Annotated in this window: 50 protein-coding genes and 3 pseudogenes (1 of these 53 running past the window's edge); 16 read left to right on the top strand and 37 right to left on the bottom strand. The window is 60.2% G+C overall.

Translation table 11 applies throughout. From position 1 onward, the window contains the following. The 7 genes from BLR20_RS16485 to BLR20_RS16455 form a co-directional block, all read left to right on the top strand. On the top strand, positions 1–832 hold the 3' portion of the coding sequence (locus BLR20_RS16485) for an ABC transporter permease (RefSeq protein WP_010437567.1). 35 nt of this gene lie to the left of the window's left edge; the window shows 832 of its 867 coding nt (coding positions 36–867); the start codon falls outside the window, past its left edge; the stop codon is at positions 830–832. Between the two features lie 38 nt (positions 833–870). Further along, positions 871–1,890, top strand: coding sequence for an ABC transporter substrate-binding protein (locus BLR20_RS16480; RefSeq protein WP_054994437.1), 1,020 nt, complete (start codon positions 871–873; stop codon positions 1,888–1,890). A gap of 480 nt (positions 1,891–2,370) precedes the next feature. Continuing rightward, entirely contained in the window at positions 2,371–2,586 is a 216-nt protein-coding gene (locus BLR20_RS16475; protein WP_025990892.1) for a DUF6124 family protein, read from the top strand. A 105-nt stretch (positions 2,587–2,691) separates the two neighbouring features. Beyond that, entirely contained in the window at positions 2,692–3,639 is a 948-nt protein-coding gene (locus BLR20_RS16470; protein WP_054994438.1) for an RHS repeat-associated core domain-containing protein, read from the top strand. A gap of 446 nt (positions 3,640–4,085) precedes the next feature. After that, a complete protein-coding gene (locus BLR20_RS16465; RefSeq protein ID WP_054994439.1) occupies positions 4,086–5,204 on the top strand; it encodes an efflux RND transporter periplasmic adaptor subunit in 1,119 nt (372 codons plus the stop codon). Further along, positions 5,201–6,286, top strand: coding sequence for an efflux RND transporter periplasmic adaptor subunit (locus tag BLR20_RS16460; RefSeq protein ID WP_054994440.1), 1,086 nt, complete (start codon positions 5,201–5,203; stop codon positions 6,284–6,286). The genes BLR20_RS16465 and BLR20_RS16460 overlap by 4 nt, the downstream gene beginning before the upstream one ends. After that, entirely contained in the window at positions 6,283–9,384 is a 3,102-nt protein-coding gene (locus BLR20_RS16455; protein WP_054994441.1) for an efflux RND transporter permease subunit, read from the top strand. The genes BLR20_RS16460 and BLR20_RS16455 overlap by 4 nt, the downstream gene beginning before the upstream one ends. 43 nt (positions 9,385–9,427) lie before the next feature. On the opposite strand, the gene BLR20_RS16450 is transcribed toward BLR20_RS16455, so the two are convergent. The 12 genes from BLR20_RS16450 to BLR20_RS16395 form a co-directional block, all read right to left on the bottom strand. Beyond that, the gene (locus BLR20_RS16450) at positions 9,428–10,051 is read right to left on the bottom strand and encodes a class I SAM-dependent methyltransferase (protein ID WP_054994442.1); all 624 of its coding nucleotides are present in this window, start codon (positions 10,049–10,051) and stop codon (positions 9,428–9,430) included. 56 nt (positions 10,052–10,107) lie between these two features. Further along, positions 10,108–10,752: a methionine ABC transporter permease gene (locus BLR20_RS16445; RefSeq protein ID WP_010429748.1), complete on the bottom strand. Its 645-nt coding sequence runs from the start codon at positions 10,750–10,752 to the stop codon at positions 10,108–10,110. After that, entirely contained in the window at positions 10,742–11,872 is a 1,131-nt protein-coding gene (locus BLR20_RS16440) for a methionine ABC transporter ATP-binding protein (protein ID WP_054994443.1), read from the bottom strand. Before BLR20_RS16440 ends, BLR20_RS16445 begins: the two co-directional genes overlap by 11 nt. After that, a complete protein-coding gene (locus tag BLR20_RS16435) occupies positions 11,869–12,657 on the bottom strand; it encodes a MetQ/NlpA family ABC transporter substrate-binding protein (RefSeq protein ID WP_032613599.1) in 789 nt (262 codons plus the stop codon). The genes BLR20_RS16440 and BLR20_RS16435 overlap by 4 nt, the downstream gene beginning before the upstream one ends. A 92-nt stretch (positions 12,658–12,749) precedes the next feature. After that, complete coding sequence (locus BLR20_RS16430; protein WP_054994444.1) at positions 12,750–14,105, bottom strand: LLM class flavin-dependent oxidoreductase; 1,356 nt, start codon at positions 14,103–14,105, stop codon at positions 12,750–12,752. After that, a complete protein-coding gene (locus BLR20_RS16425; RefSeq protein WP_054994445.1) occupies positions 14,105–15,310 on the bottom strand; it encodes an SfnB family sulfur acquisition oxidoreductase in 1,206 nt (401 codons plus the stop codon). Before BLR20_RS16425 ends, BLR20_RS16430 begins: the two co-directional genes overlap by 1 nt. A 26-nt stretch (positions 15,311–15,336) precedes the next feature. Then, on the bottom strand, positions 15,337–16,509 hold the full coding sequence (locus BLR20_RS16420; RefSeq protein WP_025990893.1) for an SfnB family sulfur acquisition oxidoreductase: 1,173 nt from the start codon (positions 16,507–16,509) through the stop codon (positions 15,337–15,339). A 527-nt stretch (positions 16,510–17,036) separates the two neighbouring features. After that, on the bottom strand, positions 17,037–17,765 hold the full coding sequence (locus tag BLR20_RS16415) for a hypothetical protein (RefSeq protein ID WP_010429766.1): 729 nt from the start codon (positions 17,763–17,765) through the stop codon (positions 17,037–17,039). A gap of 597 nt (positions 17,766–18,362) precedes the next feature. Continuing rightward, positions 18,363–19,106, bottom strand: coding sequence for an L-cystine ABC transporter ATP-binding protein TcyN (gene tcyN, locus BLR20_RS16410; RefSeq protein WP_010429768.1), 744 nt, complete (start codon positions 19,104–19,106; stop codon positions 18,363–18,365). 3 nt (positions 19,107–19,109) lie between these two features. Then, positions 19,110–19,778 carry a cystine ABC transporter permease gene (gene tcyL, locus BLR20_RS16405; RefSeq protein ID WP_003341471.1) on the bottom strand — a complete coding sequence of 223 codons (669 nt, stop codon included), beginning with the start codon at positions 19,776–19,778 and terminating at the stop codon, positions 19,110–19,112. Continuing rightward, positions 19,775–20,572, bottom strand: coding sequence for a cystine ABC transporter substrate-binding protein (gene tcyJ, locus BLR20_RS16400; RefSeq protein ID WP_054994446.1), 798 nt, complete (start codon positions 20,570–20,572; stop codon positions 19,775–19,777). The genes tcyL and tcyJ overlap by 4 nt, the downstream gene beginning before the upstream one ends. 220 nt (positions 20,573–20,792) lie before the next feature. Beyond that, a complete protein-coding gene (locus BLR20_RS16395; RefSeq protein ID WP_010429774.1) occupies positions 20,793–21,791 on the bottom strand; it encodes a D-cysteine desulfhydrase in 999 nt (332 codons plus the stop codon). Positions 21,792–21,988: 197 nt separating this feature from the next. Between BLR20_RS16395 and epsC the strand changes: the two genes are divergently transcribed. Next, complete coding sequence (gene epsC, locus BLR20_RS16390; protein ID WP_032613592.1) at positions 21,989–22,942, top strand: serine O-acetyltransferase EpsC; 954 nt, start codon at positions 21,989–21,991, stop codon at positions 22,940–22,942. 11 nt (positions 22,943–22,953) lie between these two features. Here epsC and BLR20_RS16385 read toward each other — a convergent pair whose 3' ends face one another. The 6 genes from BLR20_RS16385 to hutC all read right to left on the bottom strand — a co-directional run bounded on the left by BLR20_RS16385 (position 22,954) and on the right by hutC (position 27,494). Next, complete coding sequence (locus BLR20_RS16385; protein WP_054994447.1) at positions 22,954–23,661, bottom strand: anti-sigma factor; 708 nt, start codon at positions 23,659–23,661, stop codon at positions 22,954–22,956. After that, the gene (locus BLR20_RS16380; protein WP_010429785.1) at positions 23,658–24,224 is read right to left on the bottom strand and encodes a sigma-70 family RNA polymerase sigma factor; all 567 of its coding nucleotides are present in this window, start codon (positions 24,222–24,224) and stop codon (positions 23,658–23,660) included. The genes BLR20_RS16385 and BLR20_RS16380 overlap by 4 nt, the downstream gene beginning before the upstream one ends. A gap of 103 nt (positions 24,225–24,327) precedes the next feature. Beyond that, positions 24,328–24,861, bottom strand: a complete 534-nt coding sequence (locus BLR20_RS16375; RefSeq protein ID WP_054994448.1) for a DUF3455 domain-containing protein — start codon at positions 24,859–24,861, stop codon at positions 24,328–24,330. A 105-nt stretch (positions 24,862–24,966) separates the two neighbouring features. Continuing rightward, positions 24,967–26,142 (bottom strand): Na+/H+ antiporter NhaA, encoded by a 1,176-nt coding sequence (nhaA, locus tag BLR20_RS16370; RefSeq protein WP_054994449.1) that lies wholly within the window; start codon positions 26,140–26,142, stop codon positions 24,967–24,969. Positions 26,143–26,190: 48 nt separating this feature from the next. Then, positions 26,191–26,787, bottom strand: a complete 597-nt coding sequence (locus BLR20_RS16365) for a HutD/Ves family protein (RefSeq protein WP_054994450.1) — start codon at positions 26,785–26,787, stop codon at positions 26,191–26,193. Then, positions 26,784–27,494 (bottom strand): histidine utilization repressor, encoded by a 711-nt coding sequence (hutC, locus tag BLR20_RS16360; RefSeq protein WP_162235685.1) that lies wholly within the window; start codon positions 27,492–27,494, stop codon positions 26,784–26,786. The genes BLR20_RS16365 and hutC overlap by 4 nt, the downstream gene beginning before the upstream one ends. A 204-nt stretch (positions 27,495–27,698) precedes the next feature. Between hutC and BLR20_RS16355 the strand changes: the two genes are divergently transcribed. Further along, positions 27,699–29,063: a formimidoylglutamate deiminase gene (locus BLR20_RS16355; RefSeq protein ID WP_054994451.1), complete on the top strand. Its 1,365-nt coding sequence runs from the start codon at positions 27,699–27,701 to the stop codon at positions 29,061–29,063. A gap of 180 nt (positions 29,064–29,243) precedes the next feature. Here the strand turns inward: BLR20_RS16355 and BLR20_RS16350 are convergent, their stop codons facing one another. The 6 genes from BLR20_RS16350 to BLR20_RS16325 all read right to left on the bottom strand — a co-directional run bounded on the left by BLR20_RS16350 (position 29,244) and on the right by BLR20_RS16325 (position 38,426). Beyond that, positions 29,244–29,822, bottom strand: a complete 579-nt coding sequence (locus BLR20_RS16350) for a lipocalin family protein (RefSeq protein ID WP_054994452.1) — start codon at positions 29,820–29,822, stop codon at positions 29,244–29,246. Positions 29,823–29,825: 3 nt separating this feature from the next. Then, entirely contained in the window at positions 29,826–30,080 is a 255-nt protein-coding gene (gene bamE / locus BLR20_RS16345; protein WP_003403102.1) for an outer membrane protein assembly factor BamE domain-containing protein, read from the bottom strand. A gap of 251 nt (positions 30,081–30,331) precedes the next feature. Beyond that, positions 30,332–31,342, bottom strand: a complete 1,011-nt coding sequence (locus BLR20_RS16340; protein ID WP_010436010.1) for a class 1 fructose-bisphosphatase — start codon at positions 31,340–31,342, stop codon at positions 30,332–30,334. 135 nt (positions 31,343–31,477) lie between these two features. Beyond that, positions 31,478–32,827 (bottom strand): DUF3999 domain-containing protein, encoded by a 1,350-nt coding sequence (locus BLR20_RS16335; protein ID WP_054994453.1) that lies wholly within the window; start codon positions 32,825–32,827, stop codon positions 31,478–31,480. Between the two features lie 26 nt (positions 32,828–32,853). Then, entirely contained in the window at positions 32,854–35,667 is a 2,814-nt protein-coding gene (locus BLR20_RS16330; RefSeq protein ID WP_054994454.1) for a DUF2339 domain-containing protein, read from the bottom strand. Positions 35,668–35,975: 308 nt separating this feature from the next. Beyond that, positions 35,976–38,426, bottom strand: a complete 2,451-nt coding sequence (locus BLR20_RS16325) for a glycogen/starch/alpha-glucan phosphorylase (RefSeq protein WP_054994455.1) — start codon at positions 38,424–38,426, stop codon at positions 35,976–35,978. A gap of 280 nt (positions 38,427–38,706) precedes the next feature. Between BLR20_RS16325 and pip the strand changes: the two genes are divergently transcribed. The 4 genes from pip to mdoH all read left to right on the top strand — a co-directional run bounded on the left by pip (position 38,707) and on the right by mdoH (position 44,922). Further along, positions 38,707–39,678, top strand: a complete 972-nt coding sequence (pip, locus tag BLR20_RS16320; RefSeq protein WP_003365948.1) for a prolyl aminopeptidase — start codon at positions 38,707–38,709, stop codon at positions 39,676–39,678. A 39-nt stretch (positions 39,679–39,717) separates the two neighbouring features. Further along, positions 39,718–40,155 carry a D-aminoacyl-tRNA deacylase gene (gene dtd, locus BLR20_RS16315; protein WP_054994456.1) on the top strand — a complete coding sequence of 146 codons (438 nt, stop codon included), beginning with the start codon at positions 39,718–39,720 and terminating at the stop codon, positions 40,153–40,155. A 263-nt stretch (positions 40,156–40,418) separates the two neighbouring features. Beyond that, on the top strand, positions 40,419–42,347 hold the full coding sequence (locus tag BLR20_RS16310; RefSeq protein WP_032613617.1) for a glucan biosynthesis protein G: 1,929 nt from the start codon (positions 40,419–40,421) through the stop codon (positions 42,345–42,347). Continuing rightward, complete coding sequence (mdoH, locus tag BLR20_RS16305) at positions 42,340–44,922, top strand: glucans biosynthesis glucosyltransferase MdoH (RefSeq protein WP_025991069.1); 2,583 nt, start codon at positions 42,340–42,342, stop codon at positions 44,920–44,922. Before BLR20_RS16310 ends, mdoH begins: the two co-directional genes overlap by 8 nt. A gap of 389 nt (positions 44,923–45,311) precedes the next feature. Here mdoH and BLR20_RS28500 read toward each other — a convergent pair whose 3' ends face one another. The 13 genes and pseudogenes from BLR20_RS28500 to ubiE form a co-directional block, all read right to left on the bottom strand. Next, complete coding sequence (locus BLR20_RS28500; protein ID WP_420875069.1) at positions 45,312–46,028, bottom strand: methyl-accepting chemotaxis protein; 717 nt, start codon at positions 46,026–46,028, stop codon at positions 45,312–45,314. Between the two features lie 141 nt (positions 46,029–46,169). Further along, a pseudogene (locus BLR20_RS28495) lies at positions 46,170–47,129 on the bottom strand (methyl-accepting chemotaxis protein); the annotation flags it as partial. 327 nt (positions 47,130–47,456) lie between these two features. Further along, positions 47,457–48,320 carry a methyl-accepting chemotaxis protein gene (locus tag BLR20_RS28620; protein WP_455710165.1) on the bottom strand — a complete coding sequence of 288 codons (864 nt, stop codon included), beginning with the start codon at positions 48,318–48,320 and terminating at the stop codon, positions 47,457–47,459. After that, a pseudogene (locus tag BLR20_RS28615) lies at positions 48,312–49,283 on the bottom strand (methyl-accepting chemotaxis protein); the annotation flags it as partial. The gene BLR20_RS28620 and the pseudogene BLR20_RS28615, both read right to left, overlap by 9 nt. A gap of 179 nt (positions 49,284–49,462) precedes the next feature. Then, positions 49,463–50,170: a 16S rRNA (uracil(1498)-N(3))-methyltransferase gene (locus tag BLR20_RS16285; protein ID WP_010435978.1), complete on the bottom strand. Its 708-nt coding sequence runs from the start codon at positions 50,168–50,170 to the stop codon at positions 49,463–49,465. Beyond that, entirely contained in the window at positions 50,167–50,967 is an 801-nt protein-coding gene (gene tatC / locus BLR20_RS16280) for a twin-arginine translocase subunit TatC (RefSeq protein ID WP_010435976.1), read from the bottom strand. Before tatC ends, BLR20_RS16285 begins: the two co-directional genes overlap by 4 nt. After that, positions 50,964–51,440, bottom strand: coding sequence for a Sec-independent protein translocase protein TatB (gene tatB / locus BLR20_RS16275; RefSeq protein WP_010435973.1), 477 nt, complete (start codon positions 51,438–51,440; stop codon positions 50,964–50,966). Before tatB ends, tatC begins: the two co-directional genes overlap by 4 nt. A gap of 4 nt (positions 51,441–51,444) precedes the next feature. After that, entirely contained in the window at positions 51,445–51,720 is a 276-nt protein-coding gene (locus tag BLR20_RS16270; RefSeq protein WP_003316632.1) for a twin-arginine translocase TatA/TatE family subunit, read from the bottom strand. A gap of 44 nt (positions 51,721–51,764) precedes the next feature. Beyond that, positions 51,765–52,097: a phosphoribosyl-ATP diphosphatase gene (locus BLR20_RS16265; RefSeq protein WP_002551631.1), complete on the bottom strand. Its 333-nt coding sequence runs from the start codon at positions 52,095–52,097 to the stop codon at positions 51,765–51,767. Between the two features lie 2 nt (positions 52,098–52,099). Then, positions 52,100–52,492 carry a phosphoribosyl-AMP cyclohydrolase gene (hisI, locus tag BLR20_RS16260; RefSeq protein ID WP_003414224.1) on the bottom strand — a complete coding sequence of 131 codons (393 nt, stop codon included), beginning with the start codon at positions 52,490–52,492 and terminating at the stop codon, positions 52,100–52,102. Positions 52,493–52,559: 67 nt separating this feature from the next. Next, complete coding sequence (gene ubiB / locus BLR20_RS16255; protein ID WP_010435836.1) at positions 52,560–54,179, bottom strand: ubiquinone biosynthesis regulatory protein kinase UbiB; 1,620 nt, start codon at positions 54,177–54,179, stop codon at positions 52,560–52,562. Then, the gene (locus BLR20_RS16250; RefSeq protein ID WP_032613569.1) at positions 54,176–54,799 is read right to left on the bottom strand and encodes a ubiquinone biosynthesis accessory factor UbiJ; all 624 of its coding nucleotides are present in this window, start codon (positions 54,797–54,799) and stop codon (positions 54,176–54,178) included. Before BLR20_RS16250 ends, ubiB begins: the two co-directional genes overlap by 4 nt. After that, positions 54,799–55,569: a bifunctional demethylmenaquinone methyltransferase/2-methoxy-6-polyprenyl-1,4-benzoquinol methylase UbiE gene (gene ubiE / locus BLR20_RS16245; RefSeq protein ID WP_002551635.1), complete on the bottom strand. Its 771-nt coding sequence runs from the start codon at positions 55,567–55,569 to the stop codon at positions 54,799–54,801. The genes BLR20_RS16250 and ubiE overlap by 1 nt, the downstream gene beginning before the upstream one ends. A 144-nt stretch (positions 55,570–55,713) precedes the next feature. Here ubiE and BLR20_RS16240 point away from each other — a divergent pair, with 144 nt between their 5' ends. From BLR20_RS16240 to BLR20_RS16230, 3 genes and pseudogenes are all read left to right on the top strand, one after another. Further along, positions 55,714–55,992 (top strand): polyhydroxyalkanoic acid system family protein, encoded by a 279-nt coding sequence (locus BLR20_RS16240; protein WP_010435829.1) that lies wholly within the window; start codon positions 55,714–55,716, stop codon positions 55,990–55,992. A 67-nt stretch (positions 55,993–56,059) separates the two neighbouring features. Beyond that, positions 56,060–56,179 (top strand): annotated as a pseudogene (locus BLR20_RS28490) (phasin family protein); the annotation flags it as partial. 87 nt (positions 56,180–56,266) lie between these two features. Beyond that, positions 56,267–56,953 (top strand): phasin family protein, encoded by a 687-nt coding sequence (locus BLR20_RS16230; protein WP_032613567.1) that lies wholly within the window; start codon positions 56,267–56,269, stop codon positions 56,951–56,953. The last annotated feature ends 123 nt before the right edge of the window (positions 56,954–57,076 follow it).

Genomic DNA, 57,076 nt, shown 5'->3' with positions numbered 1-57,076 from the left:
AATCACGCTGGAGCCTTTCACTCAGGAAGATCTGGCCCGCGACCTGCCCCTGACACAGCGCATCTGGCAACTGGGCTGGGTGCGCAAATGCGTCATCATGATTGCTTTGGCGGTGATCTGGGAGCTGGCCGCACGTCTGCAGAACAATGACCTGCTGTTGCCGAGTTTTCTGCAAACGGCCGCCGCCTTTTATGACGGGCTGATTTCCGGTGAGTTGCCGGGCAAGGTGTGGATCTCCCTGACCGTACTGATCCAGGGCTACCTGATCGGCATCGTGCTGGCCTTCGCCCTGACCACCCTGGCAGTGTCCACCCAACTGGGCCGCGACCTGCTCAGCACGCTGACTGCGATGTTCAACCCGTTACCGGCCATTGCCCTGCTGCCGCTGGCGCTGCTGTGGTTCGGCCTGGGTCAGAACAGCCTGATCTTCGTGCTGGTGCATTCGGTGCTGTGGGCGCTGGCGCTCAATACTTACGCGGGCTTTCTGGGTGTCTCGGAAACCCAGCGCATGGCCGGGCGCAACTATGGTCTCAAAGGCCTGCGCTTTGTCTGGCACATCCTGATCCCTGCTGCGCTGCCCTCGATTCTCGCCGGTCTGAAGATCGGCTGGGCCTTTGCCTGGCGCACGCTGATCGCTGCCGAACTGGTGTTTGGCGCGTCCTCCGGCAAGGGCGGTCTGGGCTGGTACATCTTCCAGAACCGTAACGAGCTGTATACCGACAAGGTTTTTGCAGGTCTGGCGGCGGTGATCCTCATCGGCCTGCTGGTCGAGAACCTGCTGTTTGCCAACATTGAGCGCCTGACCGTCAAGCGCTGGGGCATGCAGCGTTGAAACGCCGTCTTTTTTTGACTAATCAGGGTGAGAACCACATGAACACTGCATTCCAACGCCCGGCACTGACTGTGTTGGCGGCGACGCTCGGCTTGTTTGGCGCGCTGCTCAGCGGCGGCGCTCAGGCTGAAGGCAAGATCAGCATCGCTCAGCAGTTCGGCATCGGCTACCTGATCCTCGACGTGGTGCGCGATCAAAAATTGATCGAAAAACACGGCAAGGAACAGGGCCTGGACATCAAGGTCGACTGGAACAGCATCTCCGGCGCCACGGCGATGAACGAAGCGCTGCTGGCCGGTGCGCTGGACGTGGTCTCGGCAGGCGTGCCGCCGATGCTGACCGTCTGGGATCGCACCAAGGGCAAGCAGAACGTCAAGGCGATTGCCTCGCTGGGTTCGATGCCCAATTACCTGCTGACCAACAACCCCAACATCAAGACCCTCAAGGACTTCACCGACAAGGACCGTATCGCCGTGCCTGCTGCCGGTGTGGGCTTCCAGTCGCGCACCTTGCAGATCGAAACCGCCAAGCTGTTCGGTAACGACAACTACAAAAAATTCGACAACATCTCGGTCAGCCTCGCGCACCCGGATGCGACCTCCGCGCTGATTGCCGGTGGTTCGGAAATCAACTCGCACTTTTCCAGCCCGCCGTTCCAGTACCAGGCGCTGGAAAACCCCAAAGTGCACAAGGTGCTCAGCTCCTACGACGTGCTGGGCGGTCAGGCGACGTTCAACGTGCTCTACACCACCGAAAAATTCCACGACGAAAACCCCAAGACCTACAAGGCGTTCTACGACGCACTGGCCGAAGCCGAGAAGATCATCAAGGCCGACAAACCGGCTGCCGCGCAGACTTACATTCGCGTCGAGCAATCGAAGCTGCCGTTGCCGCTGGTAGAGAAAATCGTCTCCGACCCTGAAATCGACTTCACTATCACCCCGCAGCGCACCTTCATTTACGCTGAAAAACTGCATGAACTGGGTGTGCTGAAAAACAAGGCGGCGAGCTGGAAGGATTATTTCTTCGAGGAGGCGCAGGGCACCGAGGGCAGTTGATCGGCGCGGCTTGAGGATGACGCGGAGCGTCACGAAGGGCATTCCCACGCTGGAGCGTGAGGAACGATAGGCGCTCTCAACTGATCGTTCCAACGCTCCGCGTGGGAATGCCGTTCTGGACGCTCTGCGTCCTCTTCTGAGAGAGTCAGGTTACTTCCGCTCACGAAAAACCTGCCCTGCAGGACCTTTCTTTCAGTCTTTTCTCTTTCCTGCGTATGACTTTTCCGAGAAAATCCCGGGCTCTTGCGCCTGCCAAATCTGCACTCTAGGCTGCGTCGGTCGCTGATTTTTTCAGCGACCGGGTTTAGCAGCCTGTCCAGAGACACGCAGCGCAATTACCGTTTATGGCGGCTTTGCGTGGGGCACTTTCGAGTGCGCCGGGTCTGTGTTCTCTACCGGTCTGCTAACCCGCGTTAAAGTCGCCACCCTTGTTTGTTTAGCAGCGAACATCTGATGGCCCTACTTGCAGAGGCACACATGATGATCAACTCAACCCCGTCCCCGCCGCTCCCCACCTCTCTTGAAGACTCCCTGATACAGGTCAGCGACATACTGCGCTGTGCCTCTGCCACTGCGTATGAAACCGGTGACAACCTCGATGGCCTGAAGCGTGATCTGGCATTCTCGGTGGTGCACCTGATCAATATGGCCAAGGCCGAGCTGGAGCGTTCGCTGGAGTGCATTCATAAGCATTGACACTACCTAGCAATTCTACGAGTAGCTGTTGCGGTTCCGGGCGTTCATTGTGGTCCTTGAAAACGCGTATCTCGCTAACAAGGATCACAATCCGGGTGGCCTGTCATGCCTCAGAAAAGAGTTTTATGCCGCTACAGCTACGACGCCCTGGATCGGCTCGCAATGCGCACGCCGCTGTCCGAGGCAATCGCACGTACGTTCTACCAGTCAGACCGCTGGGTCAGCGAGCTTCAGGGCGCCGAACACTGGCGCTTCCTGGGTCACGACCGCCAACTGCTTGCCGGGCAATCCGCACTCGGCGCGACATTGATGGCCTCCGACCAACAACATAGTGTGCTCGCCACCGTGCAGGCAGGATCAAGCGCTGCCATTGCCTATATGGCATACGGTCATCGACCTTCAATCAATCACCTGCCCGGATTCAATGGCGAGCAACCTGACCCTGTTACGGGTCACTACTTGTTGGGCAACGGTTATCGCGCCTACAACCCGGCACTGATGCGTTTCAACAGCCCGGACAGTATGAGTCCGTTTGGCAAGGGCGGTATGAACGCATATACGTACTGCGCGGGCGATCCGGTTAATCGGTCTGATCCGACCGGGCATAAGGTAGATGAGGGTCAGATACTTTCATTTGTGTGGATAGGGCTCGGTTTGTTCGGTGCTGTCCTGGGTGTAAAAACGGCTATTCCTGCGATAAAGGCTGTCGCCAAGGGCGGTGCACCGTTATCAACGAAACTGACAGCGGCCTCAGCAGTCGACCAGCTTGCAGCCAGCAGCGTGTTTACGGTAAGCCGGGTAATCAACGCGGTCGACCCGGACGCCCCTGCTGCGGATGTTTTGCTCGCGACGGCAATAGGCATGTTGGTTCCAGTGCTAGCCATTCGGACAGTCAGCCCGCGCATCAAGCGTTGGGAGGATGCAGGGACCAATATAAAGCGGGTTACGCAAAGGCGTTCAAGCAGTGAAGTTGCTACTGCCGCTATAGACATTCGAAGAACATCCGTCGGGGGTGGTCAGCCAAACAATGTTGGTGAAGCTATTTTGTACTGATACGTTTATCTGTGCATGATTTCTCCAGCCTGACTCAGCTGAGTGCTTACTATTAGAACGAAACGTCGCACAAACGCAGTCATCTGTTATCCCTGGACGGGGCTATCCAAAATACCGGAATTTAAGAAAGCCCGCCTTCCAACGTTAGTTGTCTGAAGTCGACAGGATGCCACCGATACCTGAAGAGCTCTTGCATTCAATCCGTGAGGGGCATGAATCGGTGGTTTGATATGTACACTACTTTCACGTTCGGCAGAGATGCTCAAGACAATGTCTTTGCCGGAGTTTGAACTGACCATCTTCAAAAGAAAGGTGCTGTGCGCCTCTCCCGCGCAACCGCTTTCTGCCCTGTTTCAATGAACCCTCCCTCTCGCATACAGTCGCATACTCGCGCTATTCTCTCGCCCTGATCACGCCCGCACCCGGCAGTCGCACAAGGAGTTTGCATGCCCGTTCGTATTTCAAGACTGGTTACGTTCGGTCTGGCCGCTGCCCTGGCGGCGCTGGCGGGCTGTGGCGAGGAAAAACCGGCTGAGCCCGAGCTGCCTCGGGTCTATGTTCAAACGGTAAAAAGTGCCGACTTCGCTGCCAGTGTCGCCCTGACCGGCGATGTTCAGGCGCGCGTGCAGACCCGCCTTTCATTCCGGGTCAATGGCAAGATCATTCAGCGCAATGTGGATGTGGGTGACCGGGTGACTGCGCGGCAGGTGCTGGCCCGGCTCGACCCCAAGGATCTGCAGATCAATGTCGACTCGGCTGCTGCCTCTGTGGCTGCCGAACAGGCCCGCGTGAACCAGTCCCGCGCGGCGTTTGTCCGTCAGCAAAAGCTGCTGCCCAAAGGTTATACCAGTCGCAGCGAATATGACTCTGCACAGGCTGCGTTGCGCGGCAGCGAAAGCTCGTTGAAGGCGGCTCAGGCGCAATTGGCCAATGCCCGTGAACAACTGGGTTATACCGCGCTGGTCGCCGATGCACCGGGTGTGATCACCGCGCGTCAGGCTGAGGTCGGGCAAGTGGTGCAGGCCACCATGCCGATTTTCGATCTGGCGCGCGACGGCGATCGCGATGCCGTGTTCAATGTTTACGAGTCCCTGTTCGTCAAGCCACCGACCGATCAGGCCGTGCAGGTCACGCTGCTCGATAACCCGACTATCAAAGTCAGCGGCAAGGTGCGCGAAGTGACCCCGGCGGTGTCGGCGCAAACCGGCACCTTGCAGATCAAGATCACTCTGGACCCGCTGCCTGAAGGCATGGCCCTGGGCTCGGTGGTCAGTGTGGCGCTGAGTGCACCGGCCAACGCCAGTGTCGAGTTGCCATGGGCGGCGCTGACCAAGGACCTTGGCGAGCAGTTGGGCAAGCCTGCCGTGTGGGTGGTGGACGAGCAGGGTAAGGTCAATCTGCGCAAGGTCACCGTCACCCGTTACCTGACCGCCAAAGTCATCATTGGCGACGGGCTCAAGAGTGGAGAGAAAGTCGTGGTGGCAGGCGGACAGTTGTTACACCCGGACATGCAGGTCGAAATTGCCGAACAGCCCAAACAACAGAACGCACAGGTGCAGCCATGAAGCGTATGTCATGCCTGCCGCTGGGCGGCCTGCTGTTGAGCGGTTTTCTATTGAGTGGCTGTGGCAAGGATGAAACACCTCCGGAACCGGTGCGCCCCGTCGTCTTCGTCGAAGCAAAGCCTGAGTCGAATCAGGATTTCGGGCGTTTCGCCGGTAATATCCAGGCGCGTTATCAGAGTGTGCTGGGCTTTCGTGTCGCGGGTCGCATCGCCCGGCGCGACGTTGACGTAGGCGCTGAGGTCAAGAAAGGCGATTTGCTCGCAACCCTCGATCCGACCGATCAGCAGAACGCCGTTCGTGCCCGGCAGGGCGACCTGGCCAATGTTCAGGCGCAGTTCATCAACGCCCAGGCCAATGCTCGCCGCCAGCAGGAGCTGTTCGATCGCGGTGTCGGTGCCCAGGCGCAACTGGACATCGCCCTGACCGATCTGAAGACCGCCAGCTCGTCGCAGGAACAGGCCAAGGCCGCGGCTCAACAGGCCCGCGATCAATTGAGTTACAGCGAGCTGCGCAGTGATCACGACGCCGTGGTCACCGAATGGAAGGTCGAAGCCGGACAGGTGGTGACAGCCGGTCAGGAAGTCGTGACCCTGGCGCGGCCGGACATCAAGGAAGCGGTGATCGACCTGCCCGATACACTGGCCGACCAGTTGCCTGCCGACGTGGTATTCACCGTCGCCAGTCAACTGAATCCGGAAGTGAACACCACCGCCACCATTCGCGAAATCGAACCCCAGGCTGATCGCACGACACGCACTCGTCGTGCGCGTCTGTCGCTGGCGCAAACACCTGCGGCGTTCCGCCTGGGCACGGCCATCAGCGTGACGCTTAGCTCGACCATCACGCCGCGCATGCGTCTGCCGATCAATGCCCTGCAGGAAGTCGATGGCAAACGCCAGATATGGATTGTCGACCCGCAAAGCCAGACGGTGAACCCCAGAACGGTGACTATTGCCAGCCGTGACCGCGATTCCTTCGTGCTGAACGATGGCGTCAAAGCGGGTGAAAAAGTGGTGAGCGCGGGCGTCAACAGCCTCAAGCCGGGCCAGAAAGTCAAAGTCGATGAGGAAAGCCCGCGATGAAAGGGAATTTCAATTTATCCGAGTGGGCCATCAAGCATCAGTCGTTTGTCTGGTACCTGATGTTCGTCGCGCTGTTGATGGGTGTGTTTTCCTACATGAAGCTGGGGCGCGAGGAAGACCCGTCCTTCACCATCAAGACCACGATTATCCAGACCCGCTGGCCGGGCGCGACGGTGGACGAGACCCTGGAGCAGGTCACCGACCGCATCGAGAAGAAGCTCGAAGAGCTGGACTCACTGGACTACGTCAAGAGCTATACCCGACCAGGCGAGTCCACGGTCTTCGTATACCTGCGTGACACCACCAGTGCCAAGGCGATACCGGAAATCTGGTATCAGGTGCGCAAGAAAGTCGATGACATCCGTGGCCAGTTTCCGCAGGGGCTGCAAGGCCCGTCGTTCAACGACGAGTTCGGCGATGTGTACGGCTCGATCTACGCGTTTACCGCAGACGGTTTCTCGATGCGTCAGTTGCGTGACTATGTCGAGAAGGTCCGCGCCGACATCCGCGAAGTGCCCGGGCTGGGCAAGGTCGAGATGATCGGTCAGCAGGACGAAGTGCTGTACCTGAATTTCTCGACACGCAAACTCGCTGCGTTGGGCATCGACCAGAGCCAGGTGGTGCAAAGCCTGCAATCGCAGAACGCGGTGACACCTGCCGGGGTGATCGAAGCCGGGCCGGAGCGGATTTCGGTACGCACCTCCGGGCAGTTCGCTTCCGAGAAGGATCTGGCTGCAGTCAATCTGCGCATCAATGACCGTTTTTACCGTCTGAGCGACATTGCTGACATCACCCGTGGCTACACCGATCCGCCCAAGCCGCTGTTCCGCTTCGATGGCAAACCGGCGATCGGCCTGGCCATCGCGATGCAGAAGGGCGGCAATATCCAGTCCTTCGGCAAGGCGCTGCATGAGCGTATGGACGCTACAACGGCGGAGCTGCCAGTCGGCATTGGCGTGCACAAGGTGTCGGATCAGGCCGAGGTGGTGAACAAGGCCGTGGGTGGCTTCACCAGCGCGTTGTTCGAGGCGGTGATCATCGTGCTGTTGGTCAGCTTCGTCAGCCTCGGGTTTCGCGCAGGGTTAGTGGTCGCGTGTTCGATTCCGCTGGTGCTGGCGATGGTGTTTGTGTTCATGGAATACAGCGGCATCACCATGCAGCGGATTTCCCTCGGCGCGCTGATCATTGCCCTCGGCCTGCTGGTGGATGACGCCATGATTACCGTGGAAATGATGGTCACACGGCTGGAAATGGGTGAAACCAAGGAGCAGGCCGCGACGTACGCCTACACCTCGACAGCGTTCCCGATGCTCACCGGTACGCTGGTGACCGTGGCCGGCTTTGTGCCGATTGGTCTGAATAACAGCTCGGCGGGGGAGTACACATTCACGCTGTTTGCCGTGATTGCCGTGGCGATGCTGGTGTCGTGGGTGGTTGCCGTTCTGTTTGCGCCGGTGATCGGCGTGCACATTCTGAGCGCCAACATCAAACCGAAATCCGAAGAGCCAGGCCGCATAGGTAGGGCATTCAACGGCAGCATGCTCTGGGCCATGCGTCATCGCTGGCTGGCGATTGCCATCACGGTAGGGTTGTTCGCCGCGTCGCTGTTCTCCATGCAGTTTGTGCAGAACCAGTTCTTCCCGTCTTCTGACCGCCCGGAGATTCTGGTCGACCTGAACCTGCCGCAGAACGCCTCGATCAACGAGACGCGCAAGGTGGTGGATCGGTTTGAAGCGAGCCTCAAGGACGATCCGGACATCGAGCGCTGGAGCACCTACATCGGCCAGGGCGCGCTGCGTTTCTACCTGCCACTCGATCAGCAACTGGAAAATCCGTTCTACGCCCAGCTGGTCATTGTCAGCAAAGGCCTGGAAGAACGTGGCGCGTTGACTGCCCGTCTGCAAAAACGCCTGCGTGACGAGTTCGTCGGCATCGGGTCGTATGTGCAGGCACTGGAAATGGGCCCGCCGGTGGGGCGTCCGTTGCAGTATCGCGTCAGCGGCGAGAACATCGACAAGGTGCGTCAGCACGCCATCGAACTGGCAACGCTGCTTGATCACAACCCGCATGTGGGCGAGGTGATCTACGACTGGAACGAGCCGGGCAAGGTCCTGCGCATCGACATCAATCAGGACAAGGCCCGGCAGTTGGGCCTGTCGTCCGAAGACGTCGCCAAACTGATGAACAGCGTGGTCAGCGGTTCTACCGTGACCCAGGTGCGCGATGATATCTACCTGATCAATGTGATCGGACGTGCCGAAGATGCCGAGCGCGGCACACCGGAAACCCTGCAGAACCTGCAAATTGTGACACCGACCGGTACGTCGATCCCGCTGCTGGCGTTCGCTACTGTCGGTTACGAGCTGGAGCAGCCATTGGTGTGGCGCCGCGACCGCAAGCCGACCATCACAGTGAAAGGCGCCGTCCGCGACGCGATTCAGCCGACTGATCTGGTCAAGCAGCTGCAACCGGAAATCGACAAGTTTTCCGCGGGTCTGCCGGTCGGCTACAAGGTGGCAACCGGTGGTACGGTCGAAGAAAGCAGCAAGGCGCAGGGGCCGATTGCCAGCGTTGCGCCGCTGATGCTGTTCCTCATGGCGACGTTCCTGATGATTCAGTTGCACAGCATTCAGAAGATGTTCCTGGTGGCCAGTGTCGCGCCTCTGGGGCTTATCGGAGTGGTGCTGGCGCTTATCCCGACGGGGACGCCGTTGGGGTTCGTGGCGATTCTCGGGGTGCTGGCACTGATCGGCATCATCATCCGCAACTCGGTGATTCTGGTGACCCAGATCGATGCCTATGAAAAAAGCGGCTACCTGCCGTGGGATGCCGTGGTCGAAGCCACCGAGCATCGCCGTCGTCCGATTTTGTTGACGGCGGCAGCGGCCAGCCTGGGCATGATTCCAATCGCCCGTGAGGTGTTCTGGGGGCCGATGGCCTACGCCATGATCGGCGGCATCATCATCGCCACGCTGCTGACCTTGCTGTTCCTGCCAGCGCTATACGTGGCCTGGTACCGCATCAAGGAGCCGACCGACGAACAGCGTCAGGAAGCCGAAGACAAGAACGAGGATGAAAACGCGCAGCCTGCGCATTGATGATCATCCCCACGCTCTGCGTGGGGATGCATTTCTCGACGCTCTAGCGCCGCCAGACACTCGCCAGCCACGGCTGCTGCTCTCTCGGCAATCCTGCGGGACGATAGTAGTGCTCCAGTTCGACAAAGCCGGCTTCGGTCAGTAATTCACGCCATGATTCCAGGTCGTGGTATGCGCCGTAACGCTCGCCGTTCCAGCCTTCCTGATTCTCACCGCGCGGGTTGGAACTGAACAGCACGCCGCCCGGTTTGAGCGTGGCATGCAGTTGGCGCAGGACGCGTGGCAGCTCCTGTTTGGGGATGTGGAACAGCACTGCGTTGGCAAAGACGCCATCGAAGCGGCCTTGCGGCAGGTCGAGTTCGAGAAAGTTTTGCTGCAGCACTTCGCAACCGGTCTCGGCGCAGGCCATCTCGGCAAAACGCTCGGAGCCGTCGAGCCCGACCGCCACATGGCCCATCGCGGTAAAGGTTTTCAGGTCGCGGCCCGGCCCGCAGCCGAAGTCGAGAATCTGCCACGGTGCCGGTCCTTCGATATGTCGCAGCAGGGCGTCGATATTCTGGCTGACGTCGTGGTCGCGGGTGCCTTCGCGGAAATCGTCGGCCACGCTGTTGTAATTGCCGAGGGTCGCGGAAGTGATCTGCGCAAGAGTCTGTGGATCGAGTTTCATCAAGGGCGGTCCGGTAAGGGAAGACCGCCAATATACCCTCGCAGCGTTGCGGCTGCTCAGCGCCTGTCGAAGCTGCGTGCCAATCGGTCGCCGCCCAGTTGCACCAGCGCTACGACCGCTACCAGCAAGACGATCACCGTCAACATCACCTGTGTGTCGAAGCGCTGATAGCCATAGCGATAGGCAATATCGCCCAACCCGCCTGCTCCGATAGCACCGGCCATGGCCGATGAGTTGATCATGGTCACCAAGGTGATGGTGAAGCCGCCGACGATACCGGGGCGCGCTTCCGGCAGCAGCACATGCCAGATGATGTGCCAGCGACGACAGCCCATCGCTTGCGCGGCCTCGACCAGACCGTGATCGACCTCTCGTAGACTGACTTCGGCGATCCGCGCAAAAAACGGTGTGGCGGCGATGGTCAGCGGTACGACGGCTGCCCATACGCCATAGGTGGTGCCGACGATCATCCGGGTGAATGGAATCAGCGCGACCATCAGGATCAGAAACGGAATCGAGCGAAACAGGTTCACGAAGCCGCCCAGCACCCGGTTGATCCCCGCTGCTTCGTAGATGCCGCCTTTGGAACTGGTCACCAGAATCACTGCCAGCGGGATGCCCAGCAGCAGTGCGATCAATGACGACACACCGACCATCAGAAACGTGTCGAGGGTGCCTTGCAGCAAGCGATCAACCCACATAACCCAATACCTCCGCGCGTGGCGCCAGTGTGCGAGCGCGTACCAGCAGCTCGTCCCGACTGTACGGCGAGCCGGCAACCGACAGAATGAGATGCCCGATGGCTCGCTCCTGAATCCGCTCGACCCCACCCTGCAGCAATTGCACACGGCCGCCCAACGCGGCGAACAGCGCGGCCAGGTCCGGCCCTTCGTCACTGACACCGGTAAAATGCACGTCCAGCAGCAGCGCCGCATCGGGTCGTTGCGGCTGATCGCTCAGGCGTTCGGCCCATTCGTTCGGCAGCCCGGTTTGCAGCGGCGCCAGCAAGGTTTTGCTGACGTCGTGCTGCGGGTCGCCAAACACTTGCCATACCGGCCCCTGCTCGACGATTCGCCCCTGTTCCAGCACCACGACGCGGTGGCAGACATCTCGGATAACCGCCATTTCATGGGTGATCAGCACGATGGTCAGGCCCAGGCGCTGGTTGATCTCGCGCAGCAGGCCGAGGATCGACTGAGTGGTTTCCGGGTCCAGCGCCGAAGTGGCTTCGTCGCACAGCAGAATCGCTGGATCGTGCACCAGCGCGCGGGCGATGCCGACACGCTGTTTCTGCCCGCCGGACAGCTGCGCGGGATAGGCCTTGTGCTTGTCCTGCAAACCCACCAGCTCCAGCAGCTGTGCGACCTTGCGCGCGCGTTGCTCCTTGGGCACGCCGGCGACCTTGAGCGGCAGTTCGACGTTCTGCCAGACGGTCTTGGCCGACATCAGGTTGAAATGCTGGAAGATCATGCCGATGCGTCGGCGCAGCTCCACCAGCTGGTCTTCGTCGAACTCGCCGATGTCCACCTGATCGATCAACACGCGACCGCTGCTGGGTTGTTCCAGGCGGTTGATGGTGCGGATCAACGAGGATTTGCCTGCGCCGCTGCGGCCGATGATGCCGAAGATCTCGCCGCGCTGTACGGCCAGATCAATATTGCCCAGCGCCTCCACCGGGCCTTGCTTGCCGTGATAGGTCTTGCCCAGGTTGATGAAGCGCACATGAGCGCGATTCAGCTCCGGGTGCAACTCGGCCTGTTGCGCCCGTTGGCCTGCGACCGCTGTGTCGAGTGGCAGTTGGCGTTGCGCGGTTGCGGTCATTCTTTCCACCCGGCCTGGTAAAGCTTGCCGTTGACCTTGTCCAGTGAGGCGCGGACGACCGGCGAATGCTGGTAGATATCGACGAATTTCGCCAGGCGCGGGTCATCCTTGTGATCAGGCTTGATCACGAACTGAATCACGTATTCCGGGTGGTCCAGGCCGTCGAACAGGATCGCCGAGTCGGCGGGAAAGGTCTTGGCCAGACGGATGTAAGCGGGGTAGCCCTGTACCAGATCGGCATCGTCGTAGGCCCGCACCAATTGCACGGCTTCGACCTGAATGAGCTTGAGTTTTTTCGGGTTGGCCGTGATGTCTTCCTCGGTGGCCTTGTAGCCCACACCTTCCTTGAGGGTGATCAGCCCGGCCTTGGCCAGCAGTTGCAGGCCGCGTCCGCTGTTGATCGGGTCATTGGCGATGGCCACAGTGGCTCCGCTCGGCAGCTCATCGAAGCTTTTGTACTTTTTCGAGTACAGTCCGACGTTGTTGATGATGCCTGGCGCGTAAGGCACCAGCCCGAAACCGGCGGCTTCGTTGGCATTGGTCAGGAAGGGGATGTGCTGAAAGTAGTTCACGTCGATATCGCCAGCAGCGAGGCTGACATTGGGCGCGATCCAGTCGGTGAACTCGATCAGCTCGACCTTAAGGCCCTGCTTGCCGGCTTCTTCGACAGCGGCTTCCAGCGGTATGGCGAAGGCTGCCGTGGTGCCGACTTTCAGGGGGTTATCGTCGGCGTAAGCGGTCAGGGTCAACAGGCCGAGGGCCAGTGCAGCGAGGGTTTTGCTCATGATGCGGTCCTTTGATTCTCGTTCCCACGCTCTGCGTGGTAATGCCGTTCTGGACGCTCTGCGTCCGCTCTTGATTCTGCGGTGCCTGAGCGTCAGGCTCTGAAAGCAGCCCCCGGATGCCGCTCCGGCAAACGATCCGTACCCTCCGGGAACAGCTTTTTGCGCAAGGTGCCGTCTTCGTAAGCGGTCTTGTATGACCCGCGGCGTTGCAGCTCGGGAATCACCAGGTCGATGAAGTCCGCGTAACTCTCAGGCGTGACGATGCGCGTCAGGTTGAAGCCGTCCAGGCCGGTTTCCTCGATCCACGACTCCAGTGCGTCGGCGACCTGTTCGGGCGAGCCGATCAAGGTGATGTAGCGGCCGCCCAAGGCGTGCTGGTCGAGCAGTTTCTGGCGCGTCCAGTCGTTGTTTTTCAGGTTTCTGGTCGCCGATTGAATGGCGTTGTTTTTCACGTACTGAATGGGTTCGTCCAGTTCGTACTGAGAAAAATCGATGCCCGTAGACGCTGCGAAGTGTGCCACGCCGGCTTCGGCGCTGGCATGGCGGCGGTATTCGGCGTGTTTCTCCCGAGCCAGTGCTTCAGTGGCCGCGACAATCACGTTCAGGCCCATGAACACCTTGATGTCGTCCGGGTTGCGCCCGGCCTGCACGGCACTGGCGCGCACCTTGTCGACCTGCTCGCGGGTCGCTGCCTTGTTCTGCCCGCTGATGAATACGCACTCGGCGTTCTGTCCGGCAAACTGCAGACCGCGCTCCGAGCTGCCAGCCTGAAACAATACCGGCGTGCGTTGCGGCGACGGTTCGCAGAGGTGATACCCCTCGACCTGATAGAACTCGCCCTTGTGCCGGACTTTATGGACCTTGCCCGGCTGGGCATAAACGCGCTGCTCGCGGTCGTTGATCACGGCATCATCTTCCCAACTGCCTTCCCAGAGCTTGTACAGCACCTCTAGGTACTCGTCGGCCTGATCGTAGCGGCGGTCATGTTCGTTCTGTTCGCTCAGGCCCATGGCTCGTGCTGCGCTGTCGAGGTAGCCGGTGACGATGTTCCAGCCCACCCGCCCGCGACTCAGGTGATCCAGCGTCGACATGCGCCGGGCGAACAGATAGGGCGCGTCGTAGGTCAGGTTGGCGGTCAGGCCGAAGCCCAGGTGTCTGGTGACCCCGGCCATGGCCGAGACCAGCAGCAGCGGGTCGTTGACCGGCAACTGGATCGCCTCCTTGAGGGTGACGTCCACCGAGTTCTGATAGACGTCATACACGCCCACGATGTCGGCGATGAACAGGCCGTCGAACAGCCCGCGCTCCAGCAGCTTCGCCAGCTCAGTCCAGTATTCCAAGCTGTTGAATTGCGTCGAGGTGTCCCGTGGATGTGTCCACAGACCATGGTTGATGTGGCCGATGCAGTTCATGTTGAACGCATTGAGGAGGATCTTTTTACGCGCCATCAGATCGTTCCCCGCAGGGGAGGATGGGTGTCGTTGAGGTAGTAATTGCCGATGGCGTGAAACTTCCAGCGAACCGGGTCGTGCAGCGTGTGCACGCGCGCATTGCGCCAGTGGCGATCCAGGCCATGTTCAGCCAGCGTTGCTTGACTGCCCGCCAGTTCGAACAGCGTGCTGCCGGCTGCCAGAGAAATCTCCGTGCTGATCGCGCGCGCTTCTGCCACGGCTATCGAGGCGGCGGCGACGGTCTCTGCATTGCTGTCGGCCTGAGCGACATCCAGAAACTCACCGGCGCGCTCGAGCAGTGCTTCGGCGGCATGCAGGCGAATACCCAGCTTGCCGAAGCTGTGCAGCGTCAACGGGTCATCCACGGCCTTCTCGATACCCGAATCGATCCATGGCCGGGTGCGCGTTTGCACGAACGTCAAGGCGTCCTCGAAGGCCGCGCGGGCAATGCCGGTGTCGATGGCTGCATGGAGAATCTGCGCCAGCGGCCCGACCGTGGTGGGGCGCTGGAAAGCGCTCTGGAACGGCACGACATCGCTGGCGCTGACATACACATTGTCGAACACCACCGAGCCGCTGCCCGTGGTGCGCTGCCCGAAACCGCTCCAGTCGTCGATGACGCTCAGCCCCTCGCTGTCGTGCGGCACGAACACCAGTTGCTGCACACCCTCGTCGTCAATGACCGAGGTGGGAATACGTTGCGCATACAGCGCGCCGGTGGCGTAGAACTTGCGGCCGTTGATGCGATAGCCGTCCCCGTCGCGGCTCAGGCGAGTGGTGCGGTCATGTGCGGTTCTGGTCCCCAGTTCGGCCAGTGCATTGCCGAACCGAACGCCCGCGAGTGCCTCGGCGTACAAGCGCGCCTGTTGTTGCGGACTGCCGTTCACACGCAGCACTTCCAGGGCGTAAAAATGGTTTTGTGGAATCTGGCCCAGCGAGCCATCAGCTGCGGAAATCAGCTGGATCACCTTGGCCAGCGTGACATTGGAAACACCCGCGCCGCCGAAGGCTTGCGGAACACTGATGCCCCACAGGCCGGACTGGCTGAACAGGTCGAGTTCGGCATGCGGCAAACGGCGCTCGCGGTCGCGGTGCGCGCTGTCGGTCTTGAAGTGCAGGGCCAGCTCGCGGGCTGTTTGCAGGGCCTGAGCGTCATGGGTGATCAGCGCTGCGTTTTCGCGCGCTTTTGGATTGGAACTCATGAAGGGGTGTTCTCCAGTGGTCTGGTTCAGATCCAGGAATGGCGAGCAGGCAGGGTGCCGTTCAAATGCCAGGTGCCGACCGCGTGGTATTTCCAGCGCACCGGGTCATGCAGGGTGTGGACGCGCGCGTTGCGCCAGTGGCGGTCGAGATTGAACTCGGCCAACGTCGCGCGGCTACCAGCCAGTTCGAACAGCTTCTCGCTGGCCAGCAGCGAGATTTCGGTGGTCAGTACCTTGGCCCGCGCGACCGCGATGGAGGCGCGTGCTGCCGAGTGCTCATCGATAGGCGCAGCGCTGATTTCGTCGAGCTCCTGGCCCGCCTTGCGCAACAGCGCTTCTGCCGCGTGCAGTTCGAGTTTCAGTTTGCCGATGTCGGCGATCACGTAAAGGTCATCGCTGGCGCGCTCGACGTTGGCATCGATCCACGGACGGGATTTCTCGCGGACAAAGGCAATCGCATCGTCAATGGCGCCGCGTGCAATGCCTGCGTCGATCGCGGCCTGGATCAGTTGCGAAACCGCGCCCTGAATGTTCGGCGTCAGTGACAGGCGCCAGTTATCGACCACCAGCGCGGCGTCCACCGGCACGTTGTCGAGCAGTACCGTGCCGCTGGCGGTGGTGCGCTGGCCAAAGCCCGACCAGTCATCAACGATGCGCAGGCCCGGTGTGCCACGTTTGACGAAGGCCATGATCTGCCGGCCCTGATCATCCAGCGCCTTGACAGCGACCCAATGCGCGAACAACGCGCCGGTGGAGTAGAACTTCTGCCCGGTGATGGTCAGGCGGTCGCCATGGGCGGTGATCCGAGCCTTGAGTTCCAGTGTGTTTTTGGTGCCACGCTCGGGTCCGGCGTTGCCGATGCGCCAGCCATCCAGCACGCTGCGGAACAACGTTTTCTTCTGCTGCTCGGTGGCACTGCTCTGCAGCAGGTGCAGAATGCCGAACTGGTTCTGCGGAATTTGTCCCAGTGCCGGGTCGGCAGCGGAAATGATCCTGAAGACTTCGGCTACCGTGACGAACGACACTTGCGGGCCGCCGTACGCGCGCGGGATGGAAATACTGCCCAGTCCGCTGCGGGTGAACTGTTCGATTTCAGCCCACGGCAAGGCGCGTTGCCTGTCGCGACCGGCGGCGTTGAGCCGTGCCGCCGCTGCCAGATCGTGGGCGGCCGCAATGGCTTGCGTGTCGTTTTGCAACACGACAGCCGTTAGCAGGCGGGGGGCGGTGTCAGGCTCTTGTGGGGCCTCGACACGGTGGGTCGCCAGTGTCGCCGGATCAGACTCGCGTCGCTCACCGTCAATCGATACGACCCTGGCTTTATCCACAGGGGTAGTTGTGAAAGGGACCATCGGAACCTCGTAGCAGTAGGCCGCATCAGGTGCGGCTGGAAAACATCACGATGTCCGGTGGTCCGGTTCATATACCCTAAGCTTGTATAAAATTTTTTAAAACGTGATTTTTGGAATAAGCATAGACAGTTATGGTCGGTCGCCAATGCTGGTTAATGTTCTCACTCTATACAACGCGAGACGTCAGATCTCCTGCACAACCCGGTAGGAATAAGACCGGTGCACACGTTTGAATGATGTTGCACTTTCTGGCACTCCCGACCACTGTTTAATAGCCTCATTGAGGCTGGGTGAATAACACTTTGTCTTTCAGGTTATTCACAGGGCACGAGCTATTAAGCGATAGGGTTGAGTACTGCGGGTTGTTCAACTTTCTGTCACTGATCATTCAATACCTTCGTCTGGATTCTTAATATTCTGGGCGGTGCCCAGAGCGAGTTGTTGCCTACCCGGTCAATCACGCAGTAACTCACTTCCAGTTGTTGTTCGTCGCCGCCTTCGCGTATCAGCGCAGGCGGTACGACCAGGTCGACCGGCTCACCCACATCGTCTGCAGTAAGCGGCGGCAGGTCCATGCGCAAATCGCCCCAGCGCACGGTGATTTCGTCGTGAACAGCCATGTTCAGATAAGGTTCGATGGTCATCGGCAAACCTCCCTCCAAGTGCCTGCGCGAGAGACCGTGTTGTATGACCGACGGCACCACATGGAGCGGCGCCAGGCCCTGGTTTTCTTCAGTGCTGGCGCTGACCAGTTGCCCGCCCGGTGCGTCCAGCTTGACCCACAGCTTGCGGCAGGGCGAGGTCACGGGCATGCCGCCTATCTTCATGACCCGGTAGTAGGTTCTTGCCTTGCCATTCTGCAGAAAGCTCTCCGGCACACGTAAGACAACGGTGTTGCCTACGTCGGATGCCTTCAAAATTGTTGACGCGACGTAACAGCCGTCCCAAAACAGTTCGATCAGGTCGCCCTCTTCCATACGCTCGTAGGGGGCGACATGAACGGCGAGTTGAGAGGCGCTTCTCACGCCTATGCCGTGGCGGCTGGACAGCGGCACAGAAGGGGTTGGCAAGCTCATGGGGCTGGCTTTGCAAGTGGTTTGACTCATGTTCGTGTGCTCCTGAGAATCAATAGTTCACGTAAAGGATCGTCATAAGTTGTCATGTAGACGTAATAAAATGTGCAGTTCAGGCAACGGGATAAGTACCTTAAATATCCAAGTTATGGCAAACATTACAAATGGTATGAAATGCGCACTTGAAATTTTTGGCGCTTCACTAATTGATTGATATAGGTGAGCTAATGGGCTTTGCGATCACTTGTCAATATGCGGTTTGCGTTTAATGATTGTTTACTTGAAAACCAGATGCTTCCTACGCTGAATGTTTGGAACCGTTGACCCCCCACTAAACAACTGTCCTACTCCAAATTGCCCATTGCAATGGGCCATAACCGACAGGCAAGCGCAGCGAAGGAAATGTCTGACGGGACGGGCGCATAGCGGAGGCATTCGGCTACCTATCAGGCAGCGCGACAGATGTAGGCCAAGTTTATTATTTCGATGATTTTTCGAGGAATTACGCGGGAATTCAGCAAGGATATGGAACGATTAATCGACCCTGAAACGATTAATCTCTCCTGAAATGTAAGAAAAAAACAGCGCCGCTGAACGGGCGCTGCTCATGATTGACGCTGTACGGCCTGATCAGGAGCGAGTGCGCTCAAGAAACTGTCTGGTACGTTCTTCCTTCGGGTTGGCGAACAGCGCCTTGGCTTCGCCTTGCTCCACGATCACGCCCTTGTCGATGAAGATCACCCGATTGGCAACGTCCCGGGCAAAGCTCATCTCGTGAGTGACAATGACCATGGTGCGGTTCTCTTCAGCCAGAGCCCGGATGGTCGTCAGCACCTCGCCGACCAGCTCCGGATCCAGTGCCGAGGTCGGCTCGTCGAACAGGATCACCTGTGGCTCCATCGCCAGCGCCCGTGCAATCGCCACACGCTGTTGCTGCCCGCCGGAAAGGCGTCGCGGGTAAGCGTCTTCCTTGCCACTCAGGCCGACCTTGGCGAGCAGCTTTCTGCCCAGCGCCTCGGCGGCTTCCCGGGCAACCTTCTTGACCACCACCGGGCCTTCGATAACATTTTCCAGTGCGGTGCGATGCGGAAACAGATTGAAGTTCTGAAACACGAACCCGACCTGCTGACGCAACTGGCGGATCAACCCCTGTTGCTGGTTCATGGAGCGGGTGCCATCGATCTCGATGTCACCGACCCTGATCCTGCCGCTGTCAGGCGTTTCAAGCAGATTCAGGCAGCGCAGCAGGGTGGTCTTGCCCGAGCCACTGGGCCCGATGATGGCCACGACTTCCCCGGCTTCGATACGCAGATCGATGCCCTTGAGCACCTCATTGCCCTTGAATGCCTTGGTGAGTTTTTCAACCACTATCATGTGTCAGGTCTCCAGATCGTGCCGGTTGACCCTGGCTTCCAGCTTGTTTTGCAGGTGCGAGAGCGCCGTGGCAAGGATCCAGTAGATCAGTGCAGCGGCCAGGTACATGGTGAAAATTTCGAAGGTGCGTGCGGTGATCAACTGCGCCTGGCGGAACAGCTCCGGCACCTGAATGGTAGCCGCCAGCGCCGTATCCTTGACCAGCGAGATGAAGCTGTTACCCAGTGGCGGCAATGCGGTGCGCGCTGCCTGCGGGAGGATCGCCCGACGCATGGTCTGCCAGCGGGTCATGCCGATGCTGGCCGCCGCCTCCCACTGGCCGCGCTCCACGGAACTGATGGCCGCGCGCAGGATTTCGCAGGCATAGGCGGCCATGTTCAGGGAAAAACCGATCAGCGCAGCGCTCAGCGGTTCGAGCTGGATACCCAGCTCCGGCAGGCCGTAATAGATCACGAACAGCTGCACCAGCAAGGGCGTGCCGCGAAAGAACGACACGTAGATGCGTGCTATCCAGTTCACCGGTTTGATGCGCGAGAGGCGCATCAATGCCAGGCCGAAGCCCAGCAGCAAACCGAAAAACATCCCGCCAATACTGAGGAAGACGGTGTAGTACGCGCCCTTGAGCAGGAAGGGCGCGGAGTCCAGCGCGAGCTGAAGGCTCTCTTCAATCATTTGGTGACATCAGCGTTGAAGTACTTTTCCGACAATTTCTTCAGCGTACCGTCGGCACGCATTTTATCGATTGCCTTGTCGATGGCCGCCAGCAATTCAGGCTCGCCTTTACGCAGGGCAATGCCCGACTCCTGGCGGGAGAATGCGTCGCCTGCAGGGACGAGTTTGTTTTTCGTCTTGGCAGCCATTTCCAGAGCGGCCAGGCGGTCAACGAGGATCGCATCGATACGACCTACGCTCAGGTCCTGGATCTTGCTCGGGTCATCGTCATAGGTTTTGACGATCGCGCCCGGAACGTTCGCCTTGAGCCATTCCTCGTAGTTGGTGCCCAGGCCCACGCCAACCTTCTTGCCGGTCAGGTCTTTGGCCGTCTTGATCGCGTCTTCGTTCTTCTTCAGAACCAGCGCCTGAATACCGGAGACGGTGTAGGGTTCAGAGAAGTCGTACTTCTTCTTGCGCTCGTCGGAGATGGTCACCTGGTTGATCACCACGTCCAGACGCTTGGAGTCCAGAGCGGCCAGGATGCCGTCCCACTTCGAAGGCTGGATCTTGGCCTTCACACCCAGCTCCTTGGCCAGCGCTTCGGAAAACTCGACTTCGAAGCCGGTGAGCTTGCCGCTCTCATCCACAAAGCTGAACGGTGGGTAAGTGCCTTCCAGGCCGACATTGAGCGTACCGCTGTCCTTGATTTTCTGCAGTTGCTCGCCAGCCATGGCTTGCCCGGCGATACCGGCACTGAGCATCAAGCCCATTGCCGAGAAAAGAAACGTACGACGAATAGCGGAAATGTTCATGCGAGCCCCTTGTTGGTATGAAAGTGTCTGGCCATTTTCTGACCCGACTCAAGCAACTTCGTGCTGATTATTCAGCTTTTTTTCAGGCAGTTACGTCAGGTGTGAGGTTAAGCGTTGTGGTCTGCCGGGCGCGACTATATAGCCATCTGCTTATGAGGAAAAATAACAAAAAAAGTTATTTTTCCTCTACAAAAGCATAAAGGACCCGTCGGCTGAAACGTCACTGGTCAAACGCATCCGGATAGGCAAACAGCGCCGGCGCACCGCCGGTGTGCAGAAATATCAGCGGGCCGTCGTTGAAGCGCTGACGGCCGATGCCATCGAGCAGACCGGACATGGCCTTGCCGGTATAGACTGGGTCGAGCAACAGCCCTTCGTGGCTGGCCACCAGCTTGATCGCTGACAGCGTGCCGGCGTTCGGTTCGCCGTACCGTGGGGCGAAATACTCATCCCACAGTTCGACCTTGAAGTGGTCAGGCAGCGCAACGCCGAGCAACTCTGCGGTGCGCTCGGCCAGGCCCTGCACCTTGGGCAGCTGTGCTTCTTCACTGCGCGATACGGTCACGCCGATGACCGGCAATTGCGGCAGTTCGTGAGCCAGTGCCAACGCCAGACCGCTGTGCGTGCCGGCACTGCCGGAGGCCAGAACGACGGCCGCAAAATCGATACCGGTCTGCTTGATCTGCTCGGCCAGTTCCAGCCCGGCGCGCACATAGCCCAGCGCACCCACCGGGCTTGAGCCACCGATGGGGACCAGATAAGGCTTTTTGCCGCTGGAACTCAGGCGCGCAGCCAAGGCCTGGAGTTGCTCGTCGGCGTTGTCGAGGTTTTCCACCAGCTCTACCTTGGCATCGAACAGCTCCAGCAGCAGGCGATTGCCGTTTTTCAGGTAACTGGGGTCTTCGGTGCCGATAGGGTTTTCCAGCAGCGCCACACAGCCAAGGCCCAGGCGCGCGGCCAATGCAGCGGTCTGGCGGACATGGTTGGACTGAATGGCACCGGCGGTGATCAGTGTGTCGGCACCCTGGGCCAGCGCATCGGCGGCCAGGTACTCGAGTTTGCGCACTTTATTGCCGCCCAGCGCCAGCGTTGTGGTGTCATCCCGCTTGATGTAGATATCACGATCTGCCCAGATCGACAGGCGCTCGAGCTTTTCCAGAGCCGTTGGCGCGCTGATCAGGTCCAGGCGATTGAAGCGGGCAAGCTGATTTTTGATCATGGTGGTCGATAAGCCGTGTAAAGAGTCACCGGACTATAGGCAGACGTTTCTCGCACGGCAACTTATCTGTGCGCCCGGCTCCCTTCGCGTATTCCGACAGAAATTGTTGTTTTTTTCGTCTGAATGTTTGCCGTAGAGTGGCCATAGCAGCGGCCAGCACTGTCGGCCGCCACCCTTCACATCAAGGAGAGTCAAGCGTGAGCGATATTCCAGAAGCGTCCGCCGATGGCCGCTCCAGCCACTGGCAGTTGCAGCGGATCGTCAGCCAGTTGCGCAGCGCGCGTGAAGACTGGCGGGCTCGCAACAGGCGGGTGAGCGGTGAGCACGGTGGACGTGAACTGCCTTCGCGTGCGGCCATGGGCGAGATTCTAGAGGCCTTGAGCGGTGCACTGTTCCCGATGCGCCTCGGCCCGGTGGACTTGCGCGAGGAAAGCGAGGACTTCTATGTCGGCCATACGCTGGATGTGGCGCTCAACGCTTTGCTGGCCCAGGCCCGGCTTGAGTTGCGCTACGTGGCCCATCAGCAGGGCGCTGACCTGAAGAGCATCGATGCGCGAGCGCTCGAGCTGATCCAGGGTTTCGCCATGGCACTGCCGGGTATTCGGCTGTTGCTGGACACCGACGTGCTGGCCGCCTATCACGGCGATCCTGCGGCGCGCAGTGTCGATGAAGTGCTGCTGTGCTATCCCGGCATACTGGCGGTGATCCACCATCGGCTGGCGCATTATCTGTATCGCGCCGGTTTGCCGTTGCTGGCGCGTATCAGCTCGGAGATCGCCCATTCTGCGACCGGTATCGATATTCATCCGGGCGCGCAGATCGGCCCGAGCTTCTTTATCGATCACGGAACAGGCGTGGTGATTGGCGAAACCGCGATCATCGGCGAGCGGGTGCGGATCTATCAGGCCGTGACCCTGGGCGCCAAGCGCTTCCCGGCGGACGAGGACGGCCAGTTGCAGAAAGGCCATGCACGTCATCCAATCGTTGAAGACGACGTGGTGATCTACGCTGGCGCGACGATTCTGGGCCGTATCACCATCGGTAAGGGTTCGACCATCGGCGGCAATGTCTGGCTGACGCGCAGCGTACCGGCAGACTGCAACCTGACCCAGGCCAACCTGCTGCAGCAGGACGACTGCAGCCGCAAGTAGGCTGCTGCGCGTCAGATGACCTTCACCGCCCGGCCGATGAACTGAATCGGCCCGGTGGGTTTGCCGATTGGCGAGCCGGTGGATTTTTCCAGTGTCAGCTCGAACAACTGGTTGGGTTGCAGCGGCGGCAGTTTATCCAGCGGCACATGCAGGCTCTCTCCCGGTTTGACCAGGCCAAGCGAAACCGGGCCTTGCCAGTCGTCACCCTTGGTCCAGAACTCCAGCGCCTTGTCGTTCGGCACCTCGAACACACCCAGCGGGATAAGCTGTATCTCCTGCGAGTTACTGGCCTGCACCACCCAGCCGGGAGCCTTGTCCTGCGGTCCTACGAGAACCACCAGATAAGACGGTTGCGCCGGTGCGCGGGTCAGCAGCGTCATGCCCAGCACCAGCGAGGCAGCCAAGCCTGCCCCGGCGAGACCGCGCCAGATCGACAGGCTGTCCCACCAGCGAACGCGCGGTCTTTGCGGCGTGCTGGCAGGCGTGGTCATGTCCAGCAGGCTACGTTCGATGCGATCCCACAGGCCAGGAGAGGGCGTCACCGGTTCGGCCAGTTCGGTCAGGGGCAGCAGCCGCTGCTCCCAGGCATCGACGGCGGCCTGCAGATCGGGCTCGCGCGACAGGCGACGCTGTACGTCGAGCCGCTTTTGCCCCGAGAGGGTGCCGAGTACATACTCGCCAGCCAGCTCGTGAATGTTGTCGTCTAAAGGCCGGGTCATCCCATGCACTCCCGCAAAGCCTTCAGGCTGCGCTTGATCCAGGCTTTGACCGTACCCAATGGCGCGCCAATTTTCTGCGCGATTTCCTGATGCGAATAACCGTCTACGTAAGCGTGAAAAATACAGTTGCGTCTTACTGGTTCCAGTTGCTCCATGCATGAAGTAATCCGTCCTGGATTGACCCGCCAATCGAAGGCATCGCCGATTTCCTGCCAGCCTTCCAGTGTCGCCTGTTGATGATGATCTTCACTGCCGTCGTCTTCGACACGCACCTCGCGAGCCGTATTGCGCAACGTGTTGAGCGCCAGGTGGCGGGTCACGCTGAATACCCAGCCACGTGCCGAACCGCGTGAGGCATCGAAGCTCGCCGCGTGGGACCAGATTTTCAGGAACGCGTCATGCACGATGTCTTCGGCCAGCGCGCGATCATGCACCAATCGCTGAGCGACGCCGAGCAGTCGGGCGCTTTCCTGTTGATAGAGACGCTGCAAGGCCTGCTTTTCACCGCGAGCGCAGGCCTGCAACGTGGCTTCGTAATCAAAGAGAGATTCGTGCGAGGACAAAATGATCCGCCATCAATGGAAGACTACTGCCTCGTTGACATCACGAGGCTCCCGCGCAGCAGCATAGCTCACTGGCGCGCGGTCACCCGGTTAGTGATGGCTATCAGCTTGCGGTCCAGAACAGGTAGTCGGCCTGATACTTGACCACTTCCTTCGCACCCTTGTTGCTCTCTGCGCATGCTTTGGCCGGGGCAACGCCGCCTTTCAATGCCACACGCTGAATGTAGGTCACGCCGGTCATTGCGCCCTTGCCTTCAGCCGGGTTGGCCTTGACCAGCTGGTACGGCAGGTTGCCAGCGCTCGAAGGGGCCACCGCAACCTGAGTGCCGGTTATTTTGGAACCGTCTTTGGCTTCCCAGGTAGCAGGCGGGCCGTAGTAGGTGCCGACCTGCTTGCCGCTCTTGTCGTTGAGCACCGCTTTGGGGCCGACGAACGCCCACTCCATTTCGCTCGGCATGTTGGCCTTGGCGCGGCACTCGTAGGTGATCTCGCCAACCCCGGTGGTTTGCAGGCTGACCTTGTTGCCGGCCGGCACTCGGACGCTTTCGGGGAGGTCGGTCTGAGCCATGGCCACGGACGACAGGCAAGTGAAGGCCAGAGTGGTACCAGCAAGGCAGAGCAAGCGTTTTGCGTTCATGCAGAAATCTCCAGAAGGTTTGACCGCGCTCAGCAACTCGAAGTGGCTGCTGAATGTACTACCCGCGAGAAACCCATCTGGATGCAGTGATTTGAAAATATTTTTTCAGGACCGGCTGAAACGGCTGCGCAGCAGCACAATTCCGGCAATCGCGGCCAGCCCCGAGCCGATCAGTACGCCGACTTTTACCTCGTCGATCAGGTGTTGCGAGCCGGGGAACGCCAGGTTGCCGATGAACAGGCTCATAGTGAAACCGATGCCGCACAGAATCGCCACGCCGTACAGTTGCACCCAGTTGCTGCCCTCCGGCAATACCGCCAGCCCGGCCCGTATGGCCAGTACAGCGGCGAGAAACACGCCGATCTGCTTGCCCAAGAACAGGCCCAGCGCAACGCCCAGCGGCACAGGATCGACCAGATTGCCCAGGGTAATGCCGGACAGCGACACGCCGGCATTGGCAAAACCAAAGATCGGCACCACGGCGAAGGCCACCCAGGAGTGCATCTTTTCTTCAAGAAACAGCAGTGGTGAGCGGGCTTCCTCCTCGGGCTTGCCCATTGGTATGCACAGCGCCAGCGCGACACCGGCCAGCGTGGCATGCACACCCGACTGCAGGACGAAGAACCACAGCAGCGCGCCGAGCAGCAGATAGGGCAGTAAGCGGCGCACGTTCAAACGGTTCATGACGATCAGCACCGCCAGTGTCACAAAGGCGGCGGCCAGCATCGGCAGGTTCATACCGGAGCTGTAGAAGAAGGCGATGATCGTCACAGCACCCAGATCGTCAAGGATCGCCAGTGCGGCCAGAAAGACCTTCAGCGAGGTCGGCACTCGATTGCCGAGCAGCGACAGTACACCGAGGGCGAAGGCGATGTCGGTGGCCGCCGGGATCGCCCAGCCGCTCAGGGTCTGCGGATTGCCCCAATTGATCGCGATGTAGATCAGCGCAGGCACCAGCATGCCGCCCGCGGCTGCAAAGCCGGGCAGGGCACGTTGCCCCCAGGTCGCCAGACCACCGGCGAGGACTTCACGTTTGATCTCCAGGCCGACCATCAGGAAGAAGATCGCCATCAGCCCGTCGTTGATCCACAGCTCGACCGAGAGGCCCAGCCAGACGCTGTGCAGGATCGAGAAGTAACCGGCAGAAAGAGGCGAGTTGGCAACAATCAATGCCGCCAGTGCAGCGCCCATCAACACGATGCCGCCGGCTGATTCGGAGGCGAGGAAGCCGGCGAGGATGGCAATGCCTCTGGGCGTTTCCCGGTTCGGAACTTGAGTCATGGTCGTCCTTGAACGAAAAGCTGTTGATATCAGGTGGCAGCGATGCGCTTACTGGCCTGTGGCAGTAAGCTCGATCAGGCAGCAACGGCTGGCGCCAGGTGATTGCAGTTCGACTTCCAGCAGACCGCCAGCGTTGTCGACCTGAGCACAATCGTGTTTGCCGAGGATTTCCCAAGGCTGGCTGTCGACGCTGATCGCCACTTGCTCGGCCATGCTGAACAGCACGAGGGTGCTGGCTGAACTGAACAGGCGTTGCGGGTGACGCACGTCTATCCAGTGCAGACGTGCAGTGTAACGGTGTGGCGCATAGATCAGGTTGAAATCGCGAATCGGCCCGTCCAGCAAGGTGCAATTGACCTGGCTGTCACCGCTGAATGCAAACGGGTCCGATGGCAGCAGCGGGCGACTGTCGAGGCCATCCACGTCCAGCGTCATACCCGCGCCCTGCAAGACGGTGATGATGCGCTGATAACCGGCGAACACTGAAAAGCCGCCCGAGGTTTCGATGTCGGCAATCGACAGCCGCCAGCCGAAACCGTCCAGCTCCTGGCCTGCGTCGCGAGCGATCTCTTCAGTGCTGCCAGCGCCGTTCTTCCATGGCATGCGCGGGTAGTCGGCGGCGCGCAAAATGCGGGTCTGGTTCATTTGGTAAAGCGTCCTTCCAGGCGATGACGGGAGCCGGGGTGGATCAGCCGCGCAGCGGTGACCGGCTGACGGCCCGACCAGGTACGGCGGCGAATCAGCAGGCAGGGTTCTCCCGCCTCGATCTGCAACAGCTTGCATTCATCGGCTTCGGCGAGAATCGCCTCGACCACATGCTCGCCTTCGGTGAGCGGCGCAACCTGCGATAGGTAGGCATAAGGCGTCTGCAGGGTGAAGTCCTGCCGGAGGTAGTCGGGCGCGACCTGGGCGTTCACGAAGCGGTCCTCGATCTGCACCGGGATGTCGTTCTCGTAATGCACGATCAGCGAGTGGAAGACCCGCTGCCCTTCGCGCATGTCCAGCGCCAGGGCGCGCTCGGAGCCGGCGGCTTCCTCCTTGAGGACCATGACCTTGCAGGTGTGGCGATGGCCGCGCGCAGCAATCTCGTCTGCAATGTTGTGCACTTCGAACAGCGCCGACTGGCTCTTGGGCTCGGCGACAAAAGTGCCGACGCCCTGCATGCGCACCAGCAGGCCCTCGGCCGTCAGCTCACGCAGTGCCCGGTTTATGGTCATGCGGCTGAAGCCCAGTTGCGTCACCAGTTCGCTTTCCGACGGCACACGATGGTGCGGCGGCCAAGTGCCGTTCTGGATCTGCAAGGCGATCATCTGTTTCACGCGGGCGTACAAGGGTGCGGGACTTTCGCCCATCTGGGCTGCCAGGGAAGAAGCGGCGGGCGGAGTCGACACGTGGGAATCCTTGTTGTTCGAGACGGTGTTTTTGAGAGCATTCAGGCGCTGCAAAGCGCTCACGCTAACCATTAACCTGCGGCTCGGCAAGCGTGCAGAAGGTTTACCGGTCGCTTAAACGTCTGTATATGTATATACAAATTACAGTGATGAGGTGTGAAGTCAATGTCAGCCTTCTTTGCCGAGCGCGCGTTACTCTCCGACGGCTGGGCCAGCAACGTGCGTCTGGAGGTCAGCCAGGACGGCATTTTGACCCGCGTCGAGGCCGATGCCGATCAGCAGGGCGCCGAGAAAGTCGGCGGGCCTCTGCTGCCTGGCATGCCCAACCTGCACTCTCACGCCTTCCAGCGTGCAATGGCCGGGCTGGCGGAAGTGGCGGGCAACCCCAACGACAGTTTCTGGACCTGGCGCGACCTCATGTATCGTCTGGTAGGGCGCATCAGCCCGCAGCAGTTGGGCGTCATCGCTCGCCAGCTGTACATCGAGATGCTCAAGGGTGGCTACACCTCGGTTGCCGAATTCCATTACGTGCATCAGGACCGCGATGGCAAGCCTTATGCCGACCCTGCCGAGCTCGCTTTGCAGATCAGCCAGGCGGCCGGTTCGGTGGGGATCGGTCTGACCTTGCTGCCGGTGCTGTACAGCCATTCCGGCTTTGGCGGGCAGGCGCCCAACGAGGGCCAGCGGCGTTTTATCCACAGCACCGACAGCTATCTGGATGTGCAGGCTCGTCTGCGTCCGGTTCTGGCGGCTCAGCCCGCGCAGCAGCTGGGGCTGTGTTTTCACTCGCTGCGTGCTGTGACGCCGCAGCAGATCAGTGAGGTGCTGGCGGCCAGCGACCGGCAGTGTCCGGTGCACATTCATATCGCGGAGCAGCAGAAGGAAGTCGATGACTGCCTGAGCTGGAGCGGTCGACGCCCGCTGCAGTGGCTGTACGAAAATGCCCCTGTGGATAACCGCTGGTGCCTGGTCCATGCGACCCATGCCGAGGCGGATGAAGTGGCCTTGATGGCGCAAAGCGGCGCGGTGGCCGGGCTGTGTCTGACCACTGAAGCCAACCTCGGCGACGGGATCTTTCCGGCGGTGGACTACATTGCTCAGGGTGGTCGCTGGGGGATCGGTTCGGACAGTCACGTCTCGCTCAGCGTGGTCGAAGAACTGCGCTGGCTGGAGTACGGCCAGCGTCTGCGCGATCAGCGCCGCAACCGGCTGTATCGCAGCGATCAGCCCATGGTCGGCCGCACGCTATACGACGCTGCACTCGCCGGTGGCGCCCAGGCGTTGGGGCAGCAGATTGGCACGCTGCAAGTGGGGCAACGCGCCGACTGGCTGGTGCTGGATGGCAACGACCCGTACATCGCCACGGCCTCGGATGACGCCATCCTCAACCGCTGGCTGTTCGCCGGCAGCGACCGGCAGATCCGCGACGTGGCGGTCAACGGGCGATGGGTCATACGTGAAGGGCGACACGCCGCAGAAGAACAAAGCAACCGCGAATTCGCGCAGGTGTTGAGGGAGTTGCTGGGCTGATGCAAGAGAGGACGCAGAGCACTCGGCGTTATCCAAGAGTCCGCTTCTGATTCTGGCCGAAGGCCGTGGGAGCGAACTTGTTCGCGAAGGGGCCGGAAAGCGTTCTGAAATTTATCGTTCGAACGACCGTCTTCGCGAACAAGTTCGCTCCTACCGGGCTTAGCCAGAATCCCGATTCGGTTACTTCTCGCCCTGGCCGATCTTCGAGTCATCCTCGCGCCAGATCAGGCGTGAGGTGTCGTAGCCTTGCTGGCGGGCCTTGCTCAGCATGTCTTCCCTGACCGATGCAGACACGGTCGGTGTCCGCGACAAAAGCCAAAGGTACTTGCGATCCGGGTTGCCGACGACGGCGGTCCGGTAGCCTTCGCTGACGTCCAGGATCCAGTAATCACCCTTGGCAACGCTCGGCAGCAGGCGTGAGAACCAGTTGTCGAACACGACCCACAGCTTGTCGGTCTTGCCCGGAACCTGCGGCGAGGCGGTCCCGGTGGCTTCTTCCCACTTGCCTTCAATCGTACGGCAGCGGTTGGTCACCGCGATGTTGCCGTCATCCTTGAGCGTGTAACGCGCCTCGGACTGAGCACACTTGCGCTGGAAGAACATCGGCAGCCGGGCGATCTCGTACCAGGTGCCCTGATACTGCTTGAAGTCAACGCTGTCGACAGTCTTTGGTTCGAGGTTGTCAGCCGAGTGGGCAAAACCAATGGCCAGGAAGCTGGCCATGACAAAAATTCCAAAACGTACCAGTACCTTGATCATGTTTTATTTCAGACCCTGACCCGAGAACAGTACAACCTTGTCCGCCGCATACTGCACGCTGATAAAGGTGTTCTGGTCGCCCCAGGTGCAGCTCGACATGCCCAGCGCACCGGAGCATTCGGTCGGGCTGCCGAGCAACGACTCGACTTGAGCCTTGGGCATGCCAGCGGACAGTTTGGAATAGTTTTCCTGAGTGATCTTGCTGCAGGCAGCCAGCAGGACGCAGAACGAGAGTAACGCGACAGAACGCAAGGACATGGATGTAGCTCCTGAACGGAAGGGGGTCGCGTCGCAGTGCAAGCCGGGGCAGTCTGGCGCTGGCGCAGTACCGCAAGCTTAGAAGAGAAAAAGGCAATCTGGTTCCCGGACGGCGCAAGGATTTGTGCCGTGGATCAGACAGTTGGCCCGCAGAAGGGGCTGGCGCAATGGCGGACTGCTCGTTTTTCCGAGCATTGGCTCACTCGGTGGTGATCGGGCATGGCCCCATCACCACCGGTGCAGAAGACGTCTTACGCCTTGTGATACGCGGTGGCGCGCTCGACTTCTTCCTTGGAACCCAGGTACACCGCTACGCGCTGGTGCAGGCCTTCGGGCTGAATGTCGAGAATGCGCTGGTGACCGTCAGTGGACGCGCCGCCAGCCTGTTCGACCAGGAAAGACATCGGGTTGGCTTCGTACATCAGGCGCAGCTTGCCCGGCTTGGAAGGCTCGCGGCTGTCGCGCGGGTACATGAACAGACCGCCACGGGTCAGGATACGGTGTACGTCGGCAACCATCGCCGCGACCCAGCGCATGTTGTAGTTCTTCTTCAGCGGACCTTCTTCACCGGCCAGCAGCTCGCTCACGTAGCGCTGTACCGGGGCTTCCCAGTGACGCTGGTTGGACATGTTGACCGCGAATTCCTGAGTGGACTCCGGGATGGTGATGTCTTCGTGAGTCAGCACGAAGCTGCCCATCTCGCGGTCCAGAGTGAAGCCTTTCACGCCATCGCCGAGGGTCAGGACCAGCATGGTTTGCGGACCGTAGATGGCGTAACCGGCGGCGACCTGTTCGGTGCCTGGCTGCAGGAAGGCCTTTTCATTCAGCGCTTCGTTCTGGCTCAGGTATTCGTTCGGGCAGCGCAGTACCGAGAAGATCGTGCCGACCGGTGCGTTGATGTCGATGTTCGACGAGCCGTCCAGCGGGTCGAAAACCAGGAGGTACGCACCCTTCGGGTATTTGCCCGGGATCTGGTAGGCGTTGTCCATTTCTTCGGACGCCATGCCGGCCAGGTGACCACCCCATTCGTTGGCTTCGAGCAGAATCTCGTTGGAGATCACGTCGAGTTTTTTCTGCACTTCGCCCTGAACGTTTTCGGTGCCCATGCTGCCCAGTACGCCGCCCAGCGCGCCTTTGGAGACGGCGTGGCTGATTTCCTTGCATGCGCGCGCCACAACTTCGATCAGGAAGCGCAGATCGGCAGGGGTGTTGTTGCTGCGAGTCTGCTCAATCAAGTAACGACTTAGTGTAACGCGGGACATGGATAGCTCCGAAAATAGGGGGGTATGAAAACCCGCGCAGTTTAACGCGAGTGGCGACGTAATACTGCTATGAGACTGGCTTATGACTGTTTCAGTTCAGATGTCAGGCGAACCGCGCCTGACAGGCCGCCTGTTTCAGCGTTTTGCAGCGCGCAGCGTGCTGAACGCCATCCAGCCGAGGAACACCACGCCAAGCAGCAACACGGCCCATAGCCCCAGGCGTTTGAAGTCGGTGCCTTGTGACACGACCATCGGCGCCGCCGCCATGTTGGCCACGCTGGCCGTTGCTGGGCTCGCTGTGCCAAGGGTGGCGAGTTTTTCCGGACTCAGATCAGGAATCAGGGTGGCCAGCGACAGGTTTGCAGCCTTGACCGTCGGGTTGCCGATTGCCAGGGTGAATGGCCCGTTACCGCGTGCCAGGAACACCACCTCCGTGGCTGGCACGGCCACACTCAACTGCGGCGCTTCACTGCCCAGTCCGCCGCCGCGATCATCCACCACCAGCTTGAGCTGCTGAACGATGCGCCCGGACAGTTGCAGCTGGTCCTGCAAGACGTCGCTGTTGTTCTGCGACAACCGATACAGCAGGCCGCTGCTGATCGGCTGCCAGGGCTGCCCGGCATCGAGCCGGCCGTATAGTGTCGCCGGTGCCAGGCTGTTGGGCTGGGTAATGTCGACCTTGACGCGGCCTATCGGCAAGCCGGTCGGCAGTTGCCAGACATACTCGTTGGGGCTTTCGACGCTGCCCTTGACCGGTGGCGACCAGGTCAGCGGCGTGGCTGGAGTGTCGCTGCTGGCACTCAGCAGGTGTGCAGAGATCAGCAGCGGCGCACTGTGCGGGGAGCGCCACAGCAGGCGCAGATAGCGGGCGCTCTGGCCGGGCAGGCCGACTTCACGCTGTTCGACCACTTCGTCGGCAAACGACAGCCGTGCAACCTGGCCTTCGCCCCAGTTGCGCCAGTGCTGCAGGTCGTCACTGGCTTCGATGCTGAAATTCTGGAAGCCCTCCCGCTCGGTGCTCCAGTCGATGACCAACTGTTCCAGCGGCGCCTTGATTGCGCTGGTGTCCAGCAGCCAGCCGCGCAGCACTTCTTCGCCCGCTTCGATATCGCTTTGTGGCTGGACCTCGATCACGCTGCCGTTGCTGGAGCGTTCGATACGGATGACCGGCGCGGCGTCGCCTGCCTCCTGTGTGCTGTACAGGGCGAACCAGTTGACCTCGATCGGCGCTGGCTCCTGTTCGGGCGCGGGCTGGCGTGGCCTGATCGAGTAAGCCTGCGGCTGGCCCTCGGCATTGAACACGCGTACATCGCTCAGATCGGTTTGCCGCGCATTCAACTGGACGGCAAGCGGCAACTCGATGCGATACCACGGCCCTTCGCCTCTCAGGCTCAAGGGCGTCTGGCTGGCAAAGTCCGCCGGTTTGTCCTGAGCGAGGGCGGTTATCGCCGTGCACAAGGCCAGGCCAAGCACGGCGATCTTCATGGCAGGATGACTCAAGAACGGTTTCCTCATAGCGTTTCCGGCGCGGCAGTCGAGCCTGGGCCGGGTTCTTCGCCGACCTCTGTGACAGAGAGTTTCGGCGGTAAGGGTGCGAAATATCCCACCACCAATAGCAAAATGCCAACACCGATGAACGAGACAATGCGCTCCATGCCGCCGCGATTGCTCAGCTCGACGAAGAACAGCTTGACCACCACCACCCCGATCAACGCTGCGCCGCCCAGCCACAGCTGGCGGTTGGAGCGCATGTGACCGCCGATCATCAAGGCCAGTGCCATCAGTGTCCAGACTATCGACAACCCGGCCTGGACGCGCATCGAGTCGAGCAGCGCCCCGGTGTTCCACGGTACATCAGCCCAATGATGCGCTGTGCGCATGACCATGGCCGTGACCAGCGCGAACAGCGACGCGCCAGCCACCAGCAAGACTGCGTTACCAAGGCGTACGACATGCCTGCGCAGCCACAGGCAGACACCTGCCAGTGACAATAGCAAACCGATTTCCAGCGGGTTGAGCAGCGGGATGTACGGCAGCGGATCCGCCGCGCCGTCGCTGAAGGTATTCGCCAGCCAGAACCACGCCAGCATCAACATTGCCAGCGGCGCAGCGGCACCGAGATGATAGGCCTCGGGGCAGGCTGTGACCGGCCACGGCCATTGGCGTGTCGAGCTCATCGCCAGCAGGAACAGGCTCGGCAGAATCGCCCAGCCCAGCCAGCGCCAGGCGTTGTAATGTTCGGACAGTTGCAGCAGGCCGAAGCGCAGTTCCAGTGCCAGTACGGTGATGATCAGCAGGCAGCCCACAGTGTGAGCGACGCGTCGGGCAAGGATGGATTGCATGCCGGTCAGATAGCGCAGGGTCAGCAGATGCACGGCGAACACCACCAGCCACGCCAGCCAGCCCAGGCGGCCTGCGGGATGGTTGTGCAGGTCCACCGAGATCATCAGCAAAACGGCGCTGAGTGGCGTCAGTACGCTGCACAGCGCGGCCAGATCCGGCCAGCGCAAACGGATGGCGATTGCGGCCCAGAGCGCCACGCTTAGTGCTAGGGCTAGCAAAAACGCTGCAGCCAGATAGGCCTCTGGCGCGTGCAGCATCACAGCGCTGGTCAGCGAGACCATCCACCAGAACGCGCCCCAGATGACCAGCAGCGTTCGAGCGGTGCGCTGATCGATGAGGCTCAGCGAATCGAGGCGGAACACGCACCAGGCACTGACCATGGCTGCGACCGCCAGGATCATCGGCGTCCAGTAATCATTGGCAAAGGCTTGTCCCGAGCTGTCGGTGCCGCCGCTGATCAGGATCGCGCTGGCGCCCAGTTGCAGCAGCAGGCCGAAAGCCTGTGCCAGCCTGCGCTGCTGACGCAGACCCAGCCAGAAAATCGCCGCGCCTTCCACGGCCCACGCACTCGTCGTCCACTGCGAACCCAGGCCCAGCGGGATCGCCAGCGTGGCAAACACCACGCCCAGCGCCAGGCAGGTTTCCATCAGCAGGGCGGTTTGGCCTGGTGCACGTGCTGCCAGCCAGCGTGCCAGCGCCATGTAGATCAGGCCGAGCGCAAGCGCGCTGAACGCAGCGCCGAATTCCAGATGCTCGACCAGCGCATATTGCAGGCCGAACCCGACTATCGGCGTGCCAAGCAACAACGTGCCGTCGACGTAATCGCCCTGGCGCGCAGCCCAGCGCAGCATGGCTTCGCGAGTGTGGTCGGGCGGCGCGCTGTCCAGTTCCAGCAGTTTGCGGCGGGCAAACAGCAGGCCGATCGCCAGATACATCAGGAAGAACACAACCAGAAAGGGCTCGGTGCTCCAGAACAAGGCGGGTGTGTAGGCCTGGAGTCCCCAGGCAAAGCCGATGCCGAAGGTGCCGAAGAAGCCGATCAGGTTGAGGATGCGCCAGGCTTTGAACCAGGCGATGGCGATGATGCCCGCATTGAGCAGGGCAAAGTAACTGAACAGCGAGATATGACTGCCTTGACCGGTCGAGGCCAGCAACGGCGCCGCGAAGCCGCCCAGCGCAGCGGCGCAGGCGAGGGCCAGTGAATTCTGCGTCAGCGCCAGGATGGCTGAAAAGCTGGTAATCGCCACCAGCAGCGCAAAGCCCGGCGTCGGGTCCAGCAGGGTATGCAGTTTCATCGCGGCGAAGACAGTCAGGTACAGCACCCCCACGCCAGCGCCTTGCAGCATCAGGGCGTAAGGGCCGTTGCGCATCCGCAGCCACCAGCCCAGACCGAGCAGGGCCAGCGCACTGGCGGCGACTGCGGCGTAGCGCGCTTCAAGCGGCACGACCATGCCCTCGGTGGCATAGCGCAGCAAAAACGCCAGGCCGAGGAACAGCACCACGACACCCACGCGCAGCACTGTATTACCGCCCAGCAGCCAGTCTTTTGCGGCATTGATCGCGCTGTCCAGCAGATTGGGTTTTGCTGTCCTGGTTGGCTGGTGTATCTGCGGGGCGGGCTCGACAGGCGTTGCCGCCTGGGGCGCTTCGCCCGGCAGGTCCCAGATCAGTTCGGGGCCGTCGGTGGGTGCTTCGACAATGATCGCATCGAGGGGAAGCGGTGCAGGGTCCTGCGCAGGCGGCACGCCGGGCGCGGACTGACGTTCGAGTACACTGAGGCGCTGCTGAAGGAGATCGAGGGATTCGCGGGTTGCGAGCAGTTGCTGCAGCTGATCAGCGGATTGTCTGCCAAGCAGGCGCACGCGAATGCCAGCCCAGAAAACCCAGCCCATGACAGCACCAATCAGCGTGCCTGCCCACTCGTCATAACTGAGCGAGTAGCCCAACAGCGCACCGCCCACCACCAGACAAATCCAAAGCACGCGACGACATCCTTTTCGGTGTGTGAAGGTTTATCAGGCGCAGTATATAGGGGCTGGCGGACATCGCTTGTAATGTTTTGAGCGGTACACAGGGCTGGTTATGTAACGCGCAAGTGTCTACACCTGCGCGAAGTCCGGTGGGATTCAGAGTAACAAGCAGAACACAGATCAGTGTGGGTGTGACCGTGGCTGCGGTCCGCATTGCTTGAGAAGGCGCTGTTTCCAGCGCCTTCTTTCTGAGGCAGTACCGGCCTCTTCGCGAGCAAGCTCGCTCCCACAGGGTTTTTGAGTCTGTTCAGGCCCTGAGGTCAGTCCAGCGCCTTCCAGATGTCTCCGGCGTACTCGCGGATGGTCCGGTCCGAGGAGAACCAGCCCATGCGTGCAGTGTTAAGGACCGCCGAGCGCCACCATTCCTTCGAGTCGTGCCAGCGCTCTTCGACCTTGGCCTGGGCCGCCCAGTACGAGTCGAAGTCAGCGCAGACCAGGAAGCGGTCATACGCCAGCAACTGATCGATCAGGCCCACATAACGGTTCGGATCATCCGGCGAAAACACACCGCCACGGATCGCCTGCAGCACATCGTTCAAACGTCCGGAGGCGGCCACGTCGTCATGCGCGCTGAACTCACCCGCCTGCTTGCGGGCTTCGACCTGTTGCGAAGACATGCCGAAGATGAACATGTGCTCAAGCCCGACCTGCTCGCTCATTTCCACGTTGGCACCGTCCAGCGTACCGATGGTCAGTGCGCCGTTGAGGCCGAACTTCATGTTACTGGTGCCGGATGCCTCCAGGCCTGCGGTGGAAATCTGCTCGGACAGGTCGGCCGCCGGAATGATGCTCTCCGCCAGGCTGACGTTGTAGTTGGGCATGAACACCACTTTCAGCAGACCGCGTACGGTCGGATCGTTGTTCACGGTCCGCGCGATGTCGTTGGTCAGCTTGATGATCAGTTTGGCCGAGTGATAGCTGGCCGCCGCCTTGCCGGCGAAGATCTTCACCCTTGGCACCCAATCGGTACCCGGCTCGGCCCGAATGGCCTGATACAGGGCGACGGTGTGGAACAGGTTCAGCAACTGGCGTTTGTATTCGTGAATCCGCTTGACCTGCACGTCGAACATCGCGGCAGGGTTGACGGCAATGCCCAGGCGCTCGTGAATGATCGCCGCCAGCGCGCGTTTGCTGTGCAGGCGCTGATCGGCCATCTGCTTGCGGAACGACGACTTCTCGGCGAACGGCTCGAGCTCCTTGAGGCGCGTCTCGGCGTTGTCCAGAACATCCTCGCCGAGCGACTCGACAAGCATCTCGGTCAGCTTCGGGTTGGCCTGGAACAGCCAGCGGCGGAAGGTGATGCCGTTGGTCTTGTTGTTGATCCGTTCCGGATAGATCTTGTGCAGCTCGGCGAACACGGTCTTGCGCATCAGCTGGGTGTGCAGCGCCGAAACGCCGTTGACGCTGTGCGAGCCTAGGAATGCCAGGTTGCCCATGCGTACCCGGCGACCGTTGTCTTCTTCGATCAGCGATACGGCACGCAGCACGTTGACGTCATCGACGCCTTTGGCGCGCAGTGTGTCGATGTGCTGTGCGTTGATCAGGTAGATGATCTGCATGTGGCGCGGCAGCATCCGCTCCATCAGGCCTACCGACCAGGTTTCCAGTGCTTCAGGCAGCAGGGTGTGGTTGGTGTAGCCAAGCGTGCCGACGGTGATTTTCCAGGCGGTGTCCCACGGGATGTTGTGGTTATCGATCAACTGGCGCATCAGCTCGGCCACGGCGATCGAGGGGTGCGTATCGTTCATCTGGATCGCCGCGTGCTCGGACAGGTCCGTCAGCGTGGCGTGCTGGTTCAGATGGCGGCGCAGCAAGTCCTGCAGCGACGCGGAAACGAAAAAGTATTCCTGACGCAGGCGCAGTTCCTGACCCGCTTCGGTCGCATCGTTCGGGTAAAGCACGCGGGAAATACTTTCTGCGCGCACCACTTCGGCAACCGCGCCGAAGTGGTCGCCGGCATTGAAGCGTTCCAGGTGCAGGTCTTCTACTGCACGGGCGCGCCACAAGCGCAGCGTGTTGACGCTCTTGCCGCGCCAGCCCACCACCGGGGTGTCATAGGCGATGGCCCGAACGGTCTCGCCCGGACGCCACACCTGGCGCGAGTCGCCGGCGTCGGTCGGGACAGTGTCGACACTGCCGCCGAAGCCGATGGAGTACACCACCTCAGGGCGTTCGAATTCCCATGGGTTACCGAAGTCCAGCCAGTTCTCGGTCTGCTCCTGCTGCCAGCCATCGACGATGCCCTGACGAAACAGGCCGTGCTCGTAACGAATGCCGTAACCGTGACCCGCGATGCCCAGGGTCGACATGCTTTCCATGAAGCACGCGGCCAGACGACCCAGACCGCCGTTACCCAGCGCCGCATCCGGTTCAAGCAGGCGGATGCGCTCGATGTCTACGCCCAGCTCGGTCAGCGCCTCGCGAGCGACTTCGAGCAGGCCGAGGTTGCTGAGGCTGTCGTACAGCAGCCTGCCTATCAGGAATTCGAGAGACAGGTAGTAAACGCGCTTCTGAACCTTGCGATAGATCTGCCGCGTATGGTCCATCCAGTGTTCGACCATATGGTCGCGGGCGGCAAGGGCAACAGCTTCAAACCAGTCATGCTCAAACGCATGGTCGGGGTCCTTGCCCACCGAATAGGTGAGTTTGGCGAGCACAGCGGCGCGGAAAGCGGCCACATCAGCGTCACGAACAAGTGGTTCCTGAGACATCGGTAAAACCTCAAGTAGTCTGACGAATGGAAAACGGGATTCTTAGACTGTAGGCGTGTCGTCAATTATTTCCTGAAAAAAAGAGAAATAATTGTCGGTGCAGCTCTCGCTTCGACCCAGCGCAACAGCTCTGGTTCGCGGACCGTTGAAATTGGCAAAACGCTTGCATCGTTCGTTCCATCCTGATCAATGACGTGCAGCATGCTGATTCTTCGTTTCGGGTTTATGATGCCCCACGGCAGAATGATAGAAGCCTCTGAACTGGACTTATGGAGCACTTATGCAGACTTTGTACCCGCAGATCAAACCCTACGCCCGGCACGATCTGGCCGTGGAACAACCGCATGTGCTTTACGTCGATGAAAGTGGCTCGCCAGAAGGATTGCCGGTGGTGTTCATCCACGGCGGCCCGGGATCGGGATGCGATGCGCACAGTCGCTGCTATTTCGATCCCAACCTGTATCGCATCGTCACGTTCGACCAGCGCGGCTGCGGGCGTTCCACACCGCACGCGAGCCTTGAAAACAACACCACCTGGAAACTGGTGGAAGACCTTGAAGCGATTCGCGAGCACCTCGGGATCGATAAATGGGTGTTGTTCGGCGGTTCGTGGGGGTCGACCCTCGCCCTGGCCTATGCACAGACCCATCCCGATCGCGTGCACGCGCTGATCCTGCGTGGCGTATTCCTGGCCCGTCAGCAGGAAATCGACTGGTTCTATCAGGCGGGCGCCAGCCGACTGTTCCCGGACTATTGGCAGGATTATGTCGCGCCGATCCCGCTGGACGAGCGTGACAACATTCTGGCCGCCTTCCACAAGCGACTCACCGGTCCGGATCAGATCGCTCAGATGCACGCCGCCAAGGCCTGGTCTACCTGGGAAGGGCGTTGCGCAACCTTGCGCCCCAATCCACAAGTGGTCGATCGCTTCGCCGAGCCGCACCGTGCGCTGTCTATCGCGCGTATCGAATGCCACTACTTCATGAACAACGCCTTTCTGGAAGACAACCAGCTGATTCGCGACATGCCGAAGATCGCGCACCTGCCGGCAATCATCGTCCACGGTCGTTACGATGTCATCTGTCCGCTGGATAATGCGTGGGAGCTGCACCAGAACTGGCCTGGCAGTGAGCTGCAGGTGATTCGCGAGGCCGGACATTCGGCAGCCGAACCGGGTATCGCCGACGCGCTGGTGCGGGCTGCTGCAGAAGTTGCGCGCAACCTGCTCGACCTGCCGCCCGAAGAGGCGTGACAGTCATTCGGTATTGGTTTTGAAACCGGAAAGGCATCTATGAAAGGTTTGTTGCAGCGCGTGCGGAATGCGCGCGTCGAGGTGGGCACCGAGGTTGTCGGTGCTATTGAACAGGGCATATTGGTATTGGTGGGAATAGAACCTCAAGACACCCGCGCCAGTGCCGATAAGTTGCTGCACAAGTTGCTCAATTATCGAGTGTTCAGCGATGCCGAGGGCAAGATGAATCTGTCTTTGCGCGAGGTGGGGGGCGGCTTGTTGCTGGTTTCCCAGTTCACGCTGGCTGCGGACACCAAAAGCGGGTTGCGTGCGGGCTTCTCTAAAGCCGCACCTCCAGCGCTGGGTGCCGAGCTGTTCTACTATCTGTTGAGTCAGGCCAGAATCGCGCATCCCACGGTAGCTGCGGGCCAGTTTGGTGCAGACATGCAGGTGCACCTGATAAATGATGGCCCGGTTACATTTTTGTTTGATACATAAGCTACGATTTCATGTTGTTCCCCTGAATTCATCTGTCTTGCGGGGATAAATTTCTTTGTCATACCTGATGCGTTGTGGCGCGCGCTACTGGATAATCGCGCGCTACTGGGATCGACACTGTCGGTCCATTTGGTATGACAAAAGCGGTTCTGACACCTGGTTGGGGAATCATTAAGCCCATTCGGAGTCGGAACAATGCTCGCCAACCCGGCATTGATAGCTGGCCGTTGGTTTTTTCATCTGTTTTTCGGCGAGGGTTGCTCGTGATTGTTAGTCCCTGTGATGCTCCAAAGACACCTGTCAAGCGGTTGCGTAGTGCACTTCTGGCAAGCTCGGCCCTTGTATGCCTGTTCAGTGCAGGTCAGCTATGGGCGTTCAACCTTGATGATGTAGCGGCGAAGGCCAAAGAAATGGCCGGGCAGAAGTTCGAGGCTCCGAGGAGCAATCTGCCGAACGAGCTGCGCGACATGAAGTTCGCCGATTATCAGAAGATCCGCTTCCGTGATGACAAAGCCGAATGGGCGGGTGAAAAGACTCCGTTCAAAGTGTCTTTCTACCACCAGGGCATGCACTTCGATACGCCGGTCAAGATCAACGAAGTGACCGCGACCAGCGTCGACGAGATCAAGTACGACCCGAATCGTTTTGATTTCGGCGATCTGAAGATCGACCCGAAATCCACCGAGAAACTGGGTTATGCCGGTTTCCGTGTCCTGTATCCGATCAACAAGGATGACAAGCAGGACGAAATCATGACCATGCTGGGCGCGAGCTACTTCCGCGTGATCGGCAAGGGTCAGGTTTATGGCCTTTCCGCGCGCGGCATGGCGATCGACACTGCATCGCCGTCCGGTGAAGAATTTCCGCGCTTCAAGGAATTCTGGATCGAGAAGCCAGGCCCGGATGACAACCATCTGGTGATCTTCGCACTGCTCGACTCGCCGCGTGCCACCGGTGCCTATCAGCTGACCCTGCGTCCGGGTACCAACACCCTGGTTGACGTGAAGTCGCGCATGTTCCTGCGTGACAAGGTCAACAAGCTGGGCGTTGCTCCTCTGACCAGCATGTTCCTGTTCGGCGCCAACCAGCCTTCGCGTGTGCCTAACTACCGTCGCGAACTGCACGATTCCAGCGGTCTGTCGATTCAGGCAGCCAATGGTGAGTGGCTGTGGCGTCCGCTGAACAACCCTAAACATCTGTCCATCAGCAGCTTCTCGGTCGAGAACCCGCGTGGTTTCGGTCTGCTGCAACGTGGCCGCGACTTCAGCCAGTACGAAGACCTGGATGACCGTTACGACAAGCGCCCAAGTGCCTGGATCGAGCCGAAGGGCGATTGGGGTAAAGGGACTGTCGAGCTGGTCGAAATTCCGACTGCCGACGAGACCAACGACAACATCGTGGCCTACTGGAAGCCTGAAACGCTGGCAGAGCCTGGCCAGGAGATGGCGTTCGACTACCGTCTGCACTGGACCATGCAGGAAAACTCGATTCACTCGCCGGATCTGGGCTGGGTCAAACAGACTCAACGCTCCATCGGTGACGTGCGTCAGTCCAACCTGATCCGTCAGCCGGACGGCAGCCTTGCCTTCCTGGTCGACTTCGTGGGCCCGGTTCTGGCCGCACTGCCGGAAGACAAGACCATTCGCAGCCAGGTGACCACTGACGACAACGTCGAGCTGGTGGAAAACAACCTGCGCTACAACCCGGTCACCAAAGGCTACCGCCTGACCCTGCGGGTGAAGGTCAAGGACTCCAGCAAGCCGACCGAAATGCGTGCCTACCTGTTGCGTGAAATCCCTGCCGAACCGGGCAAGGAACCTGCGCTGCTCGTGGCTGACAAAGCCGAAGAGAAGAAGGCCGCTGCCAAGGAAGCTGCCAAGCCGGCAGTCGCCAAGGAGTCCGCCAACGACCAGGTAGAAATCGCCAAGGCCGACGCGCCGAAGCCGGAAGCTGTCAAGCCGGAGACCGCCAAGCCTGAAGCTGGCAAGGCTGACGCAGCAAAAGGCAAAGGCGAAGTCGCCAAGGCCGATGCAGGCAAAGCCGACGCATCCAAGGCTGACGTAGCCAAGGACAAGGACGGTAAGGAAATTCAGCAGCCTGAAACCGAGGCAGCACCCACCCATCCGGAACCGGCCAAGACGTTGCAAGTCATGACCGAGACCTGGAGCTATCAGTTGCCGAGCGATGAGTAATTCTCTACCGGTGCCAATGTCTCTGAACGAGTACCTGGCGCATTTACCGATGAGCGACGAGCAGCGGGCAGAACTTGCCGGCTGCACGACCTTCGCCGAGTTGCATGAGCGACTGTCCGCGCAGCCGGTCAATGACCCTGCCGAGGCCGCTCAGGCTTCGGTGGGTCGTCGTCTGACGCTGACCACCGCAGATCAGCTGGAGGACGCCGAGATGCTCGGCGTCGACGCCAGCGGTCGCCTGTGCCTGAAGGCTACACCGCCGATTCGCCGGACCAAGGTCGTGCCAGAGCCATGGCGCACCAACATTCTGGTGCGCGGCTGGCGTCGCCTGACCGGCAAGGGCAACCCGCCCAAGCCCGAGCATGATGATCTTCCGCGTGATCTGCCGAAGGCGCGCTGGCGCACCGTCGGTTCGATCCGTCGCTACATCCTGCTGATCCTCATGCTGGGTCAGACGATCGTGGCTGGCTGGTACATGAAGGGTATCCTGCCGTATCAGGGCTGGTCGCTGGTTTCGCTCGACGAAATCACCCGTCAGACCTTTGTGCAGACCGCCTTGCAGGTCATGCCTTATGCCTTGCAGACCAGTATTCTGTTGCTGTTCGGGATTCTGTTCTGCTGGGTATCGGCCGGTTTCTGGACCGCGCTGATGGGCTTCCTGGAGCTGCTCACCGGTCGTGACAAATACCGCATCTCGGGTGCCAGTGCTGGCAATGAGCCGATCGAAAAGGGCGCACGTACTGCGCTGGTCATGCCGATCTGCAACGAGGACGTGCCCCGGGTTTTCGCCGGTCTGCGCGCCACGTTCGAATCGGTGGCTGCCACGGGTGACCTGGATCGTTTCGATTTCTTCGTGCTCAGTGACACCAACGAAACCGACATCGCTGTTGCCGAGCAACAGGCGTGGCTGGACGTGTGCCGCGAGACCAAAGGCTTCGGCAAGATCTTCTATCGTCGCCGTCGCCGTCGCGTAAAACGCAAAAGCGGCAACCTCGACGACTTCTGCCGGCGCTGGGGCGGTGACTACCGCTACATGGTCGTGCTGGACGCCGACAGCGTCATGAGCGGTGAGTGTCTGACCAGTCTGGTTCGCCTGATGGAAGCCACGCCGGACGCCGGTATCATCCAGACCGCGCCACGTGCGTCGGGCATGGACACGCTGTATGCACGCATGCAGCAGTTCGCTACCCGGGTCTATGGTCCGCTGTTCACCGCCGGTCTGCACTTCTGGCAGCTGGGTGAATCCCACTACTGGGGTCACAACGCGATCATCCGCATGAAGCCTTTCATCGAGCACTGCGCCTTGGCGCCGTTGCCCGGCAAAGGCGCTTTCGCTGGTGCGATTCTCTCCCATGACTTCGTCGAAGCTGCGCTGATGCGCCGTGCCGGCTGGGGCGTGTGGATTGCCTATGACCTGCCAGGCAGTTACGAAGAGTTGCCGCCCAACCTGCTGGACGAACTCAAGCGTGACCGTCGCTGGTGCCACGGCAACCTGATGAACTTCAGGCTGTTCCTGGTCAAGGGCATGCACCCGGTTCACCGTGCGGTGTTCCTGACCGGTGTGATGTCTTACCTGTCGGCGCCGTTGTGGTTCTTCTTCCTCGTGCTGTCCACGGCCTTGCTGGCAGTGAACACGCTGATGGAGCCGACCTACTTCCTTGAACCGCGTCAGCTGTATCCGCTGTGGCCACAATGGCACCCGGAAAAAGCTGTTGCGTTGTTCTCGACCACCATCGTCCTGCTGTTCCTGCCTAAACTGCTCAGCGTCATTCTGATCTGGGCCAAGGGCGCGAAAGGCTTCGGTGGCAAGTTCAAGGTCACCGTTTCGATGCTGCTGGAAATGCTCTTCTCGGTGCTGCTGGCTCCGGTGCGCATGCTGTTCCACACACGCTTCGTACTGGCCGCTTTCCTGGGCTGGGCCGCGACCTGGAACTCGCCGCAACGCGACGATGACTCCACGCCGTGGATCGAGGCTGTGAAGCGCCACGGTCCGCAAACCCTGTTGGGCGCGTGCTGGGCATTGCTGGTGTTCTGGCTGAACCCGAGCTTCCTGTGGTGGCTTGCACCGATCGTGGTGTCGTTGATGCTGTCGATTCCGGTGTCGGTGATTTCCAGCCGTACCAATCTGGGCGTCAAGGCGCGTGACGAGAAGTTCTTCCTGATTCCTGAAGAGTTCGAGCCGCCGCAAGAGCTGATCTCGACGGATCAGTACACCTACGAGAACCGCTGGCATGCCCTGAAACAGGGCTTCATCCGGGCTGTGGTCGACCCTCGACAGAACGCCTTGGCCTGCGCCCTTGCCACGTCGCGTCACCGTCAGGCTCAGCCGATTGAAGTGGTGCGTATGGAGCGTGTCGATCAGGCACTCAAGGTCGGTCCGGCAAAACTCGGCAATCAGGAACGCCTGATGCTGCTGAGCGACCCGGTTGCCCTTGGCCGCTTGCACGAGCGTGTCTGGAGCGAAGGTCACGAAGAGTGGCTGGCCGCGTGGAGAGCTTCCATCGAAGCTGACCCACATGCGCCCTTGCTGCCTTTGCAGCCTGTAGGTAAAACGTCGGAGCCGGTCCAGGTCTAAGACCTTCCGGCTACGAAAAGAGCCCCTGACGTCTATGGCGTCAGGGGCTTTTTTATTGCGTCTTTTGGCAAAGACCCACGCAAGCGAGGGGTAGGAGCGAACTTGTTCGCGAAGACGGTCGCTCAGGCGATACATTTTTGGAAACCTTAACGGCCCCTTCGCGGACAAGTCCGCTTCTACGCCCGTTGGGCAGAATCAAAAACGGCCTCCTGCCCGAGGGGTAGGAGCGAACTTGTTCGCGAAGACGGTCGTTCAGGCGATGCATGTTCGGAAAGCTTGGCGGCCCCTTCGCGGACAAGTCCGCTCCTACGCCCGTTGGGCAGAATCAAAAGCAGGCTGGTGTATAACGCCAAGCGCTCCAGCGTCGGAATCCTTGCGTCGCAGATCTATCAACCCACCCTGAATTTCCCCACCAGTGTCTGCAGGTGCGTTCCCAGCCTCGCGAGTTCGACGCTGGAAGCGGCGGTTTGCTCGCTGGCTGCAGCGGTCTGTTCGGAGATGTCACGCACGCTGATGACGTTACGGTTGATCTGTTCGGCGACCACGCTCTGTTCCTCGCTGGCGGTAGCGATCTGTTCGTTCATGTGCTGGATCGTCGCCACGGTGCGGGTGATCTGCTCCAGTGCGCCTCCCGCGCGGCGGCTCAGTTCTACCGTGTTATCAGTCAGGGTACGGCTGCTATCCAGGGTGGCTGCGACCTGTTGTGTCCCGGTTTGCAGGGCGGCGATCAGCTCTTCGATTTCCTCGGTGGACTTTTGCGTGCGTTGCGCCAGACCACGGACTTCATCGGCAACCACCGCGAAGCCGCGTCCGGCCTCTCCGGCGCGGGCTGCCTCAATCGCCGCATTGAGGGCCAGCAGATTGGTTTGCTGGGAAACGGACTTGATCACGTCAAGAACACCGACGATCTTGTTGCTTTCCTGCTTGAGCGCATTCATCGACTGGGTAGAGTTCAATACTTCGCGAGCCAGTTGTTCGATCTGAATGATTGCCTGCCCGACCACTTCATCGCCGCTGCGCGCCTGTTGATCTGCCTGCGAGGCCGCCTGGGAAGCCGCTTGCGCATTGCGAGCGACCTCTTGCACCGTCGCGGCCATTTCATTCATGGCCGTGGCCACCTGGTCGGTTTCGTCTTTCTGGCTGTTGACCCCGGTGCAGGTCTGCTTGGTCACTGCCGAGAGCTGCTCGGCCGCGCTGGCGATCTGTGATATCCCCTCGCTTATGCCGCCCACCAGTTGACGCAGGCTGACGGTCATAGTCTGCATGCTGCCTTGCAACTGCCCCATCTCGTCACGCCGCGTGACCGGTATGTCATGGCTCAGATCGCCCTGAGCAATGCGTGCTGCGCTGCTCAGTGTCTGCTGCAAGGGCACGGTGATCTGCCGGGTCATGATCCAGGCAGCCAGCAACCCGAACAGTAACGCCAGGCCTGCCACACTGCCCAGCATGGCGCTGGAGTTGGCTGCCTCGCTGTCACGCTGGGCGTTCTGCAGGCGATTCAACGCAGCGACGGAGTCCAGCAGCGTTGCGCCAAGACCTTCCATGATTTCCTGATCCGCTTCGGACTTGGTCTGTATCTGCTTGAACTCGCCAAGCCGTTCCCGATAACTCTGCAGAGCAGTGGTGGCCGGTGTCAGGCCCTGAAAGCTTTCGCCGTCCTGGTCCTGAGCGATCTGCCCGATTTCCTTGAGCGCTTCGTCGATGGCTGCAATGGCTGCGCTTTCATCCGCGTCCTTAGTGGTGAAGGTATACGTCTGCACCTGATAACGAGCGGTCTGGACCTGCTGCCTCAGTTGGGAAATATTGGTGAACTCCTCCATCCGCTCGCTGCTGTCCTGTTCCTGGCTGACACTCTTGAGCACCTCTACCTCAACCTGCGCGATGGCTTGCAGGGCTTGTTCGGACGTCTGCTCCAGGCGCGTCCGGATCTGGTCGCGCGTTTGTCTGTTGCTGCGAACGTTGGCGAAGACCTTTTCGATCCTGTTGAGCGTCTCGAACTGCCCGTTGAGCAGTGTGACGGTTGCCTGCTCATCACTCAGCCTGTGCAGCCGGGTGAGCTGGGTTTTCATTTCGTTTAGTTTTTCGGTCACCAGCGCTGTGCTCTGCGCGGTATTTTCGACGCGGTCGGTGATTCGCTCGGCACGCAGGTCTTTGGTCAGGCCGTTGAGCTGGGCGATGTCCGAGAGCGACTCCGAGCGGTCGATCATGGTGTTCAGGCCATGCCAGCCTGTCAGTGCGATGATCAGCGTCAATAACAGCACCAGGCCGAAGCCCAGGGAAAGTTTGACCCTGACGTTCATATTGCCGAGCGCTTGATTGGTCAGTCGGAACATTGGAATCTCCTGCAATGAGCGAACAAAAGCACGCTCCAGCCAGCCGGGACGTGCGTTGTGAGCGCATCGGCGTGGCGATTCATTGCGTGACCTGAGAAGGTCGTAGGAGATTTCCGAGCACCAAGGAGGGGTGAAAGGTGTCACATTTTGTCGAAAGAAATGGCCCGCGCCGTGTACTCGCGCGGGCTTTGCCCTGACAGGTCAGACGGTAAAGCGGCTCACCAGCACCTGAAGGTGGTTGCCCAGTCTTGCCAGTTCTACGCTGGAAGCCGCGGTTTCTTCACTGGCCGCAGATGTCTGCTCGGACACGTCACGGACATTGATGATGCTGCGGTTGATCTCTTCCGCGGTCGCGCTCTGTTCTTCGGCGGCGGCCGCAATCTGCTGATTCATCGCCTGGATCGCCGAAACGGTTTTGGTGATGTTCTCCAGCGATCCACCGGCCCGACGGGTCAGTTCCACGCTGCTGGTGCTCAGCTCGCGGCTGCTGTCCATGACGGTTGTAGCCTGTTGGGTACCGCTTTGCAGGCGGACAATCAGTGCTTCGATCTCTTCGGTGGATTTTTGCGTGCGCTGCGCCAGGCTGCGCACTTCATCGGCAACCACCGCAAAGCCCCGACCGGCCTCACCGGCGCGTGCGGCCTCGATAGCGGCGTTGAGGGCCAGCAGGTTGGTCTGTTCGGCGACCGATTTGATAACGTCCAGCACGCTGCCGATCTTGTCGCTCTCCTGTTTCAGCGCGCCCATGGCTTCGCTCGAATTACTCACCGCAGAGGCGAGGCGTTCGATTTGCGAAATGGCCTCGTTGACCACCCGTTCGCCATCACGGGCCTGACGGTCCGCCGTCACTGCAGCTTCCGAGGCTTCCTCGGCGTTGCGCGCGACCTCCTGAACCGTTGCCGTCATTTCATGCATGGCGGTGGCCACCTGATCGGTCTCTACCTTCTGGCTGTTGACCCCGGCACTGGTCTGCTCGGTAACTGCCGACAGCTCTTCCGCGGCGCTGGCAATCTGGGTGACGCCATCGCGAATCCCGCCAACCAGTTCCCGCAGGCTGACCGTCATGCGCTGAATCGTGGCCTGCAGCTTGCCCAGTTCGTCCTTGCGGTCCACGTTGAGGTTGCGGCTCAGGTCGCCCGAGGCCACCCGCTCTACCACTTCGAGGGTCTCTTGCAGCGGCGTGGTGATCTGGCGGGTGATGACCCACGCCGCGAGAATGCCAAGCACCATTGCCAGCGCGGTCGCGGCGATGATCATCTGGACCGACTTGGCGCTGTCTGCGTCGCGGCTCTTGTTCTGTCGGGTAATCAGGTCGTTGCTGGTGGCGAGCATGCTGGCGCCCAGCGTGGTCATTTTATCCAGTGCGGCCCTGGAGGCGGCCTGGGCATCGCGATACTTGCCCACAGCCGCGCGGTAGCCATTCAGCCCGGCGATGGCCTGCTGCAGCATGGGCGAATAACTGGAAGAAATGTCGCCAGCCAGCGTGTTGATCCCGGTCACAGCATCATCGATGGCCTTATTGGCGTCCTTTTCGAAATCGGGACGGCCGCTGTAGGTGTAGCCACGTACCTGAAAGCGCGCCTGCTGAATCAGCTTGCTGACGCCGACGATGCCATTGAAGGCCAGAATGTTATCTTCCTTGAGCAGTTCGGCTTCGATCCTGTTGGACTGATCCACTGCCTTGTCGGCGTTTTCGCCCATCTGGCTGCGGCTCGCTTCGCGGGTTTCGATCGCCTTGCTCATGTCCTCGAACGACTGCCGATAGTCCCGCGTTGCCTGAATCTGGACGTCCAGCAACTGCAGGTTCTCGGGGGATCGCAGCAGGTTTTTGGCGGTTTGCAGTGCAGCGTCGAGCTCATCGAGTGTACTTCTGACCTTCGCTGCGGTCTCTGCGTTGTACAACACCTCATAGCTCATACGGTTGATGCGCAACTGAAGGGTCAGCTCACTGACCTCTGCAATCGCAGTGACACGGTCACCACGATCGATCAGGGCTTGATTGCTGAACCAGCCGGTGGCTGAAATCATCAGCGTCATCAACAGCACCAGGCCAAAGCCGATCGCCAATTTCAGGCTGACACTCGCATTGGCGAGGCTTTTGGATAACGCACCAGACATGATCTCTCCTTGACGGCTTTTGTTCCTAAGTATCCGACTGCATCGGCCAGCTATCGGTTAACTGAAGCGATTGAGTCGACATTAACAACTTAGAACAAACGGGCAAGAAGGGCCGTTACAGCGGTTTCGACACGCAGGATGCGTTCGCCCAGTTGCACGGGCTGCAAACCCGACTGACGCAACAGATCGATTTCGTAGGGTATCCAGCCACCTTCGGGGCCGATGGCCAGCGTGACCGATTGGGTGACCGCACGGGGACAGGCGGGGAAATCACCGGGATGGCCGACCAGGCCCAGGGTATCGAGCGCGATCTGCGGCAAGCGATCTTCAACGAAAGGCTTGAAGCGCTTTTCGATCACGATTTCAGGCAGCACCGAATCGCGCGCCTGTTCCAGGCCCAGAATCAGTTGCTCGCGGATGGCGTCAGGCTCCAGAAACGGCGTTTGCCAGAAGCTTTTTTCCACTCTGTAACTGTTCAGCAGGATGACTTTGGGCACACCCATGGTCGCAACGGTCTGAAACACCCGGCGTAACATCTTGGGGCGTGGCAACGCCAGCAACAGGGTAAGCGGCAGTTTTGCCGGAGGCGCACTCTGCAGCTCGACACGCAGCTCTGCTTCATGGGCTTCAAGGCGTAGCAGTTCGGCATTGCCCAGCAGGCCGTTGACACGGCCCACCCGCACAGTGTCACCGACCTCTGCGCGGTGCACCTCCTGCATGTGCTTCAGGCGGCGGTCACGCAGGACCACCCTGTCAGCCGCAATGAAGTCGGCTTCCTCAAGCAGCAGCAGGTTCAAGGTGTGGTCGCGGGCGGCTGGTCCTGCTTGTCAGCGTCCTCGGCCTCATCGTCCGGATGTTCGCCACGCTTCTTGATCATCGTGCTGCACAGTACGCCCAGCTCGAAAAGCAGCCACATCGGCACCGCCAGCAGCGTTTGCGAGAAGATGTCCGGCGGCGTCAGGATCATGCCGACCACGAAGCAGGCGATAATCACGTAAGGGCGGATCTTCTTCAGGTACTTGACGTCGACGATGCCGATCCACACCAGCAACACCACCGCCACCGGGATTTCGAAGGCCACGCCAAAGGCGAAGAACAACGTCATCACGAAGTCCAGGTAGCTGGCGATGTCGGTCATCATCGAAACGCCCTCCGGCGTCACGCTGGCGAAGAAGTGGAAAATCAGCGGGAAGACCAGGAAGTAGGCAAACGCCATGCCTGCGTAGAACAGGATGATGCTCGACACCAGCAAGGGCACCGCAACGCGCTTTTCATGCTTGTACAGACCCGGCGCGATGAAGCCCCATATCTGATGCAGGATGACCGGCATGGACAGAAACAGCGCGACCATCATGGTCAGCTTGAACGGCGTGATGAACGGCGAAGCCACATCGGTGGCAATCATCGTTGCGCCTTCAGGCAGATAGACGCGCAGCGGAGCCGAAACCAGTGTGTATATCTTCTGCGTAAAGTAGAACAGGCCGGCGAAAATCAGGAAGACTGCCGCAACACAGCGCAACAGACGTGTACGCAACTCGGTGAGGTGCGAGATCAGCGGCATTTGCTGATCGTTTTCCGGGATATCAGCGCTCATGGTGCTCGCGGTGGCAATGACGAATCGTGGGCGGAAGGCGTCGGGACCGGTGTGCCGGCGTCAGCCGGTTTCGCGGTTTTCTCCAGCGACAGCTCGGTCTTCGGTGCCGCAGGTTGTGCAGGGCCTATTTCGTGGTGTGCGGCGTCATCGTGCGCCGGGCTTGCAGCTTCGGCCGCTGCCGGTGCTGGCGACGGGTTCGCCTGCTCGGAGCTGTTCTCGGGCGGCTGATTGGGCGCGAACATTTTGCGCGCTTCGTCTTCCAGCGAAAGAATGTGCTCGTTGTGCAGCTGCCGACGAATCTCGTCAGCCCCGATTTCACGTTCAACTTCCTGTTTGATCGCATTGAAGCTGCGCTTCAACCGGCCGATCCATAAGCCTGCGGTGCGTGCAGCACCCGGCAGGCGCTCGGGACCCAGTACCAGCAAGGCAACCAGGCCAACGAGCAGCAGTTCAGAGAAGCTGATACCGAACATGGGCTTAAACCTGGTCTTTGCGGATCGGCTCGTCGACTTTGTGCGCCTGAGCGTCGATGGTGTGTGGCTGATTCAGCGGCGAGCCCTGTGGGGCTGGCTGGGCCTGCTGGGGTTGAGGCGCAGGCTGTTCGGCTGGCTTGTCGTCATCATTCATTGCCTTGCGAAAGCCTTTGATCGATTCGCCGACGTCGCTGCCCAGGCCCTTGAGTTTCTTGGTCCCGAAAACCAGTACAACGACGATCAGGATGACGATCCAGTGTTTCCAGTCAAAAATACCCATGAAACAGTCCTCGTAAAAGATTTCAAGCTTGAAAGGGGAGAGCGTTACTCTGCCGTGCGAGCGGCTTTTTCCGCGTGGCCGGACAAGCCGAATCGGCGGTCCAGTTCATCGAGCACGGCCTGTGGATGCTGACCCAGCGCGGCGAGCATCACCATGCTGTGGAACCACAGGTCAGCGGTTTCGTAAATCACGTCACTGCAATCACCGCTGACCGCAGCGTCCTTGGCCGCGATGATGGTTTCGATCGACTCTTCGCCGAGCTTTTCCAGAATCTTGTTCAGGCCCTTGTGATACAGGCTTGCGACATAGGAACTGTCGGCAGCGGCGTCCTTGCGGGATTCCAGCACTTCGGCCAGACGGGACAACGTATCAGTCATGTTCAATGGCCTGCATGGTAAATAGCATCAGGATCTTTCAAAACCGGGTCTACGGTCTTCCAGCCTGAATTTTCATACACTCGGTAGAAGCAACTTTCGCGGCCAGTATGGCAAGCGATGCCACCGATCTGCTCGACCATCAGGATAATGACGTCGGCATCACAGTCCAGGCGCAGTTCATGCAGCTTTTGCACATGACCCGATTCTTCACCTTTGCGCCAGAGTTTGCCACGCGAACGCGACCAATAGATGGCACGGTTCTCGGATGCCGTCAGGCTCAGGGCCTCGCGGTTCATCCAGGCCATCATCAATACCCGGCCGGTCTTGTGATCCTGAGCGATTGCAGGCACCAGACCGTCGCTGTTCCAGTGAATCTCGTCCAGCCAGTCTTTCATATCTACTCCGGCAGCCGGCTTTCATGCCCGGCGGATTGAACAGTGTGCCAGCGCCACTCGCTGCTGGCTATCGGCGAACGATCAGATACAGTCCGGCGATCAGCATGATCGCTGCCGGCCACGCGGTGAGCGTCAGCAACTGGGTGGCGGCCTCGCTCATCACCCAGCCCTGTATCGCGCCGCCCACCAGCAATGCTGCACCGATCAGCCGCAGGACCGGCTCGTCCTTGCGATCGTGCCACGGGCGCGGCGGATCCGAGGCGTGCGGGCGGGACATGCGCTCCAGCAGATCACGGGTCATGCCTGCGATGTGCGGCAGTTGCTCGACCTGTGATTGCAGATTGCTCAGCAGGGTCTTCGGGCTGACCCGTTCACGCATCCAGCGCTCCAGATAAGGCTGCGCGGTGCTCCACAGGTCCAGATCAGGGTACAACTGACGACCCAGCCCTTCGATGTTGAGCAGGGTCTTTTGCAGCAGAACCAGTTGCGGCTGGACTTCCATATTGAAGCGGCGTGCGGTCTGGAACAGGCGCATCAGCACCTGGCCAAAGGAAATATCCTTGAGCGGCTTCTCGAAAATCGGCTCGCAGACCGTGCGGATGGCCGCTTCGAACTCATTGAGCTTGGTCTCTGCCGGCACCCAGCCCGAATCGATGTGCAGTTGCGCAACGCGACGATAATCACGTTTGAAAAAGGCAAACAGGTTACGCGCCAGATAATCCTGATCTTCCGGGGTCAGGCTGCCGACGATGCCGCAGTCGATGGCAATGTACTTCGGCGCCCACGGATTGACCGTGCTGACGAAAATGTTGCCGGGGTGCATGTCGGCGTGGAAGAAGCTGTCGCGAAATATCTGCGTGAAGAAGATCTCCACACCGCGCTCGGCAAGCAGTTTCATGTCGGTGCGCTGATCGGCCAGAGCGGCCAGATCGGTTACCTGAAGGCCGTAGATACGCTCCATGACCAGCACTTTCGGGCGGCACCAGTCCCAGTAGACTTGTGGCACGTAAAGCAGGTCCGAGCCTTCGAAGTTGCGCCGCAGCTGGCTGGAGTTGGCCGCTTCACGCAGCAGGTCGAGTTCGTCGTAGATGGTCTTTTCATAATCCATCACCACCTGCACTGGATGCAGCAGGCGCGCATCGGCAGACACGCGCTCGGCGGTGCGGGCGAGAATGAACAGCCACGCCAGATCCTGGCCAATGATCGGCTTGAGGCCGGGGCGTACCACTTTGACCACGACTTCTTCGCCGGTCTTCAGGCAGGCGGCATGTACCTGTGCGACCGAAGCGGATGCCAACGGCGTCTCGTCGAAGCGGCTGAAAACGTCACAGATACGTGCGCCGAGCTGTTCTTCGATCAGCTTGATTGCCAACTGCTGATCGAACGGCGGTACGCGGTCCTGCAGCAGCATCAGTTCGTCGGCGATGTCCTCGGGCAGCAAGTCGCGCCGGGTGGACAGCAATTGACCGAACTTGATGAAAATCGGCCCCAGGTCCTGGAGCGCCAGACGAAAGCGTACGCCACGGCTCAGCTCGGATTTGCGCCGTGGCAGCCAGCGCCAGGGCAGCACGAAACGCAGCGCGAGCATCCACCACGGCAGGGGCAGGGCGAACAACAGGTCATCAAGGCGATAGCGGATAACGACACGTTGAATGCGAAACAGACGGCGGACGGCAAGCAGCTTCATGCGTTATCGCTGGTATTGAGGGAGTGGGCAAGGCGGGCAAAGCGCGCCTCGAGGCGTTCCAGATCGAGCTTGATCTGATCGAGTTCGGCGAATCGTGCTTCGGCTTCGTGTTTGCCCACCAGCGTGCGCGATTCTTCGCTGAGGTAGTCGGCAACGTTCTGGCTGAGGCTGTTGAAGCTTTCCCGCGTCCAGCGCCCACTGTTGCGCAGGTGGCTGCTGAACAACTGGCTGGCCACCGGGCCGATCCAGTTGGACAGTTCGTGCTCCCAGTCCAGCTCCAGATCCTGAAGAATGCCGACCAGTTCCAGCAGTGCGCCGCTGTCACCGTCGAGTTCGACATCCGGGCCGTGCAGCACGGCGGTCTTGTCCTTGCTCAGGGCCAGACGCACCAGGCTGGAAGCCGGCGCGCGCAGCGTGCAGTCAGCGTCGGCAGCCCAGTCAGCTGCCAGCAGCAAACCTTCGTCGCTGGGCAGGATGAAGAGCTTCAGGGACGGATCGCGACAGTCCACCGCAATGACACGTCCGGACAGACGTGCCATGCGTGGCAGCGCAGTGCTGTCCAGGCGCAGCACCCGATTGATGCCGTGCTCGATACTGGCGAGCAGCCCCCTGAGCAACATCAGGGTTTGATACCGCGATGCAGGGCCACGACGCCCGCTGTCATGTTGTGATAGGTCACGCGGTCGAAACCGGCTTCTACCATCATCGACTTGAGGGTTTCCTGGTTGGGGTGCATGCGGATCGATTCGGCCAGGTAGCGGTAGCTTTCCGAGTCATTGGTGACCAGCTTGCCCATCAACGGCATGAATGCGAACGAGTAAGCGTCGTAGGCCTTGGACATCAGCTTGTTGGTCGGCTTGGAGAACTCCAGCACCAGCAGGCGACCACCCGGCTTGAGCACGCGCAGCATGGAGCGCAGGGCGTCTTCCTTGTGCGTCACGTTGCGCAGGCCGAAGGCGATGGTCACGCAGTCGAAATGGTTGTCCGGAAACGGCAGCTTCTCGGCGTCTGCCTGGACGAACTCGACGTTGCCCGACACGCCCAGGTCCAGCAGGCGGTCACGGCCGACCTTGAGCATGGAGGCGTTGATGTCAGCCAGTACCACCTGGCCAGTCGGACCGACCAGGTTGGAGAATTTGCGGGTCAGATCGCCCGTGCCGCCAGCAATGTCCAGCACGCGGTTGCCGGTGCGGACGCCGGACAGCTCGATTGCGAAACGCTTCCACAGGCGATGCATGCCGCCGGACAGCAGGTCGTTCATCAGGTCGTACTTGGCCGCCACCGAATGGAAAACCTCAGCGACTTTTTCTGCCTTCTGGCTTTCCGGTACATTTTTGTAACCGAAGTGAGTCGTAGGTTCGGCATCGCTGCCTTTGCGCTGATCGTTCATATCGCTTCACCGGAATAGAGTGCGGGTCATTCTAATCGCCAAGGCCGGCTTTGTCTTGACAAGGCTCACCAGCAACGCTTTCTTGGATGCGGGCGGGTGTATATAGTTGCGCCGCATTTCACATGACGATCAAGGAAGCCTCCGATGGCCAAGATAACCGTTGAACGCCCGCACGCCCTGGGCCGGGAGAAGGCTCGCGAAAAGGCCGAGCAACTGGTCGAGAAGCTTTCCACCCGATACGGACTGGCTCACGAATGGGCTGGCGATACCGTAAAACTGGAGGGCAAGGGGGCCAAGGGCGAGGTCGAGGTCGAAGAGGCTTTGATCCGCGTCAACATCGAGCTGAACTTCATCCTGTCGGCCATGAGCGGTTCGATCAAGACAGAAGTCGAGCGCGTTCTGGACAAGGCGCTCGCTGCCTGAGCGCAGTACGCAGTCCTGCTGATTTTTCTTTGCCGCCGTATGTCCATGCGCTCTTTTATGAGCGCAAATCGACAGAATCGAGCGCGCGTTCGACCTTCGAGTCGCAAAGACCTTGAACCGGATCGGTATCCCGTCTAAACATGATGTAGACACGCTCTTTGCCAGGCTCGATGAGCTGCCGGTATTGCTTGAACGTGTCGTGCCGACAAAAAGCTCGAACGCTGCGTGCCGAAACGACTCGGGCGTTCCAAGTCTGGACGATAAGGAGAACAGGATGGCTGGCAAGAAAAAAACCGACAAAGATGGCAGCTCCTGGATGGGCGAGGTCGAGAAGTACTCTCGTCAGATCTGGCTGGCGGGTTTGGGCGCCTATTCCAAGATAAGCAATGACGGCAGCAAGCTTTTCGAGACGCTGGTGAAGGACGGCGAAAAAGCCGAGAAGCTGACCAAGGTCGAAGCGCAGAAGCAGCTCGATGACGTCAAGAACACCAGCAAGTCGGCCAAGTCCCGTGTGGACGACGTGAAAGACCTCGCGGTTGGCAAGTGGAACGAGCTGGAAGAGGCTGTCGACAAGCGTCTGAACAGCGCGATTTCACGCCTGGGTGTGCCGAGTCGCAGTGAAGTACAGGCGCTGCACAGCAAGGTCGACCAGTTGACCCGGCAGATCGAGCTATTGGTGGGCGCGAAAGCCAAACCGGCAGCCTCGCGCACTGTGGCGGCCAAACCGTTGGTCAAGGCCGCGGCCAAGCCGACTGTGAAGAAAGCAGCGGCTAGGCCTGTCGAGGCTAGCAAAAAGCCTGTGGCCGCGAACACCAGCAAAACCAGCACCGCGACCAAGCCTGCAGCAGCGAAAAAACCAGCGGCAAGAAAGCCGGCTGCCAAACCCTCCAAGTCGGCGAGCAATTCGACTGCAGCTACCTCAGCGTCGACCGCATCGGAAAAGCCCGCCAGCCAGTCCTGATAACCGGCTGCAACAAAAAGCCCGCCCTGCCACACAGGTCGGGCTTTTTGTCGCTAAACGGCACAAAGAAGACCGGACGCGGAGCGTCCAGAACGGCATGCCCACGCGGAGCATGGGCACGAT

The organism is Pseudomonas congelans (assembly GCF_900103225.1).
GTDB classification, from domain to species: domain Bacteria; phylum Pseudomonadota; class Gammaproteobacteria; order Pseudomonadales; family Pseudomonadaceae; genus Aquipseudomonas; species Aquipseudomonas congelans.
Note: the sequence above shows the minus strand (reverse complement) of the source record. Positions and strands in the feature narration are given on the sequence as shown.

What these genes read in the sequence shown, in the direction of transcription:
- BLR20_RS16480 (WP_054994437.1), top strand. Translation starts at nt 871, where the DNA reads ATGAACACTGCATTCCAACGCCCGGCACTGACTGTGTTGGCGGCGACG.
- BLR20_RS16375 (WP_054994448.1), bottom strand. Translation starts at nt 24,861, where the DNA reads ATGAACGCAAAACGCTTGCTCTGCCTTGCTGGTACCACTCTGGCCTTC.
- BLR20_RS16415 (WP_010429766.1), bottom strand. Translation starts at nt 17,765, where the DNA reads ATGAGTCAAACCACTTGCAAAGCCAGCCCCATGAGCTTGCCAACCCCT.
- BLR20_RS16435 (WP_032613599.1), bottom strand. Translation starts at nt 12,657, where the DNA reads ATGAGCAAAACCCTCGCTGCACTGGCCCTCGGCCTGTTGACCCTGACC.
- tcyL (WP_003341471.1), bottom strand. Translation starts at nt 19,778, where the DNA reads ATGATTGAAGAGAGCCTTCAGCTCGCGCTGGACTCCGCGCCCTTCCTG.
- dtd (WP_054994456.1), top strand. Translation starts at nt 39,718, where the DNA reads ATGAAAGGTTTGTTGCAGCGCGTGCGGAATGCGCGCGTCGAGGTGGGC.
- BLR20_RS16265 (WP_002551631.1), bottom strand. Translation starts at nt 52,097, where the DNA reads ATGACTGATACGTTGTCCCGTCTGGCCGAAGTGCTGGAATCCCGCAAG.
- BLR20_RS16365 (WP_054994450.1), bottom strand. Translation starts at nt 26,787, where the DNA reads ATGAACCAGACCCGCATTTTGCGCGCCGCCGACTACCCGCGCATGCCA.
- ubiE (WP_002551635.1), bottom strand. Translation starts at nt 55,569, where the DNA reads ATGAACGATCAGCGCAAAGGCAGCGATGCCGAACCTACGACTCACTTC.
- nhaA (WP_054994449.1), bottom strand. Translation starts at nt 26,142, where the DNA reads ATGACTCAAGTTCCGAACCGGGAAACGCCCAGAGGCATTGCCATCCTC.
- BLR20_RS16325 (WP_054994455.1), bottom strand. Translation starts at nt 38,426, where the DNA reads ATGTCTCAGGAACCACTTGTTCGTGACGCTGATGTGGCCGCTTTCCGC.
- pip (WP_003365948.1), top strand. Translation starts at nt 38,707, where the DNA reads ATGCAGACTTTGTACCCGCAGATCAAACCCTACGCCCGGCACGATCTG.
- BLR20_RS16465 (WP_054994439.1), top strand. Translation starts at nt 4,086, where the DNA reads ATGCCCGTTCGTATTTCAAGACTGGTTACGTTCGGTCTGGCCGCTGCC.
- BLR20_RS16240 (WP_010435829.1), top strand. Translation starts at nt 55,714, where the DNA reads ATGGCCAAGATAACCGTTGAACGCCCGCACGCCCTGGGCCGGGAGAAG.
- tcyJ (WP_054994446.1), bottom strand. Translation starts at nt 20,572, where the DNA reads ATGAACATTTCCGCTATTCGTCGTACGTTTCTTTTCTCGGCAATGGGC.
- BLR20_RS16430 (WP_054994444.1), bottom strand. Translation starts at nt 14,105, where the DNA reads ATGGCGCGTAAAAAGATCCTCCTCAATGCGTTCAACATGAACTGCATC.
- mdoH (WP_025991069.1), top strand. Translation starts at nt 42,340, where the DNA reads ATGAGTAATTCTCTACCGGTGCCAATGTCTCTGAACGAGTACCTGGCG.
- BLR20_RS16350 (WP_054994452.1), bottom strand. Translation starts at nt 29,822, where the DNA reads ATGATCAAGGTACTGGTACGTTTTGGAATTTTTGTCATGGCCAGCTTC.
- BLR20_RS16425 (WP_054994445.1), bottom strand. Translation starts at nt 15,310, where the DNA reads ATGAGTTCCAATCCAAAAGCGCGCGAAAACGCAGCGCTGATCACCCAT.
- hutC (WP_162235685.1), bottom strand. Translation starts at nt 27,494, where the DNA reads ATGGGCGAAAGTCCCGCACCCTTGTACGCCCGCGTGAAACAGATGATC.
- BLR20_RS16395 (WP_010429774.1), bottom strand. Translation starts at nt 21,791, where the DNA reads ATGATCAAAAATCAGCTTGCCCGCTTCAATCGCCTGGACCTGATCAGC.
- tcyN (WP_010429768.1), bottom strand. Translation starts at nt 19,106, where the DNA reads ATGATAGTGGTTGAAAAACTCACCAAGGCATTCAAGGGCAATGAGGTG.
- BLR20_RS16460 (WP_054994440.1), top strand. Translation starts at nt 5,201, where the DNA reads ATGAAGCGTATGTCATGCCTGCCGCTGGGCGGCCTGCTGTTGAGCGGT.
- bamE (WP_003403102.1), bottom strand. Translation starts at nt 30,080, where the DNA reads ATGTCCTTGCGTTCTGTCGCGTTACTCTCGTTCTGCGTCCTGCTGGCT.
- hisI (WP_003414224.1), bottom strand. Translation starts at nt 52,492, where the DNA reads ATGAAAGACTGGCTGGACGAGATTCACTGGAACAGCGACGGTCTGGTG.
- BLR20_RS16340 (WP_010436010.1), bottom strand. Translation starts at nt 31,342, where the DNA reads ATGTCCCGCGTTACACTAAGTCGTTACTTGATTGAGCAGACTCGCAGC.
- BLR20_RS28500 (WP_420875069.1), bottom strand. Translation starts at nt 46,028, where the DNA reads ATGAATGAAATGGCCGCGACGGTGCAAGAGGTCGCTCGCAATGCGCAA.
- BLR20_RS16455 (WP_054994441.1), top strand. Translation starts at nt 6,283, where the DNA reads ATGAAAGGGAATTTCAATTTATCCGAGTGGGCCATCAAGCATCAGTCG.
- BLR20_RS16270 (WP_003316632.1), bottom strand. Translation starts at nt 51,720, where the DNA reads ATGGGTATTTTTGACTGGAAACACTGGATCGTCATCCTGATCGTCGTT.
- BLR20_RS16470 (WP_054994438.1), top strand. Translation starts at nt 2,692, where the DNA reads ATGCCTCAGAAAAGAGTTTTATGCCGCTACAGCTACGACGCCCTGGAT.
- BLR20_RS28620 (WP_455710165.1), bottom strand. Translation starts at nt 48,320, where the DNA reads ATGACGGTCAGCCTGCGGGAACTGGTTGGCGGGATTCGCGATGGCGTC.
- tatB (WP_010435973.1), bottom strand. Translation starts at nt 51,440, where the DNA reads ATGTTCGGTATCAGCTTCTCTGAACTGCTGCTCGTTGGCCTGGTTGCC.
- BLR20_RS16475 (WP_025990892.1), top strand. Translation starts at nt 2,371, where the DNA reads ATGATCAACTCAACCCCGTCCCCGCCGCTCCCCACCTCTCTTGAAGAC.
- BLR20_RS16230 (WP_032613567.1), top strand. Translation starts at nt 56,267, where the DNA reads ATGGCTGGCAAGAAAAAAACCGACAAAGATGGCAGCTCCTGGATGGGC.
- BLR20_RS16385 (WP_054994447.1), bottom strand. Translation starts at nt 23,661, where the DNA reads ATGACCCGGCCTTTAGACGACAACATTCACGAGCTGGCTGGCGAGTAT.
- BLR20_RS16445 (WP_010429748.1), bottom strand. Translation starts at nt 10,752, where the DNA reads ATGTGGGTTGATCGCTTGCTGCAAGGCACCCTCGACACGTTTCTGATG.
- BLR20_RS16335 (WP_054994453.1), bottom strand. Translation starts at nt 32,827, where the DNA reads ATGAAGATCGCCGTGCTTGGCCTGGCCTTGTGCACGGCGATAACCGCC.
- BLR20_RS16250 (WP_032613569.1), bottom strand. Translation starts at nt 54,799, where the DNA reads ATGTTGCTCAGGGGGCTGCTCGCCAGTATCGAGCACGGCATCAATCGG.
- BLR20_RS16450 (WP_054994442.1), bottom strand. Translation starts at nt 10,051, where the DNA reads ATGAAACTCGATCCACAGACTCTTGCGCAGATCACTTCCGCGACCCTC.
- ubiB (WP_010435836.1), bottom strand. Translation starts at nt 54,179, where the DNA reads ATGAAGCTGCTTGCCGTCCGCCGTCTGTTTCGCATTCAACGTGTCGTT.
- tatC (WP_010435976.1), bottom strand. Translation starts at nt 50,967, where the DNA reads ATGAGCGCTGATATCCCGGAAAACGATCAGCAAATGCCGCTGATCTCG.
- BLR20_RS16355 (WP_054994451.1), top strand. Translation starts at nt 27,699, where the DNA reads ATGTCAGCCTTCTTTGCCGAGCGCGCGTTACTCTCCGACGGCTGGGCC.
- BLR20_RS16440 (WP_054994443.1), bottom strand. Translation starts at nt 11,872, where the DNA reads ATGACCGCAACCGCGCAACGCCAACTGCCACTCGACACAGCGGTCGCA.